Raw genomic sequence first — 56618 nt, forward strand, 5'->3', positions numbered from 1 at the left:
GGGAGCTCGTGCTCGGCGACGGCGCCCACGCGGTCCCAGACGACGGTGGTGTCGGTGACCTCGATCCCGATCGTGGCCGGGCAGATGACGCGGGTGGGCTCGGTGACGCGGGACCGCACCAGCCGAGCGATCTCGCCCGTCAGGTCGGGCACGACGACGACGTCCGGTCGGTGCGCGACCAGGTTGAGCTTGTCGGCGACGTACGCGTCGTACCCGCCGTGCCACGGGAGGTGCTCGGGGAAGAGCGAGGTGACCACCGCGAGCCGGGGCGAGGCGCTGAGGTCGGCCGCCTGGTAACTCGACACCTCGGCGACCGCGACGGCCGAGCCCGACCGGTCGCCCGCGCTGACCGGCGTGCCGCCGTTGCCGACCAGCACCGCGGAGGTGCCGACCCCGTTGAGCAGGTGGTGGATCAGCGCGGAGGTGGTGCTCTTGCCCTTGGTGCCGGTGACGGCGATGACCCGGTCGGCGTTGGCGTTGAGCCACAGGTCGGTCAGCGAGGTGACCGACACCCCGAGCTCCGCGAGCCGGCCGAACACCGGGTCGGTGTGCGGCACGCCGGGTGACTTCACCACGACCTGGGCCTGGGTCAGCCGGGTCACCGCGTCCTCGCCGGCGACAGCGACACCGACGAGGTCCGCGGGGACCTCGGAGGTCCCCGTGACGGCGATCGTGGCGTCCACGCCGCGCTCGGCCAGCTCGGTCAGCGCTGCTCGACCCTCGCGCCCTGCCCCCCAGATGACGACCCGCCTGCCGGCGAGGTCCTCAAACCGCACGTGCGATGTCTTCCAGCAGGGGCGGCAGGTGGTGGGCACCCTCCCCGAAGGCGAAGACCGCCTCCCGCTCCGTCGCCGAGGCGGACACCCCGACCAGCTCGGGCCGGTGCACGAAGGGGTGGTCCTTCCAGTCCGGGTGCTCGCGCAGCAGCGACAGCGCCACCCGGCACTCGTCCGGCTCGCCGACGCACTCGAAGGGCTTCAGCAGGCCGTCGAGACCCAGCAGCTCCCGGAAGCCCTCGAGCTGGCTCTCGTCGGCGAACATGTCGCGGCCACCGAAGATCGCCAGCAGCTGCTCCTGGGACAGGAACGGCGCGAGGCACAGGAAGACGAACCGGCACTTCGGGCAGTCGGCGCACCACGACGTACGGTCCGTCTCCTGCAGCTTGAACGCGCGGTTGCAGCTGGTGAAGACCGGGTGGTAGTCGACGTGCTCCGCGAAGCGGCGCGCGATCCGGAGCTCGGTCAGGGGCCGGAGCAGGGAGAGGTACGCCGGCGCACCGGGCGGCAGGCAGCCGCGCAGCAGCGACTCGAACTCCAGGCTCTTGGACCACTGGTGGTTGACGACCCGGCCGTGCCACTCGACGTTGCCGTACGACGAGCTCGCCTCGTTGCTGAAGACCACGGTGTCGAAGCCGAGCGCCGCCGCCGTGAGGACCGCGAGCAGCGAGTTGACCGCCGTGACCGGCACATGCCCGTTGGGCGCGCCCTCGGCGTTGAGCTGGAAGAGCGTCGGGTCGAGCCGGCGCTGCACGGTCTCGAGCGCGATCCCGGCCACCTCCGCGGTGCGGATGATCGGCGCGTAGCTGTTGACCGCGAAGAGCCCGATCTCGAGCCCGGCCGACCGGAGGGCCTCGATCGAGACGATGGAGTCCTTGCCGCCGCCGACGGCCACCAGGAAGCGGCTCGAGGCCTGCTCCGGCGCGGGCACGGGCGCCGGGTCCGCCAGCGAGGGCGCCACCACCGGGGTGTCGAAGACCTCCGGCAGGTCGTTGACGTAGGCGAACTCGCCCATCCCGTGGCGCAGCAGGCCGACGAGGAAGTCCCGCTCGCGCTCGGTCAGGCCGCCCGGCACCGCGATCGAGGTGGGGGCGAAGGCCTTGAAGTAGCTCAGCGACGCGGCGAGCGACAGCAGCCGGAGCAGCGGGACCTGCACCGCGTCCGGGACCCCGTCGAGCGTGCCGGGCAGCTCGATCGTCTCCGTGAACTCGTGGACCGTCACGTCACCCGCCCTCGCGGCGTACCCGAGACGGATGCTGCGGCCCTCCACGACGGGTGCCTCGCACACGAGGTCGGTGACCCTCGACCGCTCCTCCGCGCGCACACCAGACATGTCCCCCAGCGTACCGAGCCGCCGTCGGGAGGACGCTTGCGAGCGGCCCGCCCGGGGTAACGTGCGACACGTTCGCCGAGCCCAGGAGCGGCCATGCCACCTTCCAGCCACACCCGGCTCCTCGTGGACGGCCGGGCCGCTGCGCCGCTCGAGATGGCCACGACCCACCGCGCGCGCAGTCGCGGGCTGCTGGGCAGGGACGGCATCGACGGCGCCCTGCTGCTGCCCGGCGCCCGGCAGGTCCACACGTTCCGGATGCGGTTCGCGATCGACGTGGCGCACGTCGCCCGCGACGGCACGGTGCTGGCGGTGACCACCATGCCGCCCGGACGCCTCGGGGCCTGGCGCCCGCGCAGCCGCGCGGTGATCGAGGCCACGGCCGGCGCCTTCGTCACCTGGGGGTTAGCACCGGGCGCCCGGGTGGAATGGTCCGACTAGATCCTTGGCCGAACTCAACTCTCGGGAGTTGGTATGTCGTTGCTGCGCACTGTCCGCCGGAGTCCGCGGGTGCTCGTCGCCGCGTTGGTCGGGACGGCGGCCGTGCTGCTGCCCCTCGGCGCGGGCCACGCCGCCCCGAGCTCCGCGGCCGACCCGGGTGACCCCGGCCGGTTGATGCTGGTGCTGGACTCCTCCGGATCGATGGCCGAGCCCGCCGCCGGCGGCGGCACCAAGATCCAGGCCGCCAAGACCGCCCTGCACCACGTCGTCGACGGCCTGCCCGCCGACGCCGAGGTCGGGATGCGGGTCTACGGCGCCAAGGTGTTCTCGCGGTCCGACACCGGAGCGTGCACCGACTCCCAGCGGGTGGTCGACATCGGCAGCGACAACCGGGCGGATCTCCAGAGCGCGATCGACGCCTACAAGCCGTACGGCGAGACGCCGATCGGGTACGCCCTCCAGCAGGCCGACGCGGACCTCGGCGGCACGGGTCCCCGCTCGATCGTGCTGGTGTCCGACGGCGTGCCGACCTGCCCGCCGGACCCCTGCAAGGTGGCTCGCGAGATCAGCCGGGGCGGGGTCGACGTACGGATCGACGTCGTCGGCCTCGACGTCAACAGCCGGGCCGCCTCGGCGCTGCGCTGCATCGCCGACAAGGGCCACGGCACCTACTACGACGTCGACGACTCCAAGGAGCTCAGCGACGCGCTCGAGACGCTGGCCACGCGCGCGGTTCGTCCGTACGAGCCGACCGGCGCGCCGGTCACCGGCACCGCCGACCCCACCACCGCGCCCACCCTGGCACCCGGGTCGTACGTCGACGAGATCGGTGGCATCGAGACCACCACCGGCACCTTGCACTACGCGGTCGAGCGCAGTGTCCCGGGATCCTCGATCACGGTCGCCGCCACGATCCTGACCCCCTACTACGTCGACCGCAGCCAGCCTGCTGACAAGTGGGACCGGATCGACCTGCAGCTCAGCACCGCCGACGGGCAGTCCTGCGGCACCGACGCCCCGGCCAGCGTGCGCAGCATGGATGCCACGGTGCTGACCGCGACCGTCGACGCCGACGACTGCCCCGACGCCGACCAGCTGATCGCCCGCGTGACCCGCACCGACGGCGCCGACTTCCCGACACCGCTCGAGCTCGTCGTCGCCGAGGAGCCGCCCGTGCTCGACGCGGCCACACTGCCCGAGGGCGTCTCGGGTTCGATCGCCTGGCAGGCTCCCCCGAAGGGACCGTCCGCCGGGACCGTCACCGGCGGCCGCTCGTTCGCCGAGGCGACGCCGATCTCCCCCGGTGCCTATCGCGGCACCATCGTGCCCGGGGAGGTGCAGTCCTTCGACGTGCAGGTCGGGTGGGGCCAGCAGCTGGCCGCGACGATGACCATCCCCGACCCCAGCGGCCGTCTCGCCGGGGAGCTGTCCCAGCACGGATCGCCGTTCGGAATGGGCATCTACAACCCCGCCCGCGCCGACGCCGTCGCGGTGGCAGACGGTTCGCCCCCGCACTCGTCCACGATCTACCCGACCGACGGCGGGCAGGTCGGCGCGGCCACCGCTCCCGTCACCTACCGCAACCGTGAGCTCGTCGGCGACCCGCTGCGGGCTGCGGCGACGGCCGGCGAGTACACCATCGTCGTGTCCCTGGCCGACAGCCGCGCGCGGACGTCGTACGAAGTGCCGTTCGTGCTCCGCGTCGGCGTCACCGGCAGCGTCGTGCCCGCGCCGCAGTACGACCTCGCCACCGAGGAGCCGACCGAGACCCCGTCCACGGCCTCCGCGTCACCGACCGACGAGTCGCCGGCGGCAGCAGAGGACGAGCCGACCGCTGCGGCGAAGAAGGACGACGGGAACGGCCCGGTGGTCCTGCTGGCCGGCGGCGGCGCGCTGCTGCTGGTCGTGCTGGCGGTGGGGGCGTTGCTGATCAGCCGCCGGAGCCGCCGAGGCGCCTGACCCTCACATCCCGGTACGCCGCTTGCGGATGAGCCGGGCCGCGAGCACCCCCAGCGCCCCGAGCAGCACCACCAGCGCCGGGATCGTCCAGTCGATGCTGCCGCCTTCGCTGTCCTTCCCGGCATCGACGTCCGTCGGGGGGAGCGCCGGCGTGACGAACTCGTCGCCACTGCCGGACGGGGACGGCGAGGCCGTGTCACTCGGGTCGATGGTCGGGCTCTCGGTCGCCTGGTCGCCCCCCTGCTCGTCGGAGGGCTCGGACCGCGCGTCCGGGTCCAGGGTGACGCTGATCCGGATCGGGAAGTCCGTGTGCGGGAAGTAGTCCGCGCAGTCCTCGATCGCGGTCCGCGCGAGCGACACCGAGAAGCTCCACATCCCGGGGTAGTCGATCCCGACGCCGGTGTCGGCGAGCACGTCAGTCGTCTCCGCTCCGATCGCGGCGATCCCGGACCCGTCGAAGATCCCGATCCCGCCGTAGGGCTGGTAGCTGCCGCCCTCGCCGTACGGGTTGTAGAGGCGCAGCTCCCAGGTCGCGCAGTCGCGACCGTAGTAGCGGACACGGAGGTTCTCAGGCCCCTTCACCGAGGCAAGGACCTGGGGCAGGTCGCCCGGCTGCGCCCGGAAGCGGTACCACTTGGTGGCGCCGGGACGGAGGGTGTCGCGGTAGGCGCCGACCCCGACCCTGCGGGCGGCGTCCGCGCGAGGACCGCCGGTGATCGGCTTCCCGCCACCCAGTCGCGCGATGGTGTCGTCCGCGATCCGACGCAGCGCCGCGGCCAGGGCCTGGGTGTTGTCGGCGGAGTAGTAGGTGCCGTGGGTCGCCCGGGCGATGCACCGCAGCGCGTTGACGGCCGCCGGCTGTCCGCCCAGCGCGAGACCGACGGTCTCCACCTGGATCGCGGCGTCCTGGCGCTCGATCTGCTCCGCGGCCTTGCACGGGGCCGGGCCGGGCGGGGCGCAGGTGTCCTCACCGTCGCTGATCAGCACCACCACGCGTCGCCCGTCCCCGGCAGCGAAGTCGTCCACGCTCTCCAGGAGGGACCGGCCGATCGGGGTGTCGCCCCGAGGGGTCAGGCCCGAGAGCGCCTCCACCACCTGGTCGGCGGACCCCGGGCGAGGCGGCACGGCCAGCTGGGTGTCGGCGCACGCGGTCGCGGTGTCGGTGCCGCCGTACTCGGCGCCGTACAGCCGCAGCCCGAGCGCGACCTCGGCCGGCAGCGACCTGCTGACCTGGGTGATCGCCGACTTGGCGCCCTGCAGCAGGGTGCTGGCGCCACCGGGGGCTACCCGGCCCATCGACCCGGACACGTCGAGCACGAAGAGCACCTGCAGGTCGTCCTCCTGACCGGCCGCACCCGCGGCGGGCGCGGGCACCGGTCCTGGAACGACGGCTGCGGCTGCGGCCACGGCGACGGCGAGACCCGCGACGGCGCGCCGCAAGCGGAGCCGGACGGAGGACATGCCCCTCACCGCCCGCGGCTGCCCCAGGCCCGTTGCGCCGTCGGAGGTGGGACCGCGGTCGGCCGCTCCCACAGCCGGTCCGGGTCGGCCCGCCACCACATGGTGCCGAGACCGGCGGCGGTACCGATGACGAGGGCGCCCTCGAGGCTGAAGGTCAGCACGCGATCGACCATACCGACGAGATGGACTCCCCAAACCAGCCCGGCGGCGATCACCACCAGACCGAGCGCGGCTAGTCCGGTCCGGCGCCGCGCCGCCTGAGGGTCGGTGAAGCCCGAGGTGGACAGCGTCGTGAGGACCGACGCCGCGAACGCCCCTGCGGCGACCAGGCACTGGGCGCCGATCCACACCGCCTGACCGCGGTGGTCGCCGTTGCTCAGCTCGATCCGAGCCGGGATGCCGAACGCGACGAACATCAGGTGGGTCAGCGCGGCACCGACTGCCCACAGCACCAGCGCCACCGCCACCAGCCTGGCCAGCAGGACCGGCACCGAGTCCGACCTGCGCGATCGGTTGCGTGGGCCTGGCACGTCAGTCCTCGACGTTCACGGTCAGGCTGTCGAGGATCTTGTCCACGCCGGACTCGTCGAAGTCGTCGGCGGGCGCCTCGAACCGGACGGCGGACAGCACGTCGCCGGGCATGTCGAGGAAGACCTGCACGGACTGCACCTGCACCGGCTCGCCCTGGTAGCTCCCGGAGTGCAGGTAGCGGACCTGGTAGGCGTTGTCGACGCCCTCGACGTCGATGTCGCCCTCGTCCAGGACCTCGAACCCGGGATGGACGCCCTCCACCGTCTTCAGCGCGCTCGGGGCCGCGTCGTAGCCGGTGCTGGTCTCCCCGGGGACGCCCATGCTCATGCTGACGAACGCGGGGAACGCGGTGGCGCCGTCGGCCGGCGCCTGCACCGCCCACTCGTAGGTGCGGCCCTGCGGGTCCAGCTGCTCGTCCGCGGACGGCGTCCAGTCGCTCGGGACCCGCACCGACACGCCGTGGCCGACGGCGACCTGGCGATCCGTCCCGTCGACTCCGATGCTGAACGGGGTCGACAGCCCGCTGGCCTTGCCGGTGGACTCGTCACCGTCACCGCAGCCGGCGAGACCCATGACCACCACCGTCGTCGCCGCGAGCGCGATCAGCCGCCTCATCGGTCGCATACCGTGTTCTCCTGCCAGGTGCCCTTGTCCGGGTCGTAGTAGTAGGACCCGAGCAGGTTGCTGTTGACCGCCACATGGTGGACCTCGCCTCCGATGTTGATCGCGAGGAAGGAGATCTTGCCACCGTACTTGTCCTCTTCCTTGGCCACGTTGTAGTGGTCGAGCGTGATCTGGGAGTGGTTGTCCAGCTGGTCCTCCAGCACCGCCACCTGGTCCGGGGACAGGCCCTGGCCGTTGGTGACGAAGTTCTGGAGACCCTCGCTGAGGGCCCGGAGCGCCGAGGTGTCGACGCTGCCGTCGTCGCGGCGGAAGTCGGTGGAGAAGTTCACCTGGAACTGCGTCCCTCCCTTGGCGCCGTCGATGAAGGCCGGCAGGTCCAGGGACTTGACCGTGGTCTTGCCGTTGATCGGCAGGTCCTTGACCAGGTCGGTGTTGGCACCGATGTCGACGTCGCCGGTGACCGTCCCGACCACGCTGCCGGCGACCTTGACCAGCTGACCGGTGGAGTCGAAGGTGAGGTCGGCGGTGGTCACCAGTGAGGCGTCGCCCGCGGCCTGCAGCGCCAGCACCTGCTCGGGCAACGGGATCCCCAGGTCGCCCGCGGCCTTGGCGGTGAGGGCGACCTTGACCTTGGTGTCACCGTTCTTGAACTGCTCCGCGCCCAGCGTGACGGCACCGGACCCGTTGGCGTCCAGCGGCCCGAGCTCGCCGGAGGCCTTCACCTGGCCGCTGAGGTCGAAGTACGTCGACTCGGGCGTGGGCGCACCTTCGGGCAGGCCGCCGAACTCGCCGAGGTTGTCGCCGTACTTGTCGATGAAGGCCTGGGCCTGTTCGAGCGTGTCGAACTTCAGCGAGTGGCCCCACGCCGCGTCGCCGCCGACGTTGATCTTGACGCCCGCACCGGCGCCCTTGGTGGTGGCGCCGGTGTTGACCTCGGCGCTGCCGCCGCCCTTGAGCGTGTAGTTGGCGCCGAGCTTGCCCTTGGTGCGGACCTCGTAGCCCTCGGTGATCGTGCCGTCCGGGTTGCGGGTGAGGACCCGGCGCAGCTCGTACCCGCCGTCGGCCTGGACGGTCGCGAGCACGGTGACGCTGCCGCCGTAGGTGTGGTCGTCGCGGCTGGTGACGCACTTGGTCGGGATGTACTTCGGCTGCGCAGCGGGGGACCCGCAGCCGCCACCACCGCCGACCAGCGACGCCAGCTGGCAGAAGGCACGGTCGACGACGCCTCCCGACCCAGCCAGCACCGGGGCGGCGAGCCCGAGCAGCACCCCGATGATCGCCACGACCACGACCGAGATGCCGATGTACTCGGCGGAGGTCGCGCCGGCCTGGTCGCGGCGGCGCGACGGCGGTGGCGGCAGGAGCTTCATGGGTGGTCAGCCCGGTCCGTCGCGCATAGCGGCGAGAGCGACCCGGCAGAGCTCGCGGACCTCGTCACGGACGGGATCGACCAGGGTCAGCAGGGCGAGGATGATCGCGCAGAGCACCACGAAGCCACCGATGAACTCCACGGTGCCCTGACCGGACTCGCTCCGGTCGTCGGCCCGCGGTGTCGGTACGGCGTTGTCGTCGGTCATCGGGACCTCCTGGTGACGGTTCAGTCGACGAAGGTGCGTTCGGTCTTGTAGCCGGCCGCGATCTCCGCTGCGCTGGGGCATTCCTCGTAGAGCGGGTTCGGGGTGGCCGGCGTCGGCGGCGTGCAGACGACGGCGGCCCGCACCGGGCCGGCGCAGCTGCCGTCGCGCAGCACGAGTCCGACGCTGGCGCCGGCGTTGCACAGGCCGCCGGTCGCCTTCAGCCGCGCTCGCGACGTGGAGCGCGCCTCGTCGGAATCGTTGGGCAGGTCGTCACGCTGCTCGACCGTCACCTCGACGGTCCAGGTGACCGGTGACAGGTCGGGGATCCAGCGGTAGCCGCCCGGCAGCACCCGGGCGCCGTTCGCTCGCGCGAACTCCTCGGCGAGCGGGTACCCCGACGCCGGCTGGTAGACGTTGAGCGCGGTCAGCGTGCCTCCGATGGCCGGGGTCATCGCCGTCGACTCGAGGGCACGGAGTGCCTCGATGTGCCACTGCTTGGCCGCGGCCAGGGCCGCTGCGTCCGCAGCGGTGTCGGACCGGGCCGACTGCTCCTCACCACGGGCGAGCGAGAAGAGGCCGAGGGCGATCGCGAACCCAGCGAGCGTCACGGTCAGGAGGCCGGGTAGGGCCTGCCCGTCCTCGTCACGCTCCCTGCGCATCGCTTCGTCCTCGACCAGATCCCGCGGATCGTCACTCGATCTTTCCCTGGAGGGACTTGAACACCTGGTCGATGGTGGTCTTGGCACCGTCGGCGACGTTGGTCTTGATGGCGAGGATGGTGCCGATGATCGCGACGATCACGACCATGATGCCGATGTACTCGGCGGTGGTCTGGCCGCGCTCGTCGCGACGGGCGGCTGCGGCCGTGAGGAAGGCGGTGATCTGAGCGGCGAGGTACTGGGACATGAGCCTGGGTCCTTTGCTGGTCGGTCGGCGCCCGAGACGCGCGCCGTGTTGTCGTGACCGACGCTAGGAGCCGGCGCGGGCCCGGTGACAGGGCCCCAGGACCCGACCCGGCCCGATCCCGAGGTGGGCGATTGGGCCTCGTTCTGGGCCCGAGGGCCTATAGCCCGTTCGGGCTATCGTCTGGTAGCCCGCCTGATCCAGGGGGTGAGGGCGATCAGGTGGCGAGGCGGCTGGGCGTGCGAGCGGGCGTGTGCTCGGACGCCTCCTCGGCCGTCCCGAGGAGGACGGCCAGCGCCTCGGCGCGGCTGGTCACGCCGAGCTTCGCGAAGACGCTGTTGATGTGGTTCTTGACCGTCTTCGGCTCGATGAACAGGTTGCGGGCGATGTCGCGGTTGGAGAGTCCGGTCACGAGCTCCCGACAGACCTCGAGCTCGCGGCGGCTGAGCCGGTGCTCCCGACTGAGCTCGCTCCACCGTTGCTCGGGATCTGCGGACCCCAGGTCCTTCGGCGTCGCCGACAACGGCACGGGTTCCTCGCCACGCAGACCACCGGCCAGGACGGCGGCGGCGGCGGGGCTGAGCCGCATCCGTCCCTCGGCCGCATCGGTCACCGCGCGCACCAGCTCGTCCGCGTCGAACGACCCGTGGAGCAGGTAGCTGGTCGCCCCGGCAGCCAGCGCTCGGGAGATGACGTCGGGTTCGTCGGAGTGGGTCAGCATCACGATCCGGGTGAGCGGCTCCAGGTCGCCGATCACGCTCAGCCCGTCCGTGCCGGGCATCCGGACGTCGAGCAACGTGACGTCCGGCCGCTTCTCGACGGCGAGCGCGAGGGCCTCCCGCCCGTCGGCGGCCTCGCCGCACAGCTCCACCCCGGGCGCGTTGTCGAGGAGCGCGACCAGACCCATCCGCACGATCGGGTTGTCGTCGGCGATGAGGACCCGCACCGGCGTCATCACGGCCCCTCTCCCAGCGGGATGCGGATCCGCACCGTCGTGCCCTGGCCCGGGGCCGTGTCGACCACGAACGAGCCCCCGGTCCGCACCGCCCGCTCGTCCATCCCGACCAGGCCGAAGTGGCCCCTGCTGGCGGCTTCGCGGCGTCGGCCGGGTGCGATACCGGGCCCGTCGTCCGCGACGACCACCTCGAGCCAGCCGTCAGCGACCTCGGCGCCCACGGTCACCGTGGTGCCGTACGGCGTGTGCCGCGCGACGTTCTCCAGCGCCTCGTTGACCACGGCGCCCAGCTCGTACTGGGCTGCTGGGTCGGTGCGTCCGAGGTCGGGGGCGATCCGGTCCACCACCGTCCGGTCGTAGACCGTCTCCCACCGTTGCAGGGTGGCCCGCAGCATGTCGGCGAGGGAGCTCGTGCCGTCCGCGCGTCGCATGGCCACCAGCAGCTCCCGGGACTCCCGGTTGGCGCGGCGCGCGGCGTCGGCGATCTGGCCCACCCGTTGCTCGGCGACGTCGGGGGCGCTGCGGACGACCGGAGCGGCCGCTTCGGCGAGCAACGCGATGCCGTGCACGGACTTGGTCACCGAGTCGTGCAGCTCCCGGGCCAGCCGGGCCCGCTCCTCGGCGATCGCGGCGCCCTCCCGCTGCTCGTGGAGCGCCTCCTCGAGGCGGGCGGCGGCGATCACGGCGTGCTGGAACGCGGCACCGGCGAAGACCATCGCGACCAGCAGCACCGGCATCACCACCAGGAGCAGGAACTCGGTGGCCGACGTGAGCCGATCCGGGAGGTTCGCGCTCGCCGCGATGAGCCAGCTCAGGAGGTAGCCGAGGCTGAAGATCCAGGCGCCGCGGTAGCCCAGGCACAACCCGGTGAAGAGTCCACCCGACACCAGCAGGAACGCGACCGGGCTGAACAGACCCGTGCCGACCAGCAGCCCGGTGACCACGGTCAGGTCCAGCAGGTGCACTGCCGGGTGGGTGACCTGCACCTCGGCGAACCGCTCCCACCGCAGCAGCAGGAGGAGGACCCCCAGCATCCATCCGATCAGCACGACCAGCACTGCCGCGGGCTGGTCGGCGATCCAGGACCAGACGACCGCCAAGAGCCCGCCGACGAGCCGTACGTCGAGCAGCACCCGGACCAGGCTGGAGCTGGCGCGGCTCTGCGTCCAGTCGTCCGCCGCGTAGGGGCGGCGGAAGCGTTGCGGGATCGCGAGGTCGACCATGGTCAGCCCTTCAGGGTCGAGATCGCGATGGCCCCGATCATCATGGCGGCGATCGCCGGCATGATCACCAGCGTCAGCGCCAGGCTGATCTTGGGGTTGGCCTGGGCGGCCGCCTTGCGTGCCTTCTGACCCGCCGCCCGCCGCAGCTCGGTGGCGTACGTCGTGAGGAACTGACCGACCGGGGCACCGAGCTCCTCCGCCTGCAGGTAGGCGGTCACGAACTCGATCATGGCGGGCGAGGCCGACCGCTCGCGGAGCTGGGCGAACGCCTCCCGGCGCGGGGTCCCGAGCTCGATCTGACGCAGTGCGATCAGCATCTCCTCGCCGACCGCCCCACCGACCATGACCGCCACCCGGGCGAGCGCCGTACGGAAGCCGAGGCCGGCGCTGATCGTGACCGCGAGCACGTCGAGGAAGTCGGGCAGCTCCTTGTCGATCAGCGCCCCCCGGCGCCGTCCGTTGAGCCACAGGGTCAGGCGCGGGAAGTACCACCCCAGGATCGGCAGCGGCAGTCCGAAGACGATGCCGTTGACCAGACCGAGGATGGCGACGATGCCGCCGAGGAAGGCCCAGGTCGCCTGCCGGGCGATCACGTCGTCGTAGCTGACCTTCTCCGCCTGCCCGGCCCGGTAGAGGGCCCGTTGGACGGAGCGACGCGATCGGGACGAGGCGCCGCGGACCGCGCGGCCCCCGATGGCGCGGTCCAGGAACCTCAGCAGCATCCCGACCAGGCTGGTGCGCTCGCGACGGTCGTCGACCGTCTCGGCCATCAGGTCCCCGGCGACCCCGGGGTCGCCGGCCAGTCGCCAGCCGCGCACCGCTATCAGCAGCAGGCTGGTGAAGATCAGCGCGAACAGCAGGCTCATCCGCGGCCACCTCGCGTCGTCATACGTCCACCGTCCCGAACCGCTTGACCAGCAGCAGGCCGAGCCCGAAGACCCCGCCGCACACGGCGAACAGCACGATCCCGATCGGGTCCTCCAGCACCGTGCGCAGCCCGCCCTCGGCGAACATGTTGACCAGCAGCAGCATGAACGCGCCGAGGCCGGCGACCGCGGCCACGGTCGCCTTCGTGCCGGCGAGCAGGGTGTTGACCTCGCGCCGTACCTCGCGCCGGGTCTCCAGCGCGTCGGTGATCCCCCGCAGGGCGGTCACCACCCGGCCGCCTGCCCGGACCTGGATCGCGAGCACGTTGACCAGCACCTGCACCTCGCGCGACGGCATCCGGTCCGCGAGCCTGCCGAGCACCTCGTCCAGGTCGGCGCCGACGACGAGCTCCCGGTTGACCTGCTCCAGCTCGGACCGCACCGGCTCGACCGACTCCTGGGCGGCCACGCCGAGCGCCGCCCGCAGCGCGAGCCCGGCCTGGGTCGCGTTGGCCAGGAGCCGGGCCAGCTCGGGCAGCTGGTCGACGAACTTCTGGCGCCGCTTCTCGATCCGGTAGCGCAGGAACGCGCGGAGTCCCATCACCACGCCGATCACGCCGATCACGGCGAGGACCGGGCCGCCGAGGCTGTCGGCGATCAGCCAGACCAGGACCATCACGACCATCGCGGCCAGCACCACCGTCCCCACCGTCCAGCTCACGTCGGCGCGGTCGAGGGTGCGCCGGAGTCGGCGGCCCGCCGACGTGCGCAGCACCTGCCGTTCGGTCCACGAGGACAACCGCCCCCACCCGCTCGTCTGCTCGTCCAGGTCGCTGGCGTAGATCACCCGCCGCCGGTCGCTCTCGGCGGCGAACATGGAGACTCCGAGCACGAAGGTCGCAGCCGTCCCCAGGCACAGCAGCACGATGGCGGTGATGGTCATGTCGACGTCCCCAGCACTCGGGGGTCGTACGCCGGCGGGACGGCTGCGCCGGCGGACCGGCAGCGCAGCAGCAGCTCGTCGGTGAGGGGTTGCCGGATCACCCGACCGGTGACGGCGCTGTGGCCGTCCCAGTCGTCGGCCTCGAACCGCATCATCGAGTGCCGCTGGTAGTCCTCGCGGTGCTGCGACGTGAGCGCGGCGATCTCCACGATCCGGCGCCGTCCGTCCGGGAGCCGGGTGAGCTGCACGATCACGTCGATCGCGGTGTTGACCTGGTCGCGCAGGGTGGCGTGCGGGAGCTCGATCTCCCCCATCGTGCACAGGGTCTCCATCCGCAGCAGGGCGTCCAGGACGCCGTTGGCGTGGATGGTCGCCAGCGAACCCTCGTGACCGGTGTTCATCGCCTGGAGCATGTCGAGCGCCTCGCCGCCACGCGTCTCACCGACGATGATCCGGTCCGGCCGCATCCGCAGCGAGTTGCGGACCAGGTCGCGGATGGTCACCTGCCCTTCGCCCTCGACGTTGGCCGGGCGGGCCTCGAGCCGGATGACGTGCAGCTGCTGCAGCGCCAGCTCGGCAGCGTCCTCGATCGTCACGATCCGCTCCCGCTCCGGGATGAACGAGGACAGCGCGTTGAGCATGGTCGTCTTGCCCGATCCGGTGCCGCCGGAGATCAGGATGTTCGTCCGGGCGAGGACCAGGGCGCCGAGCAGGTCGGCCGTCTCCTGGTCGAACGTGTCGAGCCCGATCAGCTGCTCGATCGAGTAGGGCGTGGGGAAGCGACGGATCGTGATCGTCGGGCCGTCCACGGCCAGCGGCGGCACGATGACGTTGACCCGCTCACCGGTCGACAGTCGCGCGTCGACCATGGGGCTCGACTCGTCCACGCGGCGGTTGACGCTGGCCACGATCCGGTCGATCGCCTGGTAGACCTGCGCCTCGGAGCTGAAGCGGATCGGCAGCAGATGGAGCCGACCGGCCCTCTCGACGAAGATGTTCTCGGCTCCGTTGACCATGATCTCGGTGACCGTGTCGTCCTCGAGCAGCGGCTCGAGGATGCCGAGACCCAGCGCCTCGTCGACCGTACGGCGCACCAGCCGACTGCGTTCGCGGTTGGACAGCAGCGGCCCCTCGCGCGTGAGCAGGGCGCCCACCACCCGCTCGAGGCGGGCCCGCTTCGCCTCGTCGGTCAGGGCAGAGAGCTCACTGAGGTTGACCTCGGCCAGCAGCAGCCGCCGCAGGTGGGCGGCCATGTCGTCGTCGATGGCGCGGCTGAGGCCGACACCGCTGTCGATGTCGTGGTGGCCCGCCCTCACGCGGTCGCGCAGTGACATGTGGCTCCTCGTCCGTTGGTGGGTCAGAAGCCGCCGGTGCCGGGGTCCTGCGGCATGATCGCGCTGCGCTCGATGGTCAGGTCGAGACCGGGCACCCCGATCCCGAGGAACGGCACCGTCGCCTCCGCCGTGGCAGAGACCGAGCCGGCCGCGCCCGACGTACCTGGCTCCCTGGCACTGGCGTCGTGGGCCCGGACGTCGACCCGGAACCGCGGGTTGGCCTGCGAGCGACCGTGGTTCTCGGCCGCCGAGGCGGGCGTGCCCTTGCTCATCTCGCGGGTGGCGAGGCGGGCCGCGGACTCCGCCTCGACTCCCGCCTGGGCGAGCAGGTAGAGCTGGAACATCGCGCCGACGACGATGACGATGATCGGGATCATGCCGAGCGTCTCGATCGCGGTGATGGACCCGCGTTCGTCTCGCTGTGCCCGTCTGCGCTTCATGTCCACTCCCTGCTCCTAGTCCGTGTAGCTGCCGCTCTGCTTGATCGACAGGTCACCGAGCGGCACGATCTGCGGCACGTGCACCTCGGCGGTGAAGGTGCCGTCGCCGTGGTCCCTCACCTGGACGTCGAGGAAGCCCGGGACCCGCGACTCTGCGGCCTCCTGAGCACGCACCTGTCGGGGGATGAGCCCGTCGCGGCTCCCGATGATCGCGGCCGCGTCGGCGGCGCGACGGCTCGACACCGTGGCGATGGCGTACAACGCCACCTGCAGGAGCAGGAGGAAGAGAGCCGCCGACACGACGATCCCGAAGATCATCTCGACCGTGGTCTGGCCGGCGTCGCCCCGCTTGCGTCGCTTGCGTCCGCGCCGCGACTTCATCTCCGCGATCGCCTGGTCCGCCTCGGTCCTCAGGACCGGCTCGTCCGATCCCCGCGGACGCAGCCGCGTGCCGAGCTGGAGCTCGCGGCCGAGCGCGATGATCGCCCGGCGGAACGGCGAGTCGCCCAGGTCGAGCGCCGACGCCCCGTTGGCGACCTCCTCCAGGTGCTTCCAGTCCTCGGGCACCGCGACCTTGAACGCCTCCGTGCCGGTGATCCGACGACCCAGGTCCGGCTGGACCTCGGACCGGGGGCTCGCCCGGTTGAACAGCACCTTCACGTCGCCGGCCTTGGCGACCTCCAGCCGCGACATCATGCCGAGCGTCTCCCTCGCCCCGCGCAGGGCCGGTACGTCGGGGGTGGCCACCAGGATCAGGTCGTCGGCGAAGTCCATCGCCACCGCCCCGGGCTCGGTGAGCACGCTGCCGGCGTCGACGATGACCACGTCGAACTGGTCCCGGATCGCGCCCAGGATGTAGCGGGTCGCGTCGCCAGTGACCTCGTCGGCCCGCTCGGGCTCGTGGGGTGCGAGCAGCATCTTCAGCCCGGAGTAGTGGCCGAACAGCGCCTCGTCGACGTGTCGGCCGGTGACGTTCTCGGCGACCGGCACGAGGTCGAGGATCGTCCGGCGGCCGTGGAAGTCGAGGAGGTGCCGCAATCCCCGTTGCTGCAGGTCGAGGTCGACCAGGCACACCCGCCGGCCGTTGCCGCCGCGCACCGCGGTCAGCGCCAGGTGCAGGGCGATCGTCGACGTGCCGACCCCGCCCTTGGCGCCGGTGACGACGATGACCCGGCCGGCGGCGTCGGCCCCGCTGCTGGCGAAGGCCATGCTGCGCACCCGGCGCTGCCAGTCGGCGATCTGCGCCAACCGTCCATGGAGGTCCTCCACCGACGGGTTGGTGGGGAGCAGGCCGCGGGCGCCGGCCTCCATCGCGGCCGAGAAGAACTCGACGGACGGGTGGTCGGCGAGGATGACGACGCCCAGGTCCGGGCGGACCTTGGTGAGCTCACGGGTCATGGACAGCACGACCTGCTCGCCGAAGTCCACGTCGACCAGCAGGAGGTCGAGCTCCTGATCGGCGTCGTCGACGACGAGCGCGACGTCGCTGCGCGCCTCGACCGCGCCGAGGATCGTGAGCTCGCCGATCTCGCCGAGGGTGACGACCACCCGGTTGCGCCGTTCCTCGTTCTCGCCGGCGACCAGCACACGTCCGTTCATTTCTCGTCTCCCGGGATCTGGAAGGTCTCCTCGTAGGAGCGCTTGTCAGGCGCGACCAGCGAGTCGTCGGTCGGCGTGCGCAGGGCGAGGCGCACCTCGAGCGCGAACGACTCCGCGAACGTCAGCGCCTTGATCTCGTCGGTGTTGGCGACGAACGTCACCGGCACCGCCTGCGTGGGCTCGACGACCCCGGCCGAGGTCTGCCGGGTGCGTTCGGTCTCGAGACCGACGTCGAGCACTCGCATCCCCTGCGCGACCACCTTGGCCCGCGGGCCGACCGTGGTGGTCTCGCCGTCGAAGGTCGCCCACACGTCGACCTGGGCACCGGGGGTGAGCTTGCCGGCGACGCCCGACTCCGCATCGACGAGGATCGTCACCGCCCGGGTGCCGGGCTCGACCTCGGGCGCGGCGACGACCGTGCTGGACTGCAGCAGGGTGCCGCTCGGGATGTCCGCGGCGGCGACCGTCCCCACCAGGTCGTCGAGCGAGCGCACGGCGGTGTCCGGCAGCCATCGCGCCGGCACCTCGATCTCCTTGACGGAATCGAGCGGGATCGCTTGGTACTGGGGCACATCGGTCGTGAGCTCCCACGCCTGGACCTTGTCGCCGACCTCGGACTCGATGTTGTTGACGTAGCTCAACACCGCGAAGAACACAGCGATTGCGCCGACGACCGCAACCACGATCATCATGACGCCGCGGCGCTGACGGGGATTCATACGAAGGCCTCCTGGGCGGAGCAGAAGCGACAGTGGGAGGTCACGGGCTCGCCGCACTCCGGGCACCGACGCCAGGGTCCGGTCCCGATTCGAGAGGCCAGCACGCGCAGGTCGCTGGTCAGCACGCACCGCTCGTAGTAGTTGCGGGTGCCCCACCAGCCGCTGGTGACCGGGGCGGGACCCTCGACGTCGATGGTCGGGAGCTGACCGTTCGAGACCGGCTGTCCGCGACTCGCCAACCTCCCCGCCAGGGCGGGGTTGCCGGCGCGGACGACGACGGCGTCCGGTCCGATCAACGCGTCGGCGTGGTGCCCGGACCGGGGCACTCCCACCTCGATCCGTTCCGTGAACCGGATCCGCACCACCGCGCCGGGGATCATCGACACCAGGTGATGCCGCAGGCCGATCTCGGGCAGGTCCAGCCCGGAGACCCGGCGGCTGACCGCCTCGATCCGGGAGTGGCCGAGGATCAGCGGCAGCCCGCTGAGCACGGCTCCGGGTGCGACGCCGAGCTCGGCGAGACCGGCCAGCACGGTGGCGGTGCTCGCCAGACCGGTCAGCGGGCGGCGGACGCCGACCGGGAGCACCCGGAAGTCGCCGTACACGCTGCGCAGGAGCCGCAGGCGGTGCTCGCTGACACGGGTGCCGTCATGCACCAGCAGGCGCGGCACGTCTGACTCCTCGGAGAGCAGGTGGTCGAGCGCAGCGTCGAGGAACCCGGGTTCACTGGGGTGCGGCAGCTCCACGACCGCGCCGTACGGCAACGACGGCACGGCAGCCGCAGGGAACCCGCAGGCGATCACCCGAAACACGACACCGGCTCCCTTCATGAGTCCCGAGAACACATGACGCAAGAAAGCATGAGATGAGGAGGATCCGACCCCGAGAGGGCCGTCGAACACTCAGGACCCTGCCCCCGGTGGAAATCGCACAAACCCGACCACTAGTCAAACATCGGGAAACACGGGCGCGTCGAGCCGACGACGTGCCCGGCCGGCTCAGTAGTACCAGGGGTAAGGCGACCAGTCGGGCTCGCGCTTCTCGAGGAACTGGTCGCGCCCCTCCTGCGCCTCGTCGGTCATGTACGCAAGCCGGGTGGCCTCGCCGGCGAAGAGCTGCTGGCCGACCAGGCCGTCGTCGAGGAGGTTGAAGGAGTACTTCAGCATCCGCTGGGCGGTCGGGGACTTGCCGTTGATCTTGCGACCCCAGTCGAGGGCGACCTTCTCGAGCTCGGCGTGCGGCACGGCCCGGTTGACGGTGCCCATCCGGACGCCGTCCTCGGCGGAGTACTCGTCGCCGAGGAAGAAGATCTCGCGGGCGTACTTCTGGCCGACCTGGCGGGCGAGGTAGGCCGAGCCGAAGCCGCCGTCGAAGGAGCCGACGTCGGCGTCGGTCTGCTTGAAGCGCGCCTCCTCGGCGCTGGCGATCGTCAGGTCGCAGACGACGTGCAGGCTGTGGCCGCCGCCGGCGGTCCAGCCGGGCACGACGGCGATGACGACCTTGGGCATGAACCGGATCAGCCGCTGCACCTCGAGGATGTGCAGCCGCGCCAGCTTGGCCTTGTCCACAGTCTCCTCGGTCTCGCCGTCGGCGTACTGGTAGCCGGCACGGCCGCGGATGCGCTGGTCGCCCCCGGTGCAGAACGCCCACTTGCCGTTCTTCTCGCTCGGCCCGTTGCCGGTGATCAGCACGCAGCCGACGTCGCTCGACCGGCGCGCGTGCTCGAGGACCCGGAGGAGCTCGTCGACGGTGTGCGGCCGGAAGGCGTTGAGGATGTCGGGCCGGTCGAACGCCACTCGGACCGTGCCGTGGGCCTTCGCCCGGTGGTAGGTCAGGTCGGTCAAGTCCTCGAAGCCGGGCACGTCGTCCCAGTCGTCGGCGTCGAAGATCTCGGACACTCCCTCGATGGCGCTCATGACCCGCACGCTATCGCCGCCCTGGAATACCGGAGCCACAGGTGGTCTTCTGGTGACATGGCACTTGAAGGTGAGTACGAGCCCAGCCCGGCCCAGTGGGTCCGGGACCAGGTCGCGCAGTACGAGGCGTCCGGCGGCAAGGAGGCCAACGTCCTCCAGGGCAAGCCGGAGTGGCCGATCGTGGTCATCACCTCGAAGGGCGCCAAGTCCGGCAAGCTCCGCAAGAACCCGGTGATGCGGGTGGAGAAGGACGGCGTGTACGCCGCGGTCGCGTCCAAGGGCGGTACGCCCGAGCACCCGACCTGGTACTACAACTTCGTCGAGCACCCCGAGGTCGAGCTGCAGGACGGCCCCGAGCCGCACCTCTACCGCGCCCGGATCGCCGAGGGTGCCGAGCGGGCCGAGTGGTGGGAGCGGGCGGTGGCGCAGTACTCGCCGTACGCCGAGTACCAGGAGAAGACCGACCGCGAGATCCCGGTGTTCCTGCTCGAACGCGTCTGATCGGCCCCACAATGCCGGTGTGACCACCGACACTCCCCCTGCTGGGCCGGCGCTGCGTCGCTCGGCGCTGGCCGAGCCGACCGAGAACCCGCCCGGCCGCTGGGTCGCGTTCCTGACGCTGGCGAGCATCGGGCTCTGGGCCGGCTTCTTCGGGCCCATCTCCGTGCTGCTCGCCCAGCAGGCGGAGGCGATCGACGCCGACAGCAAGAAGCAGATCCTCTCGCTGGTGCTCGGCCTGGGCGCGGCGACGTCGGTCGTCTGCAACCCGGTCTTCGGCGCGTTCTCGGACCGGACGCGGCTCCGCGCAGGGCGCCGGCTGCCCTGGATCATCGCCGGCGCGCTCGGGGGTGCGCTGTCGCTGGTGGTGCTGTCGGCGGCCGACAACGTCGTCGTCATGGCGCTCGGTTGGTGCGGCGTGCAGGCCTCGCTGAACGCGATGCTCGCCGCGGTGACCGCGACCGTCCCGGACCAGGTGCCGGTCGGCAACCGCGGCAAGGTCGGTGGCATCCTCGCGATCGCCCAGACCGTCGGCGTCGTCGGCGGCACCGGGATCGCGTCGGCGACCGGCAGCATCGCGGCCGGCTACCTGGTGACCGCGGGCTTCCTGCTCGTGCTGACCATCCCCTACTGCCTGGACTCCCGCGACATCCCGCTGACGGCGGAGGAGCAGCCGGCGCCCTTCGACTGGGGCGCGTTCCTGCGCTCCTTCTGGGTCTCACCGCGCGCCCACCCCGACTTCGCGTGGGCCTGGCTGACCCGCTTCCTGGTCAACCTCGGCAACGCCCTCGGCCTCCTCTACCTCCTCTACTACATGCAGGACGTCATCGGCTTCGACAAGGACGAGGCGGCCGACCGGGTGCTGATCCTGACGGCGACGTACGCCGCGGTGCTGATGGCGACCGCCGTGACCTTCGGCATCTGGAGCGACCGGAGCGGCAAGCGGAAGGTGTTCGTCATCTGGTCCGGCGTCGTCGGCGGCTGCGCCTCGCTGCTGCTGGCGATCGGGCAGACCTGGCCGACCGCGGTGGTCGCGGCGGTGCTCATGGGCTTCGGCTACGGCATCTACACGTCCGTCGACTTCGCGCTGATCACCCAGGTGCTCCCCGGAGCCGACGACCGCGGCAAGGACCTCGGCGTCATCAACATCGCCAACGCGCTGCCGCAGGTCTTCGCGCCCGGAGTCGCGGCGGTGATCCTGATCGTCGTCGAGGGGCTCGGCGGTGTCACCGAGACCAACGGGGACGGCTTCTCGGTGGGCTACTGCGTGCTCTACGGCAGCGCGTTCGCCGCCGCGATCCTGGGCTCGGTCTTCGTCACCCGCATCAGGTCGGTGCCGTAACCCACCGTTGACCTCCGGCTGCTACGTTGCGGCCACATCCCAGCGCTGAAAGGTGTTCGACGCATGCCCACGACGCCGGCCGGTTGGCACCCGGACCCCTGGTTCCCGGGGCAGCTGCGCTATTGGGACGGCAGCACCTGGACGGGGCGCACCGCACCGATCCGGGCCCACGTCCCGGGTCGCTGGCCATGGAACCGCGCCCCGCGGCCCGCGAAGTTCAAGCCCTCGGCAGCGTTGGTCGACGCGACCTACGCGATGCTGCGTGCCGACCGGTCGATCATCGTCCTGCTCTTCGTGGGATCGGTGCTCGCGACTGCCGTCGGCGCCGCCATCGCCGTCCCCGGCGTCGTCTGGGGTCACGTCGACTCGAGCTCCTCGTACGGCGGCGGCGTCGTCGGCGTGCTGGTGACCGCGGCAGCGGTGGGCGCCATGACGTTCGTCCTGCAGCTCGTCACCGGCGCGGTCGTCGCAGCCGCCGTGCTGCGGGCCGAAGGTGAGACGCCGACCGCGCGACGCGCCCTCGCGGTGGCGTGGACCCGGCGCCGCCAGATCCTCGCGTGGGCCGCCGTGTCCACGGTGGTCGGGCTCGTGATCGGTCTGCTCCAGCGCCTTGGCATCGGCGGAGTGCTCGCCGCGCTGACGGCCAACCTCGGCTGGGCGGTCGCCACCGTCTTCGCGATGCCTGTCATCATCGTCGAGGGCACCATGCCCGTGGCCACGGTGCGCCGGTCCGCGAGGATCCTGAAGGACAACTTCGGCGCCACCGTGTTCGGCAACCTCCGGCTCGCGCTCCCGTGGATGGTCGCGACGTACCTGTCGGGTTCGTTGGCCATCGCGGGCGTCGTGGCCTGGGTGACCGGTGCGACGGTGCTCGGTCTGACCGCGGTCGTCGTCGGCATCATCGGGATCATCTTCTGCACGGTCGTCTCGTCGGCGCTGAGCACCTACCTGCAGACCTACCTCTATCGGTACGCCGCGGGCCTGTCCGTGCCCGGGATCGACCCGCACCTGCTCCCGCCCCCGGCGAGCTGATGCGTCAGTGCGCGTGCGCCTTGGCGGCGCGCGCGATCGACATCGCGAGCCCGACCAGGTGGCCGAGCCGCGCGATCTCGGAGTCGAGGAACTCCGGACCCCCGCGGCGACCGATGACGACGATCTCCGTCTTGTTGAGGCGCGCGGCGCAGGCGATGGTGTTCTCGTCGTCGCTGTCGATCGGCTCAGCCCGCTCGATCTGCGTCCAGGTCAGGGCGGACGGCGCCGCCTCGGTCGTGTAGACGATCCCGTCGATCTTGCTGACCCGGGCGGCCCAGTCGGCGCGGAAGGTCACCGGCAGCAGGTCGATCAGCCGATCCAGCGCGCCTTCGGGGTTGGCCGTCAGCTCCTCGACGGCCTCGAGGTCGAGGAAGAGGTTGCCGCCGGCGTTGTAGCGGCTGATCCAGACGACGCTGACGCCGTCCAGGCCGTTGACCTTCGACACGACGGAGTCGGGCATGGTGCCTGGCGCGATCTCGAGGAGCACGTCGTCGACGGCCGTCCCGTCGCGCTTCTCGACGATCTCGATGGCCTCGATGTCGCCGCCGACCTCACCGATGGCCGCCGCGAGCCGTCCCAGGGATCCAGGGACGTCGGGCAGCTCCACGCGCAGCAGGAAGGGCATCGCACTCTCCAATCTGACCTCGACCCTAGCCCGACCAGATTGCGGCGCGATTTCGCGGACGGCTGGCGGGACAGCTGCCACCGGACTGACCTCTTCGGGCCAGTGACCGGCTCGGGGCGGGCGGCTTGGGTGAAGAGGTCATCAGAACCCTCGGAAGGAACCACATGCGCCGCACCGTCCTCTGGGCCACTCTCCTGGCCCTCGTCGTCGTCGCGACCGGCACCACGTCGTACGCCGCGTCGAAGTACGTCATCACCTCGTCCAAGCAGGTCAAGAACGGGTCGCTGTCGGCGGCCGACCTGTCCAAGGCCTCGCGCAAGCAGCTGACCGGGGCCAAGGGACCGCAGGGCGAGCCGGGGCCGATCGGGCCCAGCCACGCCTACAGCGACACGATGGAGGCCAGCGTCTCCCTGCCCGGCAGCACCGGGCAGACCCTGATGACCGTGAACGTGCCGGCGGGCGACTACGTCGTCATGGCGCGGATCCAGGGCGAGACCGGCAGCGACCCGAACCCCGGTAACAACTACCGCTTCGACTGCTCGCTGAGCGGACCGAACGTCACCTTCGACGACCCCGTGTACCGCGTCGGTGTGGAGCCGAACGTCGAGCGCTACCTGACGTTCCAGGGAGCGGGCACCGTCAACGAGGCCGGCACCATCGCCCTCAACTGCTACGCCGGCAACGGGCACGACCTGACCGTGGCCGGTGGTCAGCTGCAGGCGATCCGGGTCGGCGGGCTCGACTAGCGCGTCTCGGCCAGGCGTAGCCTCAGCCCCGTCGCGCGGACCGCTCGCCGCCCGATCGCCGCGCGTACGTCGTCCTCGGACCCGACCACCACGAGCCGCTCGCGAGCGCGGGTCAGGGCCGTGTAGAAGAGCTCGCGGGTCAGCAGCCGCGAGTCCGGGGGCGGCAGCACGACCACGACCCGTTCGGCCTGGCTGCCCTGGCTCTTGTGGATCGTCATCGCGTGCATGGTCTCGAGCTGACCCAGGCGACCGGTGGCGAGGTCGTGCCGGCGGGTGCTGCCGGCGATCGCCGCTCGCAGGCCGTGCTCGCCGCGGCGCACGACGACGCCGGTGTCGCCGTTGTAGATCCCGAGGCCGTAGTCGTTGGCGGTGACGAGGAGCGGCCGGCCGGGGTACCACGACGTCCAGATCGGCTCGCCGGTCTCCTCGCCGAGCCAGCGCTCGACCTGCCGGTTCCAGTGCTGGACGCCGTGCGGGCCCTCGCGGTGCGCGCAGAGGAGGCGCTGGCGGTCGAGCGCTGCGAGCGCGCCGTCGACGTCGCCGGCCTCGGCCGCACGGACCATCTCGAGCGCAGGCCCGAGCAGCAGCTCGCGCATCCGGGGCACCGGGTCGGGCTCCGCCACGAACTCGACGTGCTCGTCACCGGCCCGCAGGAGCTCGAGCGCCCGGTCGGCGTCGCCGGTGCGCACCGCCTCGGCGAGCGCGCGGATCGCCGCGCCGAACCGGTGCGAGGTGCGCAGCGCGGCCACCCGTACGTCGCTCCGCGCGCCCAGGCCCTCGACCAGGTCGGACAGCACCGCGCCGGCCTCCACCGAGGCCAGCTGGTCGGGGTCGCCCACCAGGAGCAGACGGGTGTCGGGGCGCACCGCCTCGAGCAGCCGGGCCATCATCGTCAGCGACACCATCGACGTCTCGTCGACCACGACGACGTCGTGTGGGAGCCGGTTGTCGCGGTGGTGCCGGAAGCGGGCGGAGGTGTCGGGTCGCGAGCCGAGCAGCCGGTGCAGCGTGACGGCCCGCAGCCCGGTGAGCCGGGCCCGGTCGGACTCCGGGAGCCGGGCGACCTCCTCCTCGACCGCCTGCTGGAGCCGGGCCGCCGCCTTGCCGGTCGGGGCAGCGAGCGCGATCCGCAGGGCCGGACGTCCGGGCGCCTCGGCCTGCTCGACCAGCAGCGCGAGGAGCGCCGCGACCGTGGTGGTCTTGCCGGTGCCCGGCCCGCCGGTGAGCACGGTCGTGCCCTGCGACAGCGCGATCCGGGCGGCGGCGCGCTGCTCGTCGTACCCCTCGCTCGGGAAGACCCGGTCGAGCCCGGCCTCGAGGGCGGTGGTGCCCGCGGGTGTGGCTGCCGCCGGCGCGGGTCGGGCGAGGAGGTCGGCGCAGACCTGCTCCTCCTCGCGCCAGTAGCGATCGAGGTAGAGCAGCCGGTCGTCCAGCACGCGCAGCACCGTCGCGCCGCCGTCGGTCACCTGGGTCAGCGCGGTCGCGGCCAGCGCGGACCGCCACTCCTCGATGCTCGGCCACGGCAGGTCGGGGAGGAGCGACTCGTCGGCGACGGTCGTCAGGTCGACGCAGACCGAACCACCCCGGACGGCGCGGACGGCGAGCGCGACAGCGAGCTCGACCAGGGGGGCGTGCTCGTCGGCCAGGGCGCAGACGCGCTGGGCGACGTGGATGTCGGCCGAGTCGATGACCTCCGCGTCGTTGAAGACGCGCAGCAGCCCGCCGGCCGTCGGCACCAGGTGGTGGTCGTGCGGGTCCTCGATCTCCGTCGTGCTCATCGCGTCCTCCCGTCGAGCAGGTCGGACAGCGCGACGACGAGCGCGGCCGGCGGCGTCCAGCTGAAGACGCCCGCCGGGTGCCCGTCGACCAGCGGGGTCCCGGGACCGCACATGCCCCGCACGTAGAGGTAGAGCACGCCGCCGAGATGGGTCGCCGGGTCGTAGCCGGGCTGGCGCCAGCGCAGGTAGCGGTGCACGACGACGACGTACAGCAGCGCCTGCAGGGGGTAGTCGGAGTGCAGCATCGCCTCGGTGACCCGGTCGCGGGTGTAGTCGGCCGCGGTCAGCGGCTGGTCGGGGTCACCGAGACGGTTGGTCTTGTAGTCGACGACGAGGTAGCGCGGGCCGGCCTCGCCCGGCACCCGGAGCACGACGTCGATCGAGCCCGACAGGTAGCCGCGCAGCGACTGCTCCGCGAGCCCGTGGCCGGAGAGGCGGTCGGCGTACGGCAGCAGGGCATCGCCGGCCACGAGGTGGCGGCGCAGCAGGACGCCGACATCGGCGAGGGTGACCTCGGAGGTCGTCGCCACCAGGTCCCCACCCGCCAGCGGGATCTCGAAGTCGAGCTCGCAGAGCCGGTCGGTCCGGGCGATCTCGCCGAGCGTCAGGCCGGGCGCGAGCGGGCCGAGCGGGGTGTGGTGCAGCGGCACCAGCGCGGCGGCGAGGTCCTCGACGCCGGCGTCGACCGGCCACCAGGTGAGCTGCTCGCGCACCTGCGTGGTCAGCTCGGCGAGCAGGTCGGGCGCCATCGGGTCCGCGGTCTCGAGCACGCCGTGCACCAGCGACCCGAAGGTCGCGCCGGCCGGCAGGTCGGCCATCGGGGACGGTACGTCGGCGCCGACCGCCTCGGGCTCGAAGACGAGCGCAGCGTCGTCGACCTCGTCGTCGAGGGAGCCGACCTCGGGCTCGGTGGCGACGCCGCGGCTCTCCTCGGCGTCGCGGATCAGGCCGGAGTAGGACGTCCGCCGCCATGCCACGTCGATGCCGCGGTCGAAGCGGCGTACGCCGAGATCGGCCGGCGCCTGCTCGGTCACGACCGGGTCAGGCGTACGGCGTACGGACTCCTCGATGCTCGGGCCGCCCTGGGCCTCCCACGCGCGGAACTGGGCGAGCACGGCGGCGTCCGCGACCTTGGGCTCGCAGCTGTCGGGGACGACGGACTCGCCCTGCCGACGGCCGCGCAGCAGCCGGGACAGGCCGCCGTTGGGCTCGTCCCACGACGGCGCCCACCACGCCACGACCTGGGACTGGGCGCGGGTGAGGGCGACGTAGGTCAACCGGATGTTGTCGCCGGCCATCTCCTGGCGCCCGCGTGCCTCGACCTCCCGAAACCCGCGCTGGCTCTTGCCGCCGATGTCGAGGCAGCGCTCCTCGCCGCGGTGGTAGAGCACGACCTCCCGCGAGGGGATGTGCCGGTTGAAGGCGAAGGGCAGGTAGACGAGCGGGTACTGCAACCCCTTGCTCACCCAGACGGTCATGATCTGGACGGCCGCGGCGTCGCTGTCGAGGCGCCGGTTGCGCTCGGCGGCGCCGGCCGCCCGCTGGCTGCGCAGCCACTCGAGCAGCGCGGGCAGCCCGAAGTGCTCGCGGTGCGCGGTCTCGTGGAGCACCTGCCCGACGTGGGCGAGGTCGGTCATGTGCCGCTCGCCGCCACGCCAGGCGAGCACCCGGCCGGCCATCCCGCCGACCATGGCAGCCTCGTAGACCGCGGCGATGCCGCGCTCGCGCGCGTGGTCGGCCCAGCGGCGCAGGGTGTCGGCGACGTCGTCGGTGAGCCGGTCGCCGCCCGCGGCCAGGCTGGCGGCGCTCTCGCCGAAGAACATCGTGGTCGCCGCGGCCCGGACCAGCCCGCTGCGGTGCGGCTGCTCGAACGCCTCCAGCAGGCACAGCCAGTCGGCCGCCGCCTGGGAGGCGAAGACGTCGGTGTCACCGGTGTAGACGGCGGGCACGCCGATCGCCGCGAGCGCGTCCCGACACACCCGGGCGTCCTTGTGGGCCTCGACGATGACCGCGATGTCACCGGCCGCGAGCGGTCGCCCGTCGTACGTCGCCCCTGAGGCGAGCAGCTGCTGGACGTCGGCCGCGAGATCGGCCGCGATGTGGTCGCGCACCTCGTCCATCGGGACGGTGCGGGTGCCCGTGACCCCGAACTTCTCCCGGGTCACCACGCGCAGCCGGAAGGGGTCGTTGTGGGGAGCGCCCGAGAGGCGGTGGCCCTGGAGATGGGCGTCGACGTCGCGTACGACGATCTCGGGGTGACCGAGCGCGGCCCCGCCGAGGACGGTCGCCAGGCGGCTCACGAGCGGCCGGTCGCTGCGGTAGTTGGTGCCGAGCGTCCACCGGTGGTCGGCGGCCGTCGCGGCCTTCAGGTAGGTCACGATGTCGCCGCCCCGGAAGGCGTAGATCGCCTGCTTGGGATCGCCGATGAGGACGACGGTGGAGTGCCCGGCGAAGGCCCGCTCGATGACCTCCCACTGCACTGGGTCGGTGTCCTGGAACTCGTCGACCATCACGATCCGCCAGCGCCCGCGCATCCGGGCCCGGGCCGGTGCGTCCTCGTCCTCGAGCGCGATCGCGAGCCGGCTGAGGAGGTCGTCGTACCCCAGGATGCCGAGGCGGCGCTTGCGGCGCTCGAGCTCGAGGAGCACGTCGCGGGCGAAGGCGCGCCGGATGCCCTCGACCGACTCGGCCGGCGGGTCCTCGGGGGTCAGCGTGGTGCGCGGGTTGCCGACGACGTCGCGCGCGAGCCCGAGCGCCTGAGCGCGGGTGAGCTCGGGCTGGTCGCGCTGCTGGCCGAAGCGCTGGAGGTAGAGGTCGTCGACGATCTCGGCCACCACGTCGTCGAGGCTCTCCACCAGGGTCACGCCCGCGTCGGTGTCGCCCGCGACGCCGAGCGAGCGGAGCACGAGCTGGCAGAACTGGTGGGTGGTCGCGATCGTGGCGGCGTCGAAGCCGGCGAGGGCGTCGCGCAGCCGGTCGCGGCGGGCGGTCAGCTCGGCGGGGGTGCCCGTCACGAGGTGGGCGAGGAGCTGGTTGTCTCCGGCCAACGTCGGGTCGTCGAGCGCGTCGGCGGCCTGCACCAGCTGGCCGCGCACCCGCTCGCGCAGCTCCTGGCTGGCCGCGCGACCGAAGGTGATGAGCAGCATCTCGTCGAGCCGTGCCTCGCCCTCGGCGACGTAGCGCGTCACCAGTCCGGCGAGGGTGAACGTCTTGCCGGTGCCGGCGCTCGCCTCGAGCACGGTGGTCGTGGGTCCGGAGGGCAGGTCGCCCAGCAGGTCGAAGGAGTCCATCAGGAGAACGCCCTCTCCGAGCGGAGCAGCGGCAGCCACAGGCGTGCGGCGTAGGCCCCGAGCCGGGTGTCCTCGCCGGGCATCTCCTCGCCCGGACCGGGCGGGCGGAGCAGGTCGGTCAGCGGCGCGTGAGCGCCCCACACCCGGACCTGGGCCGGGTCGGCGTCCTCGGCCGGGTACATCCCGCTCTTCCAGCGCCGGCCGGCCTGCTCACGGGGGTCGTCGCCGTGGAGGCGGGCGCTCGCCCAGGCGAACGACGTCTTGAGCGGCAGCGGCAGCGGCTCGCGCCGGCCGGCGTCGTACAACCGGACCAGGTCGGTCAGCAGGCTCAGCGGCTCCTCGATCGCGGGGCCGAGCAACCGCTGGGCGGGGCGCGACCCGCGCGGCGCCCGGCCGATGGTCAGGGCCGTCCAGTTGTGGTCGGGATCGTGGGCGGCCAGCGCCAGCAGCCGCACCCACGACTCGACCAGCTGCTTGGCGTCGAGCCGCGAGTAGCCGACCGCGACGAGGCGGTCGGCGTAGACCGGTCCGACGGTGCCGGTGATCCGGCGGCCGTCGGCGAGGCGGACGTCGACGTCGTACGCCGCGGGCGCGACCTGCCGGTGGGTGAGCGCGGCGAGCGCGAGCTGCATGGCGGCGTCGCGGATCTCGCCGGCCTTGCGCCAGCCGAGCTGGCCCGGCGGCAGTGCACCGCGGCGCCACTCGGCACCGAGGGCCTGGTCGGGGTGGATCCCGCGCAGCATGTCGGCGAGCATCCGGTCGCCCACGCCCCAGGTCTCGAGGGCGTCGATCTCGACGGGCATCGCGTCGGCGACGCCGTCGACGTCCCAGGGCAGGGTGAGGTCGAGCGCGCGGAAGAAGCCCTTGACCGGGTCCTTGAAGAAGCCGACCAGGTCGGCGAGCGCGATGTCCTCCAGCGGTGCGGGCGCGAGCGGCGCCGCCAGGAAGCCGGGCGCGGCCGGCCGGGCACCGGTGGCGGTGCGTGCGGCGAGGAGGAGCGCGGGGTCGAAGGTGAACGGCGTCGGCACCCCCAGGCTGCCGGGCGTGACGTTGCGCGGGTCGAACGGCTGGAGCGGGTGCTCCACGACGAGCCGGTCGCGCACCCGCTCGGGCGTGGTGCGGTCGAGGGCGTCGAGGAGCTCGCCGAGAGGTACGGCGGGGGGCCGCTTCTGGCCGCTGTGCTCGTTGGCACCGGTGTAGGTGACCACCAGCGTCTCGGTCGCCGCACCGACCGCGTCGAGCAGCAGCTGACGGTCCTCGGAGCGCACGTCGCGCTCCCCGGTGTGCGGGGTGCGGGCGAGGACGTCGTCGCCGTCGACCAGCCCGAGCCGCGGGAAGATCCCGTCGTCGAGGCCGAGCAGGCAGACCACCCGGTGCGGCACCGACCGCATCGGGACGAGGGTCGCGACCGTCAGGCCGCCGGTGCGGAAGTTGGCCCGCGTGGGCCGGCCGGCGAGGTGGGCTCCGAGCAGCGCGCGGACGTCGCTGAGCCGCATCGGGAGGTCGTCGCGACCGGCGGCGTCGGCGCGCACCTGGGCGAGCTCGCGCTGGACCTGACCGGTCTGCCACTGGTCGTTGCGGTCGACCTTGGTCAGCGCCGCCACCCCGTCCGCCAGGGCGCTCAGCCAGTCACCGAGCGGCCGGGTCCCGGTCAGCCCGTCGGTGGCGACCGACAGCCGGTCGACGAACTCCGCGAACCGTCCCGCGAGCTCGACCCGGTTGCTGCCGACGTCGTCGAGCGGCAGCGTCGTGCCCAGCCAGCCCTGCGAGTCGTCGGAGAGCGCGACCCCGACGAGCACCCGGTCGACGCCGAACTGCCAGGTGTTCTGGATGAAGTCGACGCCGTACGGCGCCCGGTGCTCCTTGTCGAGGCCCCAGCGGATGCCCGACTCCCGCACCCACGCGGTGACGGCGTCCAGGTCGTCGTCGGTGAAGGCGAAGCGGCGGCGTACGGGCGCAGCCTGGGCCAGGTCCAGCACGTGGCTGGCGGTCGTGCGTCCGCCGGCGATGTCGAGCAGCTGGGCGGCGACGCCGAGCAGGGGGTTGGTCTGGGTGAGCGCACGGTCGGCGAGCCGGACCCGCAGCCGATGGGCGGGGTGGCCACCCTCCACCAGGTCGCCGAGCCCGAACCCGGCCGTGATCAGCGGGGCGTAGGTCTCGATGTCGGGACACATCACGAGGATGTCGCGCGGCTCGAGCGTCGGGTCGTCGTCGAGGAGCCCGAGCAGCACCTCGCGGAGCACGTCGACCTGGCGCGCGGCACCGTGGCAGCTGTGCACCTGCACCGACCGGTCGGCCGGGTCGAGACTGCGTCCGGCGGGACGTACGGCGTTGGCGCGCAGGTCGCTCTGGAGCCAGCCGAGCATCGTGGCCGGTGCCACCGGGTCGCCGTGGTGGGTGTCGGTCGCGTCGACCGCAGCCAGGCTGCGCTCGAGCTCGCGGACGTCGCGGCCGAGGGTGGCGAGCAGCGGGTGCCCGACCTGGCGGTGGCCGAGGTCGTCGGCGCGCGGCACCGGACCGCGCTCGTCGTCCAGCGCCCGCCAGAGGTCGTCACTCGGGTGGGGGAGCCAGAGATGGAGGTCGTGGTGGGTCGAGAGGGCCCTCAGCAGGGCGATCTCGGTGCTCGGCATCCGGGTGTGGCCGAAGAGGGACAGCCGGGTGGGCAGGTCGCTCGGCCCGGCCTCGAGCCGGGCGACCGTCTCGGCGTGACGCACGTGCGGTGGCGGCTGGCCGACGGCTCGGACGAGCTCGCGCCACAGGGGCGGCTGCCAGTGCAGGTCGGCGTCCAGCGCACCGCCCGCCCCGTCGGTCACCCGACCGTCGAGCCAGTCGACCAGCAGCTGGGGCCGCTGCCCGGCGTACGACGAGAAGAGGCCGGCGAGCCGGCGAGCGACGGAGTAGCGCCGGCCGCGCCGGAACTCCGCCTCGTCACCGACGTCGAGGTGGCCGAGGTGCAGCGCGAGCGTGTGCGCCCAGGGTTGGTCGAGGCTGGCGTCGAGCACCTCGAGCAGCGGCCACGCGAGCGCGTCGGCCGCCCACGGGTCGTCGTACGTCGTCCCCATCAGCTCAGCGATCAGCGAGCGCGGCGAGCGGAACTCGACCCCCGCGCACACGCCGTCCTGCGTCTCGCCGCGCCCGAGGACGTGGGAGAGCCGCTGGCTGAGCCAGCGCTCGACACCCTTGGCCGGCACCAGCACGAGCTCGGTCGCGAACGGGTCGTCGAGGGGCGCGGCCAGCAGCTCGCCGAGGGCGTCGGCGAGCTGGTCGGTCCGCGGTGCGCGGTGGAGGTGGAGCGCCACGGCCGCACCCTACGGGTTGGTGCCGACAGGCGGCGTCAGGGCGACAGCTCGTCCAGCAGCCGGTAGACGGGATCTTCGCGGTCCCGGCTGCCGCGCGGGCCTGCCGCCTCCGCGTCCCGGCGCAGGCCGGCGTCCGAACGGGTCCACTCCCGGACGGCGAACCGCTCCGCGACCACCCAGCGGCCGTCCTCGCGGACCAGGCGGTCGACGTACCGGAAGCCGGTCGTGAAGTTGAGGGCCGGCTCGTCCGCCGGGCTCCCCCAGTGGACGGCTGTCCCGTAGGTCTCCGCGACGGCCCGGTCGCCGTCGACCTCGGCGAGGTGGTTGCCGACGATGTGCATCGTGCCGCCGAGCATGGGCAGCACCCTGCGCAGCCACGCGACGTACTCGTCCGCCGTGCCGTCGAAGCCGGTGTGGTGGTCGATCCCGTCGCGCGCGTAGACGGCGCGGATGTCGTCGTACTGCAACCGGTCGACGGCGCGGCAGTAGGCGAGCACCAGCCGGTGGATCTCGTCGCGGTCGTCGTCCACGTGGCCTCCTCAGGCGTCGGGCCCCATCGTGCCGGGTCGCGGTGGTTGGGGCGATCACCTGCGGCGTACGGCGCGCGTCCCTACGCTGCTGAGGCATGAAGCGCCTCCTGGTCCCCGTCGCCGGCCTCGTCCTGATCGGCTCCGGCTTCGGCGCCGGCATCGCCGTCTCCTCCGCGTCCGCCGACGACCCCGCGCCCGTCACCGTGACCCGCCAGTCGCTCGCCGAGGTGGCCGCCCCTCCCGGCGCCCCGAAGCGCACACTCGGGCTGAGCAAGGTCACCGTCATGCCCGGCTCGCAGCTCGCCTCCCACCACCACCCCGGCGCACAGCTCGGCTACATCGCCGAGGGGGCGTTGACCTACACCGTGGAGAGCGGCTCCGCCGTCGTGATGAGCGGCCCCGGCGACGACGCGAAGGTCGTGAAGAGGCTGAAGGCCGGCATGACCTACCGGGTCAAGGCCGGCCAGTGGCTGCGGGAGGAGCAGGGCGAGGTCCACCACGCCCGCAACGCCGGCACGGTCCCGATCCTCATCTACCTGGCCACGCTCTTCAAGACGGGGAAGCCGGCGGCGATCCCGGACTGAGATTTGTCGTCGAGTGACGCGGATTCGCCCTTTTCGGGTCGGTTTGGGGGCGGTTTCACGTCACTCGACGGATCAGGTTGCGGAAGGATGGAGCCGTGACCGCACCCGAGTCCCAGCCCGTCACCACGCCCCTGACCCGGGCCGCCGTCTTCCTCGTGCTGACGATCGACGCCGGTGGCGAGGCCGCCGTGCGCGACGTGCTGGCGGACGCGCCGGGCATGGCGCGCGCGATCGGCTTCCGCAACGTCGAGGCCGGCCTGTCCTGCGTGGTCGGGATCGGCAGCGACGCCTGGGACCGCGTGTACGGCGGCGCGCGGCCGGCCGGGCTGCACCCGTTCGCCGAGATCCGCGGTGAGCGGCACACGGCGCCGGCGACCCCCGGCGACCTCTTCTTCCACCTCAAGGCGGAGCAGCTCGACCTCTGCTTCGAGCTGGCCGCCCGGCTGACCCATCGGCTGCACGGGGCTGCCACGGTCGTCGACGAGGTGCACGGCTTCCGCTACTTCGACCGCCGCGACCTGCTCGGCTTCGTGGACGGCACCGAGAACCCGGTGGGGCCGGCCGTCGACGCCGCCCTGATCGTCGGCGACGACGACCCGGACTTCGCCGGCGGCAGCTACGTCGTCATCCAGAAGTACCTCCACGACCTCGCCGCCTGGAACGCGATGTCCGTCGAGCACCAGGAGGCCGCGGTCGGCCGCGAGAAGCTCTCCGACATCGAGCTGCCCGACGACCAGAAGGCGCCAGGTGCGCACACCGCGCTGACCAGCATCGAGGACGAGGACGGCACCGAACTGCAGATCCTCCGCGACAACATGCCGTTCGGCAGCGTCGCCGGCGCCGGTGAGTACGGCACCTACTTCATCGGCTACACCCGCGACCCGGCCGTGATCGAGCGGATGCTGCGCAACATGTTCGTCGGCGACCCGGTCGGGACGACGGACCGGCTGCTCGAGGTCTCCACGGCCGTCACCGGCTCGCTCTTCTTCGTGCCCACCGTCGACCGGCTCGAGGGCGGCTGACCGCTCACCGGTCCCGGGTCAGGGGAGCAACAGAGGGGTCCACGCCGAGTCGGTGCCTCCGTCGCACGAGAGCGCGCGGGCGGACGTCAGGGCACATGACTTCGTGCCTCCTGGTACGTCGAGCAGCTCGAGACGTACGGCGTCGCTGGGAGCCCGGCCGTCCCGCCAGGTGGCCACCGCGACACCGACCCAGCCGGTACGCCGTCCCTCGGCCCCCAGCGCGGCCATGCCGACCCAGCCGCTGTGCAGGTCGACCACGCCCGTGATGCCGGCCACCGGGACCGGGGTGCTGGAGCTGCTGGTGAAGGTGCTGGGGAGGACCTGCGCGGCTCCGACGTAGCCCCAGCACATCACCGTGCCACCCGACCTACGGGCACAGGTGTGCATCCCGCCGGCGGCGACCTCGACGACGTCGGTGAGACCGGCGACCGGCCGGGGGGTGGTCGACGACACGAGGGTGCCGTCGCCCAGCTGCCCGTCCGGGTTCTGACCCCAGCAGGAGACCGTGCCCGACCTCATCACCGCGCAGGTGTGCGCGTCGGGACCCGTGCTCGGAGCCGAGACGGACACCTGCACGGCGTCGCTGATCCCGCTCACCTGGACCGGGGTGGTCGACGACGCGGTCGAGCCCTGGCCCAGCTGTCCGGCGCCGCCGCGCCCCCAGCAGTCGATCCTGCCGCCTCTGAGCACCGCGCAGACGTGACGGCCGCCGACGTCGACCGAGACCGCGTCGCTGATCCCGGCCACCGTCACCGGCGTGGGAGAGCTGGTCGTCCCTCCGTTGCCGAGCTGACCCCAGGCGCCGTCGCCCCAGCAGACGACGGTGCCGCCGCGGCGTACGGCGCAGCTGGAGCCCGCGCCCGCGGAGACGGCGACGGCGTCGGTCAACCCCTGCACCCGCACCGGATCCTGCGACGTCGTGCTCGCGCCGTCCCCGAGCTGTCCATGGGTCCCGTCACCCCAGCACCAAACGGCACCACCCGCTCGCACCGCACAGAAGTGCGCGACACCGGCCGAGAAGTCGACGATGTCGGTCGCCGGTTGCCGGCCCAGGGACCCCCATGGGCCCCAGGTGTGGCTCCAGAAGATGAGGTCGCCGGACTCGAACCCCGCGCCGAGGGCCTTCAACCGGAACTTGCCACCGAGCGCGACGGCGGGCGTGACCTCCCAGCCGGTGTCGCCGCCGGGGTCGACGTCGGCCAGCGCCTTGGCGTCGAGCGCGGCCTGGGCGAACACGAGCGGCCCGTCGACGCCGACCAGGTTGAACGACAGCTCGGCGCGCAGCTTCAGCCCGCCCGTCAGCGCTCCGTTGAAGGTGTGCTCGGGCGTCAGCTCCGCGGGGTCGCCGCCGAACTCGGGGCGAGAGAACCCACCCTCCGGGGTCCACGCCACCTGAGCCCACGTGTTGAAGGACTGGTGCACCCCGACCGATGCGGTGGCGGCGAACCCGATGGAAGCGGTGGCGGTGGTGTCGAGCCGCGGCAGCACCGTCAGCGCGAAGGGTCCGGCGGGCACGACGAACGGCGGGAAGTGCACGGTGCCGAGGTGCGAAGAGGCCTCGCACTGCCCCTTGCCGGTCAGCGAGGCGTGCAGGTCCGCTTCCTCGGTGATCTCGCCGCGCAGCGTCGCCTTCTTCAGCGCGAACAGCCCCCACTCGGCCTTCAGCGTCACCTTCGGCCGCACGTCCAGCTTGGCGCTGAGCTCGGCCGTGACGTTGCCGTCGCAGCCGAGGGTGACGCCCTTCTTCGTTGCCTGGACGGAGGCGGCCCCGGTGGCGCGCGCCCTGATCTCCTTGCTGAGGATCGGTGGCAGGTAGCCGTCGTCGGTCGTCGCGTCCGCTCCGTCGAGCACCAGCTCCTGGAGCCCGTCGTCGATCGACCCGTCGCGGATCAGGTCCGCGAACGTGACGGACCCGTCGACGTGGAGCCGGATGCTGCGCACCACGGTCCGGTAGTCGACGCCCCACAGCTGGCAGTCGACCTGGGTGATCGTGCCGAGAGCGCCGCGGTAGAGCTCGGCGATGGCGTCCGACGGCGGGAGCGCGATCCGGTCCCCGACCTGGGGGCAGGTGCGCGGGAGCCACCACGTGTCGGGCGTGTCGATGAGCCGCCCGACCGTGGTCGACCGAACGCGGTCCAGACGATGCCGGGCGGCGACGCCGGGCACCGGGAACGTCAGGTCGAACAGGCCGTCCTCGACGCGGTCCGCCGCGTAGGTGATCTGCTCGGGAGGGGCGACGGCGTTCGGGGCCTGGCGGAAGGAGTAGTCGACCTGGAGGACGACCGACTGCCCCCGCTGCAGATCGACCGACTGGTCGGGCACGGTCGCACTCCAGTCGCCTCCGTCGTCGGCGATGCCGTCGGCCACGATCCGCCACGTGCCGGGACGAGCGGGACGGTACGTCGTGGTCTGGGAGATCAGCTCCTCGCCGAGCGGACCCGACACCGCGACCGCGGGCGTGGCACCCGCCGGCACGTTGACGACCTCGACGCGCACCTCGGCCGCCCCGGCGACGTCGACCTCGACGGTCCCGGACAGCGCCTGCAGGTAGCGCCCCCGCCCGGGGACCACGGCCCGGTAGCGCCAGCTCCCCGCCAGGGGCTCATGACCGAGAGCGAACGAGCCGTCGGCGGCCACCTTCGCCGTACCGGCGGCGAGCCACCTCGCATCGGGGTTCTGGTACTCCAGTCGCACCGAAGCACCGGAGCGCTTCGGCGAGGTCCTGCCCGCGAAGGCCACCCGCTCTCCCACGCTGATCTCGACCGGCCCGGCGGCGGCCAGCGTCACCTTCGGCTCGACCATCGACTGATAGGTGAACCGAGCCTTCCGGCTCACCTTGCTCGTCAGTCGCCCGGTCCGGACCCGGACCGCCACCATGCCCGCCTTGCCGGCCGGCGCGATCGCGACCACCCGTCTCTTCGAGACGTAGGTCGTCCTGACCTGGTGCTTGCCGAACAGCACGACGGACCGTCGGGTGAACCCGTGACCCTTGACGGTCACGCGGGTGCCCCCGACGGCGGCGCCCAGACGGGGGGAGACGCTCGTGACCGACGGCGTCACCGCCTTCTGCGGCTTCGCCGCAGACACCTCGGGCGAGACCCACGGCAGACCTAGCGCGCAGGACAGCGCCAGCAGCGTCACCAGTCGTCGCATCGAACCCCCCAGCACCGGCCGACGGCCGTCGTCTGCGGGCAGACTAGCCACGCATCAGGGGTTCTCGCGCCGTTTCGCCGGCGCCGCTCACTCCGCCTGCGCGACCATCCCGGCGAGGTAGGTGGCGAAGCCGCCGGGCACCCGGCCCATGGTCCGCCCCGAGGTGCGCACCGAGGTCGCGGTCGTCCACCGGCACCCGGCATCGCGCATGGCCGCGACCAGCAGGACGTCCTCGTGCAGCCGAACCGGCCGCAGCCCGCCGGAGCGCGCGTACGCCGCCAGCGTGAAGGCCAGGTTGGCCCCGTGCACGTGCGCCTCGGGCCGGCGGTGCCGGTCGCGCCACCGGTCCAGCACGCCCGACGGCAGGTCGGCGGGGTCGGGGTCCACGGCGCCGACCACCAGGTCGAAGCCCGCGGACGCCAGGGCCCACAGGTCGACCAGCCATCGCTCCGGGACGACGCAGTCCGCGTCGGTGCTGACGACGAGCACCCGCTCGGGAGGATGGCCCTCCGCCTGCGCGGCGACCCGCTCGACACCGGTGGCCCGGGCGACGCCCACGCTGGTGGCGTCGACGGCCACGGTGTCGACGCCGTACGTCGCCGCGACGGCCGCGGTGCCGTCGGTGCACCCGTCGAGGACCACCGTGGTGCGCACGACGACGCCCGGCAGGTCGGTCACGAGGGCGGTCGCTGCCGTGGCGACCGAGGCCAGGCAGGCGCCCAGCAGCTCCTCCTCGTCGTGGGCGGGCACGACGACGTGCACGACGTCGACGATCATGCCGTCGGCTCCGGGAGGACGTCGCCGCCACCGAGCAGAACGATGTCGACGTCCCGGTCGCGGTAGGCCGCCTGCTCGGTCCACGGGCCGGCTCCGAACGCCCGCCGCACCGAGGTCGCGTCCGGCACCCAGCCGTCGATCCGGTGCCGCCAGTGGCACAGCAGCACCACGCCGGCCGGGGCCAACGAGCCGCGGATCCGCTCCACCAGGCCGCGGAGCCCGCTCGGGCTCAGGAAGTAGGCCATCTCGGAGACCACGACGAGGTCGAGCTGACCGTCCGGCCAGTCGTGCGGCACCTCCAGGGACTCGACCCGGACGTGCGGACGGTCGGCGAGCCGCGAGCGCGCGGCGTCGACGGCGGTGGGGCTGCTGTCCACGGCGATCAGCTCGTCGCACCGGTCCGCGAGGCGCTCGGCCAGCGCACCGGTCGAGCAGCCGACCTCGAGGCCGCGGGCGAAGGTCCGGCGCGGCAGCATCGCCAGCGTGAGCTCGCGCTTGCGGCGCTCGTACCAGCGCTCGTCCACGCCCCACGGGTCCGGCTGCGCGCGGTGCAGGTCGTCGAGCGCGGTGTCCCGGCGCTGGTCGACGACGTAGACCTCGACCGACCCGTGGAAGTGGGCGAGGAAGCCGGGGTGCAGCAGCACCTCGTCACCCGGCTGCTCCGACAGCGGGAGCACCTGGGACGCGTGGGCGGCGATCGCCTGCTGCTTGCGCGACCGGGCCGCCACGGACAGGTCCAGCCGGCGCATCTCGCCCCACGGTGCGTCAGCGGGCGTGCCCCAGTGCCACCACCAGACGGGGTACTCGACCAGCGCGGCGTCGGTACGCCGGGCCGCGGTGGCCGCCGCCCGACCGGCCGCCTCGTGGTCGGGGTGACCGTCGTGCCGCCAGGGCGCGGCGACCAGGGTCCCCGCCCCGTCGCCGATCAGGTCGACGAGCCGGGCGGCGACGTCGGACTCGGCACCGGCCACCGACCCGTCCCCGAGCGCCATCCGGGTGAGCGCGGCGTGCGGGGCGACGGCGCGCAGGGCGTCCTTGGCCTCGTCGAGCCGTCGTTGTCCGAGGGCCTCGCGCGAGTGGGTGGGCGACGCGGGATGGCTGAGCTCGCCGGCCGTGAGCAGCACGAGGTCGATCTCGAGAGCGCGCTCGTGGGCGGTGGCCAGCAGGCCGCCGGCGCCCAGTGACTCGTCGTCCGGGTGCGCGGCGACGACCACCAGCCGGCGTACGCCGTCCAGCACCATCGGCTGCCGGTCCGTCCACCGCGGGTCCGACGACCAGACCTCCGCGGGGGTGCCGGTGCCGTCGTGGGTGAAGGCGGGGCGGGTCACCATGGCGAGGTCTCCTGGACGAGGCGGCCGAGAGCGGCGGTGTCGCGCTCAGCGTGGTGCTGGCGGAGGTAGACGCGCAGGTCGGCGACCCGCGCGGCGTGCTCCTCCTCGGACGTCAGCGGCGCCGGACCGAGGGCGTGGTCGGCGGCGACCAGCACGGTCTCGGCGGAGTCGGCGACGACCTGGCGGACCCGCAGCGCGGTGAGGGCACCCGCGTCCCCACCGATCGTCCCGGCGTCCACGGCCTCGGCCGCGGCGAGCAGCACGGCCGCCGCGGCGGTGAGCGCCGCGTCGACCCGCCCGAGGTGCAGCTGCCCGACCTGGTCGAGGTCGCGCTCGGCTGCCTGCCGCCAGAGGCGTCGGGCGAGCCCGATGCTCGCGCCGTACCAGACGGCCGCGACGCCGATCCCGCCCCAGGCGAAGCCGTCGCGCCGGAGGTACCAGCCCGGCTCGCCGACCGGGGACGCCGCCACCGCGGTGAAGTCCACCGCCGTGCTGCGGACCCGGCTCAGCCCGCGCGAGACCCACGGCGCGTCGACGGGCGTCACGCCCGGCTGCCGCAGGTCGACCTCGAACAGCTGGCGCCGCTCGTCGTCGACCCAGGCGGTCACCAGCGCGTGGGTGAGGTCCGCGGCCAGCGAGCACCAGGGCTTGCGACCGGTCAGCGTGTGCTCGGCGTCCGCGGTCAGCCTCGCGCCCGGCGCCTCGGCGGCCCAGACCCCCCAGGTCCCGTCGCGTGGTTCGGCGAGGATGGCCAGCGCGTCGAGGTGCGGCTCCACCGCGCGGGCGACCGTCAGGTCGACGGCACCCAGCGTCGCGAGGGCCTCCCAGAGGTGCGTGGTCCGGCCGTGCCCCGGAGCCGGGAGCCGCTGTCCCCACCGCTGCGCGAGCTCGAGCGCACGCCGTACGTCGCCGCGGGCTGCGTCCGCCTCCACCGCCAGCGTGGTCAGCTCGTCGTCGGGGAGGTGGCCCGGCCGCAGCGTCGCGGCCGACGGCAGCGGCGGAGTCATGGGGATGCGGTACCCAGATCCGCGGCGGCTAGCCGCCGCGGATCATGACGTCCTGAGCGCAGTGTCCCGGGCCCCTAGGCAGTCCTCGATCGGCCGGCGACACAAGCAGCGGCCAGGAACACGATGGCGATGGCCTAGGTGTACCCGGCCATCAGGTTGGTTGCACCTGGTCGCTGGTGCCCGGCACCTCGCGGACCCGGTACCCGACGCCGAACACCTGGATCCGGCCGTTGCCGGAGAGGAGGCCCCACAGCCCGCGCGGGAGAAGCAGCACGACGGCGATGGCGACCACGCCGAGCAGCACCAGGTACCACGAGCCGTAGTCCGCAAGCTCCTGCTCGAGGACGAAGAAGACCACCGCTCCGATGATCGGCCCCTCGATGCTGCCCAGGCCTCCGATGACGACGATGAAGATCATGAACGCGGAGTAGTTGACCGAGTAGATCGAGTCAGGTGAGACGCGCAACGAGTTGAGGGCGATCAACGCCCCGGCCATGCCGGCTCCCGCCGACGCGGCGACGTACACGATCCGGCGGCTGCGGTTCACCCGCACGCCGAGGCTCGACGCGGCGGTCGCGTTGTCGCGGATCGCCGTCAGGCCGAGCCCCAGTCGGCTGCGCATCACCAGGTAGGTCCCGAGGACGACGAGCACCATGAGTACGAGGGCTGTCCAGTAGACCTGGGCCACCCGGTCCACGCGGTCGACGCCGCTGAAGGCCGTCAGCGAGAGCCCCGACCCGCCCCCGAGTGCGTCGATCTGGGTCGTCGCGAGCTTGAAGACCTCCGCGACGACCCAGGTCCCGATCGCGAAGTAGCCGCCTGCGAGACGGAAGAGGAGGAACGACGTGGGAAGCGCCAGCAGCGCGCACACGACGCCCGCGAGCGGGACAGAGACGAGGAGGGGGATCCCGACGGTGTCCGCGAGGTAGATGACGCCGTACCCGCCCGCACCGATGAAAGCCTGCTGCCCGATCGAGATCATGCCGCCGTACCCGGCCATCAGGTTCCAGGTCACCGCGAGGATCACGAGGACGAAGAGCCCGACCAGGTTCGACAGCGTGCCGAGGTCGACGTGGTAGGGCACCCAACCGGCCAGCACCAGGACCGCGACGGCGACGAAGGCACCACCGACGTACGAGCTCGTGCTGCCTCGGCGCACCCGGATCGTCGGCACCTCGCGGAGAGTGCTGGCGCTGGGACTGGTCGTCATGCGATCGCCACCTTCGGCATCAGGCCGCTGGGGCGGAGGAGCAGGACGGCGAGGAACACCAGGTGGCCGGCGAGGATCCCGTACGCCGGATCCACCTGCGCGCCGATCGTCTGGGCGACGCCGAGCACCAGGCCGCCCACGAGCGTGCCCCACAGTGATCCGAGGCCGCCGATGATGACCGCTTCGAAGGCGAAGATCAGGACCATGTCGCCGTACGTCGGGGAGAACTGCGTGCTCATCCCGAGGAAGACGCCGGCCAGGGCCACCGTCGCGATGGCGATCGCCGTGGCGAGCGCGTAGACGTGCCGGTTGTCGATCCCCATCAGCGTGGCTGCGTCCGGGTCGTCGCTGGTGGCGCGCATGGCGCGTCCCGTCCTGGTCCGCGCCAGGAAGACCTGAACCGCACCGATGACCGCGACCCCGACGGCGAACGTCAGCACGGAGAACGTCCCGACCGCCAGCCCACCCCCGAGCGCGACGCTGTCGGTGCCCAGCGAGCCGATCTGGATGCTGCGGGAGTTGGCGCTGAACTGCTCCTGCAGGAGGTTCGCGGCAATGACCGCGACGCCGAAGGAGACCATCAACGGACTGAGCTCGCCATGGGCGAGCGCGAAGTTGAACAGGCCTCGCTGGAGCACGTATCCGACCAGGGCGAACACCGGGATCACGACGACCAGAGCCGCGAACGGCGGGATGTCGACCTGCTGGAGGACCCAGTACGCCGCGTATGCGGCCGCCACGGCGAGCACGCCGTGCGCGAGGTTGACGATGCGCATGACTCCGAAGATCAGGGAGAGCCCGCAGGCGAGCAGCGCGTACTGCCCGCCGAGCAGGATTCCCTGGATCACCGCGTTGACCCACTCCATCAGGTGTTCCTCACAGTCCGAAGTAGGCGTCGGCGACCTGCTGGCGACTGATGTCCGCCACCGGTCCTTCGAGGACGGTGCGTCCTTCGAGCAGGCACTGGACCCGGTCCGCCACCGCCAGCGCATGGCCGAGGTCCTGCTCGACCAGGAGCACCGTCGTGCCACGACCGGTGATCTGCGGCAGGGCCTGGTAGATCTCGCCGACGACGACCGGCGCCAGGCCCAGGGACACCTCGTCCAGCATCAGCAGGCGCGGGTTGGACATCAGGGCACGACCGATGGCGGCGGCCTGCTGCTCGCCGCCGGAGAGGTGGCCACCCATCCGAGCGCGGCGGTCCGAGACCAACGGGAACAGGTCGTAGACCGACTGCAGGTTCCACGGTCCGGGCCGCTGTCCGTAGCTGCCGACGAGGAGGTTCTCCTCGACCGTCAGTGACGGGAAGATGCGTCGACCCTCCGGGGTCAGCGCCACGCCCTGGGTGACGCGGCGGTGTGCGGAGACCCCGTCGATCCGCTCGCCGGCGAACCGGATCTCGCCGGACGTCGGCCGGACCAGGCCCGCGATGGTCTTGAGCAAGGTCGACTTGCCCGCACCGTTGGCGCCGATCACCGCCAGCGTCTCGCCCTCGTCGAGAGAGACCGAGAGCCCGTACAACGCCTGGAAGTCGCCGTAGTGGGCGTCGACAGCGTCGACCTCGAGGAGCCCGGTCACGGGACCACCTCCGCGGGCGAGCCGAGGTAGACCTCGAACACGCGCGGATCAGCCATCACGTCGGCGGGATCGCCGATCGCGACGACCTCGCCTGCGGCGATGCACATCAGCTCGTCGACCACCGCCATCAGCGCGTGCACGATGTGCTCGATCCACACCACGGCCAGCCCGTCGTCGCGGAGCCCCGCGATGACGTCGACCAGAGCGGGCAGCTCCCGCTCAGTCAGGCCACCGGCGATCTCGTCGAGCAGGATCAGCCGCGGCGAGGTCGCCAGCGCCCGGGCAAGCTCGAGCCGCTTGCGGTCGAGCAGGCGTAGCGATCCGGCCCGGGTCCCGGCGAGGTGCGCCAGGCCTGTCCTCACGAGGGCGTCGTAGGCCTGCTCGTGGGCGGCGCTCCCACGAGCACCACCCGCGAACCTGGCTCCGACCAACACGTTCTCGAAGACGGTCATGCCGCCGAACGGTCGCGGGATCTGGTAGCTGCGCCCGATCCCGATCTCGCTTCGCCGAGCGGCACCCACCCTGGTGACGTCCGCGCCGTCGAACGCGATGGTGCCCGAGTCGCTCGGCAGCGTGCCGTTGATCAGGTTGAGCAGGGTCGACTTGCCGGCTCCGTTGGGCCCGACGATCCCCAGGGCGCGTCCCGCCGGCACTTCGAAGGTCACGTCCGACGCTGTCACCACCCTGCCGAACCGTTTGCTCAGTCCGGAGACGCTCAAGAGAGCCGGCGTCGTCATCAGTTCAGGGTCTCCACCGAGCCACCCAGCGGGACGTCGGACGCCAGCGTGTTGGACACGACGACGAGGTCGAACGGGTGGTCCTGGTTGACCAGGCGCCACTGACCACCCGTGAGCGGCGTCTTGGCGACGTACGGCGGCAGGCCCTCGGCGCCCCACTCGACAGGACCGACGACCGTGTCGACCTTCAGGCTGCCGAGCGCCGCGGTGATGTCGTCGGCGTCCGTCGAGCCCGCCTTCTCGACCGCCGCCGCAGCGACCTCGAACAGCGCGTGGGAGAAGCCGAGCGGCTGGGTCCACTGCCGGTCCGTCGACTTCTCGTACGCGTCCGCGAGCTGCTGGGAGGAGTCCCCGGTCAGCGAGCTCTTGAACGGCGACGTCGGGTGCCACCACACCTCGGTGCCGAGGTTGTTCGCGGTGTCGCCGATGCCTTCGACCACCGAGGGGAACAGCAACGCCTTGCCGATCGTGGCGATCTTCGGCCGGTAGCCCTGCTGGATCGCCTGCTTCCAGAACGTCGTGAAGTCCGGCGGGATCGGGACGCCCATCAGGATGTCGTCGCCCTTCATCTTGGCGATCTGCGCCGAGAAGTCCTTGGTGCCGTTGGGGTACAGGCCGGGATTGTCGATCGTGACGCCGGAGTCCTTGACGAGCGTCGGGAAGTTCGCGCTCCAGGCCTCGCCGTCAGGGTCGTTCGGGAAGAGGCCCGCCGCCTTCTTGTTGGTCTCGACCTGGCTCCACATGTCGCTGTAGACGGCAGCCACGTCCTCGAGGCCCCAGAAGAAGTGGTACGTGTACTTCAGGTCGGCGGGCGTGTCCCCGCCCTCGCGGAAGGCGACGGTCTGCCAGGGGGCGACGGTGGTGATGCACGGCACGGAGTTGGCCTCGCACTGCTCGGAGACCGGGTTGACGATGTCGGGCGTGGACGAGGCGAGGATCAGGTCGGCGTCGTCGCTGTTGATGAGGTCAGAGGCCACCTCACCGGCGCGGGTCGAGTCCGACTGCGCGTCCTTCAGGATGATCTTGACCTCGACGTCCTTGCCGTCGACGGTCAACGGGTTGTCGGCGAAGTAGGCCTTCATCTGGTCGACGACGAACGAGTCGGCCTCGCCGAAGGGCGCCAGAGGGCCGGTCTGGGGTGACACGTAGCCGATCGTGAGGGTGGAGGTGTCGCCTTCGCTCGAGCCGCCGACGTCGCCGCCGCACGCCGAGGTGGCCAGCACCAGGGCGGCCACGGAGGTCAATCCAAGGTAGGACTTCTTCATGTTGTGCTCCTGTGGGTGATGAGTCGGGTCAGCGGGCGAGGACGCCGCGCAGGGCCTGGACGAGCGCGGCGGCCGGATCCTCGGCTGCGCTGTGCGAACGCCAGCCGACGTGGGCGTCAGGACGGACCAGCACGCAGCCGTCCTCGGCCACCTCGCGGAGCCGGGCCCAGTCGTCGTAGAGATCGGCGTAGTCGGCCTTGGGGCCGATCACGTAGGCACGAACATCGATCCCGAGCTCGACGGCCGCCTTGTGGGCGGCCTCGACCCAGGGGTGACCCGTCACCCCGGTGAGCAGCGTGAAGCCGCCCTTGCCGGCAAGGTCGTGGGTGCTGACCTGTCGGCCCTTGTCCCCGAGCCAGCAGTGCGGCAACCGGGCGCCGGGCCAGGTGGTCGCGTGGTAGTACAGCTCGGGGTCGCGCGTGTACGCCGGCTCCGGGGTCCCGTCCTTCACCACGGCTGCGGAGTCGTAGCGCTGTCCGAGCTCGACGCCGAGGGCGTTGAACTCGTAGTCCTTCAGCTCGAGTGCCTCGCGCAGAGCGGCGCGCTTGACGACGCCCTCCGGGGAGTCGTCGGCCAGGCCGTCGATCCCGGCCTGCATCTGCTCGACGTTCTGCGAGGTGTCCTCGAGGCCGAGCGCCTCGAGGATCGCGCCGAACTCCTCGATGCTCTTGTTGGCCCTGAGCACGATCTGCTTGCCGACCGGCGCTCGTTCGTCGTCGAAGGTGTCGAGCAGGGCTTCCCCTGCGAGCTCTTTGAGGACGTAGGCGAGCTTCCAGGCGAGGTTGTAGGAGTCCTGGATGGAGGTGTTGGACCCGAGCCCGTTCGACGGTGGGTGCCGGTGCACGGCGTCGCCGACGCCGAAGACCCGGCCCTCGCGATAGCGCTCGGCATACATCTTGTTGTTGCCCCACAGCGACAGGGACCTGATGGTGACCGGAACGGAGCTGTCGCCGATCAGGTTGTGCACGATCTGGATGGCCATCTCGTCGTCGAGGTCCGGTGGCGGCTGGTTGATGTCGTAGCCCCAGGTGATCAGCCACTCGTCCCACGGGCGGACCATCCGGATCAGGCCGAGGCCGATGCCGCCGATCGTCGCTCCGGGCTGCAGGACCCAGTAGAGGACGCTCGGGCGGTGCCCGACGAACTCGGTCAGGTCCGCGTGGAAGACGATGTTCATGCTGCCCGCGACGTCCATCTGGCCGGCCATCGGCAGACCCAGGTCGCTCACGACCTTGCTCCGCCCGCCGTCGGCGGCGATCACGTACCGGGCGCGGATGCGGAACTCGTGACCCGACAGCCGGTCGAGGACGGTGACGGTGACGCCGTCGTCGTCCTGCTCCAGGCTGACGTACTCGGTGTCGAAGCGGATCCGGCTGCCCCGGGAGGCCGCGTGCCCGATCAGGATCGGCTCGAACAGGGTCTGCGGCAGGTCGCAGTTCATCGACGGGCTGGCCATCCGGTAGTCAGCCTCGCGCACCGGGTGCGTTCCCCACGTGCGGATGCGACCGATCTCGTCGCCGGCAAGGCTGCTGCAGAAGACCGTGTCGCCCATCATCTCGTGAGGCGTCGCCTCGTCGATGATGTCCTGCTCGATCCCCATGTCGCGCATGATCTCGACGGTGCGCTGGTTGGTGATGTGCGCGCGAGGGGTGTTGGCGGTCCAGCGGTACTTGGTGATCACCAGGTGGTCGACGCCGTACGTCGCGAGGAACAGCGCCGCGGAGGCGCCGGCCGGACCGCTCCCGATGATGAGGACGTCGGTGTGCAGGTCCTCCTCGCGCTCGCCGTCGATGCCGGAGAGCGATCCCGGGTGACGGGGGCTGGTCTCGTGCTCGAGTGCCGGGTCGGTCATGCCTGCTCCTCGTTCTGGCCCTCGGTGCTGAGGACGACGTCGAACTCGGCGCGGGTCCAGGAGCCCTGGATCTCGCGCCCGGTCGGGTTGGGGGTGCCCGCGGGCTGCTCCACGAAGTCGACGACGAGGGACTCCTTGACACCGAAGACGGCGTCGCTGTCCTGGTAGGCGTCTCCGCGCACGAAGATGTGGGTCACCAGCCGGTGGTGGTCGTCGGCAGTGACCATGAAGTGCAGGTGGGCCGCCCGCATGGGTCCGCGGCCGGCCGCCGTGAGGAGGTCTCCGACCGGGCCGTCGTGCGGGATCGGGTACGGCGTCGGGGTGACGCCCCAGAACCCGTAGCGTCCGAGCTCGTCGGTGAAGAGGTGACCGCGGCCCTGCGTGCGGTCGTCGGGGTGCTGGACGTCGTACATGCCGTCGTCGTCGGCTTCCCACACGTCGAGTCGCGCGTCCGCGAGCGGTGTTCCGTCGGTCGAGGTCACCGTGCCGGAGACCCAGCAGGGCTGGCCGGTCGCACCCTGGGCGATGTCGCCACCGATCTCGATGCGCGGCGACCCGTCGACGAAGAAGGGCCCGAAGACCGTCGCCTCCGTGGCCAGCGGGTCGGGCGGCTGGTTGACCGCGATGGTCAGCATCGAGATGCCCAGCACGTCGGACAGCAGGATGAACTCCTGCCGCCTGTCGTCCGTGATGTCACCGGCGCGCTTGAGGAAGTCGATGCCGTCCTCCCATTCGCGCTCCGTGAGTCGCACCTCGCGCACGAAATCGTGAGCGTGGCGCACCAGGCTCTCCATCAGTTCGCGGAACCGGGGTGTGGTCGCACCGGCGAAGCTGGCGAGCACCTGGTCGGTCACGTACTCCTCGCGCGCGGCCTGCTCGGTCTCCTCGGAGACGTTCACGACGGGTTCCTCTCATCGTCAGCGGCCCGCAGCGGGGCCGCTCCTGACCAGGCGCGTCGCAGCAGCCTGTGGATGCTCTCCGCCGTCACCGCCCGGGGGTTGTCGGCGGGTGCGGCGTCGACGACCAACCCGGTCGCCTCCTCCAGCTGGTCCTCGCGCAGTCCCAGGTCGCGCAGCGCCCGGGGCGCGGCCAGGTCGTCGTAGAGGTCGATCAGCCCCGCCACGGACTCGGCCGCGCCGAGCGCCTCTGCCACGCGGTCTGCGGCTCGGGGAGCGTCGTCGGCGTTGTAGGCCAGCACGTGCGGCAGGACCACGGCGTGGGTGTCGGCGTGCGGCAGGTCGTAAGCGCCGCCGAGGACGTGGCAGATCTTGTGGTGCAGCCCCGACCCCGCTCCAGCGAAGGTCGACGCGGACAGGTAGGCCCCGTACAGGCACCCGGCCCTGGCATCGAGGTCGCCTGCATCGGCGACGATCCCGCGCAACGCCGGCGCCAGGGCGCGGATCCCCTCGGTGGCCATCGCGCTCAGCAGCGGGTTCGCTCGGGGCGCCCACAGGGAGTCGACGCAGTGTGCCATCGCGTTCAGGCCGCTGGCGACGGCGAGCGCTGTGGGCAGGGAGACCGACAGCTCCGGGTCGTACACGATCACGCGCGGCAGCACGACCGGATCCGTCCCGGTGGTCTTGCGGCGCGCCTCGGTCATCCCCCACACCGGCGTCGCCTCGGATCCGGCGTACGTCGTGGGCACGGCCAGGATCGGCAGCCCGGTGGTCAGCGCGACCGCCTTCGCGGTTCCCGTCGTCGAACCGCCCCCGATGCAGACCAGCAGGTCCGCCTCGATCTCCTGGGCGAGCGCGCGGGCCGCCTCCGCGACCTCGGCCGGGACGTGCGGACGCACATCGTGGAAGCGACCGCTCACCGGAAGGGCGCCGGCGAGCCGGTCGGCCAGCTCGGCCTCAGCGTGCGTGGCGATCAGCAGCACCCGCCGCGCGCCGAGGCGGTCGGCCTCCGTCACCAGGGAGGTCATCGCCGTCCCGGCGCCGAACACGACGCGCTGGGCGAACGTCTGGTGCTCGAAGCTCCCGATGCCCACAACTTCTCCCTCTCAGTGACGGCCCTCACACGCCGGCCGGACGCACCCACTATGTGATCGCCACCACGCATACGTCTAATCTCTATCTCTATGCCTACCGATAGGTTTTACGTATGGATCTGCGTCAGCTGCGCTACTTCGCCACCGTCGTCCACGAGGGATCGGTGTCCCGCGCAGCCACCCTGCTGAACATGACCCAACCGCCGCTCAGCGCCGCGATCGCCCAGCTGGAGCGCGAGCTCGGGGTCCGGCTCCTGGAACGGCACTCACGCGGGGTGGACGCGACCGTCGCCGGGGAGTTCCTCGCGCGTGAGGCGAGCCGGGTGCTCGCTCAGGTCGACGAGCTGACGACCGAGGTGCGCGGCATCGGGAGCGGACGCCTGGGACGGTTGACGATCGCGACCACGTCGCCCGTGGCCTGGGAGATCCTTCCCAACCTGTTGACGGCGTTCGACAAGCGGTCGCCGTCCGTGGAGTCGGAGATCGTCGAGTCCGACGACGCGGACGTGATCGACCGCGTGCGCGACCACCGGGCCGAGGTCGGCCTCGTCTACTGCACGCGTACGCAGCACCTCGACCGGCTGCGCGGTCGCGAGCTGGAGGTCGCGCTGATCCACCGGGAGCCCGTGGTCATCGTGATGGCAGCAGACTCTCCGCTCGCGGGGCTCGCCACCGTCAACCTGACCGACCTCGGTGACGAACGATGGGTGGTGCCGACCACCGACGGCGGCTTCCCCGGCCTCTCCGCCCACACGCGGGCGTCCTGGGAGCAGGTCGGCATCCACCCCGACATCAGGCGCACCGTCAGCAGCCTCAACACGCTCGTCCGGCTGGTCGCCGCCGGCATGGGCGTCGCCATGGTGCCCGCATCGGTGCGCGCGATCGCCGGTCTGGACCTCAGGGTGGCGCGCCTGGCGACCCCGTTGACCCCGATCGAGGCCGCAGTGGTCTGGCGTCGCAACGAGCGACCGTCGCCGGTCCTGTCGAGGTTCTTGCGGGCAGCGCTGGCCTCCGACGAGCCCGACAACCTCGGACCGTCGGTCGCCCGCCACCACACCGACGTCGACTGACCCTCGCCCGTCAGGGCGGCGGCCTCACCCCCGCGTCAGCGGCACGTCGAGGCGGTCGGCGAGCTCGTCGTACGACGTCCCGAACGTCTCGACCACGACCACGTCCGGACCGCCGACCTCGAAGACCGCGAGGTCGGTGTAGACCCGGGAGACGCAGCCGAGGCCGGTGAGCGGGTAGGTGCACTCGGGCACCAGCTTGGGGGTGCCGTCCTTGGCGAAGAGGGTCATCATCACGAAGACGCTCTTGGCGCCGATCGCGAGGTCCATGGCGCCGCCGACGGCGGGGATCGCGTCGGGGGCGCCGGTGTGCCAGTTGGCGATGTCGCCGCCGGCGCTGACCTGGAAGGCACCGAGGACACAGACGTCGAGGTGGCTGCCGCGCATCATCGCGAACGAGTCGGCCGAGTGGAAGTACGCCGCACCCGGTGGCTCGGTGACGGGGATCTTGCCGGCGTTGAGGAGGTCGCCGTCGACCTCGTCCCCGACGGCGGCCCGGCCCATGTTGAGCATGCCGTTCTCGGTGTGGAGGACGACGCCGGAGTCGGCGTCGAGGTGGTCAGCGACCAGGGTGGGCTGGCCGATCCCCAGGTTGACGTAGGCGCCGTACGGGATGTCCTGGGCGACCCGGGCCGCCATCTCGTCCTTGCGCAATGCCTGGCCGAGACTCATACCTGCACCACCCTGTCCACGTAGATGGACGGCGTCACGACCGCCTCCGGGTCGAGCTCGCCGGTCGCCACGACCGACGAGACCTGCACGATCGTGGTCCTCGCCGCGGTCGCCATCACCGGCCCGAAGTTGCGGGCGGTCTTGCGGTAGACGAGGTTGCCCATCCGGTCCGCGACGTGCGCGCCGACCAGGGCGACGTCGCCGCGGATCGGGTACTCCAGCACGTAGGTGCGCCCGTCGATCTCGCGCGTCTCCTTGCCCTCGGCCAGGGGGGTGCCGACCCCCGTCGGGCAGAAGAAGGCCCCGATCCCGGCACCCGCGGCGCGCATCCGCTCGGCGAGGTTGCCCTGCGGCACCACCTCGAGCTCGATCTCGCCGGCGCGGTAGAGGCCGTCGAACACGTAGGAGTCGGACTGCCGCGGGAAGGAGCAGATGACCTTGCGGACCCGGCCTTTCGCCAGCAGCGCGGCCAGCCCGGTGTCGCCGTTGCCGGCGTTGTTGGACACGATCGTCAGGTCGCTGGCGCCCTGCTCGATGAGCGCGTCGATCAGCTGCACCGGCATGCCGGCCATCCCGAACCCGCCGACCAGCACCGTCGAGCCGTCCGCGATCCCGTCGACCGCCTCGGCGGCGGTGTCGCAGAAGGTCGCGCTCATGACACGTTCTCCAGCACCACGGCCAGCGCCTGGCCGACGCCGATGCAGATCGCGGCCACGCCGTACCGTCCGCCGGTCTCCTGCAGCCGAGCGGCGAGGGTGCCGATGATCCGGCCGCCGGAGGCACCGAGGGGGTGGCCGATCGCGATCGCACCGCCCTTGGCGTTGACGATCTCCGGGTCGACCTTCCACGCATCGACGCACGCGATCGACTGCACGGCGAAGGCCTCGTTGAGCTCGATGGCGCTGACGTCGGCCCAGGTGATGCCTGCCCGGGCCAGCGCCCGCTCGGCCGCCTCGACCGGCGCGTAGCCGAACATCGGCGGCTCCACCGCCGAGACCCCACGTCCCGCGATCCGGGCGATCGGGGCGCGGCCGATGACGTCGGCGGCCGCCTCCGACCCGAGCAGCACGGCGGACGCCCCGTCGTTGAGCGGCGACGCGTTGCCGGCCGTGATGGTCCCGTCCTTGCGGAACGACGGCTTCAGACCGGCGAGCTTGTCGGCGGTCGAGCCGGGGCGGATGCTCTCGTCGCGCGCCAGGTCGACACCGGGCACGGAGACCACCAGCGCGTCGTAGAAGCCCGCGGACCAGGCCGCGTCGGCCAGCTCGTGCGAGCGCGCCGCGAACTCGTCCTGGCGCTCCCGCGAGATCGAGAACTTCTCGCCCAGCAGCTCGTTGGCCTCGCCCAGCGAGACCGTCCACTCCGCCGGCATCCGGTCGTTGACCAGCCGCCAGCCCAGCGTCGTGGAGACCGCGGTGACGTTGCCGGCCGGGAAGGCCCGCGACGGCTTGGGCAGCACCCACGGCGCCCGGGTCATCGACTCCACCCCGCCGGTCAGCACCACCTCGGCGTCGCCGGACTCGATGGTGCGCGAGCCGATGATCGCGGCGTCCAGCGACGAGCCGCACAGCCGGTTGACCGTCGTGGCCGGGACCGACACCGGCAGCCCCGCCAGCAGGACGCCCATCCGGCCCACGTTGCGGTTGTCCTCGCCGGCCTGGTTGGCGCAGCCCCACACGACGTCGCCGATCGCAGCGGGGTCAAGGCCCGGCGCCTGGGCGAGCGCACCGGTGATCGCGGTCGCGGCCAGGTCGTCGGGGCGCACCTCGGCCAGCGCGCCGCCGAAGCGGCCGAAGGGCGTGCGGACGGCGGCGTACAAGTAGGCGGAGCTCATGCCGTCGAGCGTAGGCCGAGGAGCGCGATCAACTCCAATACCTAATCTCCCTGGATTGATAATCTGGATGCATGGAGCTGCGACACCTGCGGTCGTTCACGATGCTGGCCGACGAGCGACACTTCGGCCGAGCGGCGACGCGACTGCACATCGCGCAGCCCGCCCTGTCGCAGCAGATCAAGCAGCTGGAGCGCGAGCTCGGGATCCCGCTCTTCACCCGGTCGACCCGGCGGGTGGAGCTGACCGAGGCGGGCATCCGCTTCGCCGATCACGCGCGCACGGTCCTGGGTGACGTCGCCCGGGCCGAGTCCGACATGGAGCTGCTGGTGTCCGGCCGCGCAGGACGGGTGTCCGTGGGCTTCGTCGGCACGGCGACGTACGACGTGCTGCCGCGGGTCGCGCGCGAGGTGGCCCGCGAGCTCCCTGACGTCGAGCTCGGCCTGCGCGGGGAGCTGCTCTCCCCGGCGCTGGTCACCGGCGTCGGGGACCACACCTTCGATCTGGCGCTGTTGCGCCCAGGTCCCCTCAACCACGCGGACCTGACACTGCGCCGACTGCGCACCGAGCCCCTCGTCGCCGTGCTCCCCGTGCACCATCCACTGGCGGGGGCACGACGGATCCGCCTGTCCCAGCTCGCCGATGAGCGGTTCGTGATGCACCCCTCCAGCGATCGCTCCTCGATGCACGAGGAGGTGCTCCGCGCCTGCGCGGCCGCGGGCTTCGAGCCGTCGATGATCACTGAGGTCGGCGAGACCGCCACCCTGGTCGTCTTCGTCGCAGCCGGGCTGGGGGTCGCACTCGTCCCCGCACCCGTGCGCAGCCTCGGCCTCGACGGAGTCGCCTACGTGGCCCTCGTCGACCCGCCGACCGTCGACCTGGCGCTGGCCACGCGCACCGACGACGACTCGCCCGCGGTCCGGCGCGTGGCCGACATCGTGGCGAGGTGCGCGTCGGCCTGAGGCGATGTGCGGATATCCCTGACGAGCGCCGGCGAACCGTGCAACGATCCGGCGTCCAACATCGGGGTTGGCCGACCGGGTCCCCTCTCCGATGGTCCGCCGTGCCTAGGAAACCGTCGACGATGACCTCCACCACCGTCCGCCTGCTCGCCCTCGCCCTGCTCCTGCCGATCCTCGGGCTCGTCGCCAGCCCGGCCCGGGCCGCGGCCCCGAGCGACTACGTCACCATGGTCGGCGACCAGGACGACTACGTCTCCGGTGGCGCGACCCACCTCTACCGCGGGGCCGCGGCCGGCATCACGCTCTCCGGCTCGGCGGAGAACGGCATCACGGTCGACGCAGGCGACGGCGCCAGCTCCTCGTTCACGTTCATGTTCAGCGCGGCCCCCGGAGAGTCCCTCGCTGCGGGCGACTACGTGGACGACCAGGGCGGCGCGGACGACGGCGCCTCGATCATGATCTTCGGCGAGGGCCGTGGCTGCGCGGCGACCGGCCGTTTCACCATCCTCGACGTGGACCCGGACGCGACGCGGCTGTGGCTGCTCTACGAGCAGCACTGCGACGGCGCCGACGCGGCATCGTTCGGCGAGATCCGCATCAACGAGCCGGCGATCGACGCCGAGCTGCTGACGGCCCCGACGCGCGTGATCTGGCCGGAGCGCTACCCCCGGCAGGCCGGCAGGAAGGTCCCGGTCAGGTTGGTCAACACGGGCACCGGCCCGATCACGGTCTCCTCCGCGTCGGTCACCGACGGCGCTGCCGACTTCACGGTCGTCGCCAACGGCTGCAGGACGATCGCCGCAGGCGCCAGCTGTGCCGTCACCCTGGGCTTCACCCCCACCAGTGCCGGACCGAAGCACGGCACCCTCACGATCGTCGACTCCACCACCGCGGGTGCGCACACCGTCGCGTTGGGCGGGTCGGGCACGTCTGGCTACACGACCTGGCGGATGCGCAGCCAAGCGGCGGACTACATCGGCGGCGGTGCCGACTACTCCTACACTCCCCTGAACTCCACGATCAGGGCCTCCGGCACCCCGACGGGGGTGCACGTCGCCAGCGACAGCTGGACCGCCGACTTCGAGCCCGGCTCGGGCGACGAGCTGCGGCCGGGCACCACGTTCACGGGCGCCACCCGCTACCCGTTCAACGAGTCCGGTCCTGGGCTCGACATCTCCGGACAGGGGCGCGGCTGCAACAGCCTGACCGGCACGTTCACCGTCCACGAGGCGACGTACGACGACAAGGACCGGCTGCGGAAGCTGTCGGTGTCGTTCACGCAGCACTGCGACGGCGGTCGGCCCGCGCTCTTCGGGTCCATCACCTGGCGGGCTGACCAGCCCGGCGCGCCGCTGCCGCCCCGGGTCGGCGTGACCACCGACCGCGCCACCTACCGCTACGGGCAGAAGGCGGTGGTGACGGTGAAGGCCTCCGACGCCGACGTGGTGTCCGTCTACGCGACGCAGCCCGGGCACCCACGGCGGCTGGTCCGCACCGGCCCCGTGGACAGCGCGGGCCGCCTCACCGTGCGGGTCCCGATGTCCCGCACCACCACGTTCACCGCGACCGCCGACGGCGGTGACCTGGCCGATGCCTCGGCGTCGAAGCGGGTCCGCGTAGCGGCGCGGGTGAGCGCGAGCGCCGTACGAGCCCTGCGTCGGTCCGGCAAGAGCTCGATCTACTCGGTGACCAGGTCCGCGTGGCTCAAGGCGAAGGTCGCCCCGGCGCATGCGGGCGACTGCGTGTACTTCCGTGCGGAGTTCAAGGTCCGTGGCCGGTGGGGCTACCCGGCGAAGACGAAGTGCGTGCGGCTCGGTCGCGCGAGCAGCGCGATGGTCTACCTACCCGGTGACCGGGCCTATCTCGGCATCCCGATCAGGATGCGCGCGGAGTGGCGCGGTGACGCCGAGAACGCCGCGGCCCCCAGCGGATGGAGCTACGTGCAGTTCGTCGCTCAGCGCTAGTCGAGGTCCCTAGAGGAGCCCCTCCTCCACCAGCACCCCGGACGCGATCCGGAACGCGGTGTTGGCGTCGGGGACCCCGCAGTAGATGGCGGACTGCAGGATCACCTCCTTGATCTCGTCCACGGTCAGGCCGTTGCGGAGCGCGGCCCGCACGTGCATCGCCAGCTCCTCGTGGTGGCCGCGGGCGATCAGGGCGGTGAGGGTGATCATCGAGCGCGACCGGCGGTCGAGGCCGGGTCGGGTCCAGACCTCGCCCCAGGCGTACGCCGTGATCAGCTCCTGGAAGTCCCGGGTGAAGTCGGTGGTGCCGGCGACCGCCCGGTCGACGTGCGCGTCGCCGAGGACCTCGCGTCGCACGGTCATCCCCGCGGACTCCTCGGCCCGCGGCATCTCCCCCAGGAAGTGCTCGCGCAGCAGCCGGGCCACGACCTCCGGCGCCTCGGCCGGGGCGAGGTGCGCGACGCCCTCGAGCTCGACGTACCGTCCGTCCGGCACGCCCTCGGCGATCTCGCGCAGCTTGTCCGGCGGCGTGGCGACGTCGACGCTGCCGGCGACCGCGAGGACGGGGACCCGGACGCGACCGAGCTGGTCGCGGACGTCGTACGCCGCGAGCGCGCCGCAGACCTGGACGTAGCCCTCGTCGACCGCGTCGGACAGGGCGTGCAGGAGGGCGGAGGCCCGCTCGGGCTCGCGCTCGACGAACCCGGGCCCGAACCACCGCTCCGCCGAGCTGCTCACCATCACGGGCGTGCCCGACAGCGCGACCTGGCTCATCCGGCCGGTCCACATCTCCTCGGACCCGATCTGCGCGCCGGTGCACAGCAGCGCGGCGGCGACGACCCGGTCGGGGGCTTCGAGCAGCAGCTGCAGCCCGACCGC

The 56618-nt window shown here is 72.2% G+C and carries 51 protein-coding genes (2 of these 51 running past the window's edge); 11 read left to right on the plus strand and 40 right to left on the minus strand.

What is annotated here, in order from left to right; genetic code table 11:
• Positions 1-776 carry the 5' portion of a UDP-N-acetylmuramoyl-L-alanine--D-glutamate ligase gene (gene murD, locus ABEA34_RS10500; protein ID WP_345521203.1) on the minus strand. The gene continues 550 nt to the left of window position 1, outside the view, so the window shows 776 of its 1326 coding nt (coding positions 1-776); it begins with the start codon at positions 774-776; its stop codon lies beyond the left edge, outside the window.
• Complete coding sequence (locus tag ABEA34_RS10505) at positions 766-2109, minus strand: MurL-like N-terminal domain-containing (protein ID WP_345521204.1); 1344 nt, start codon at positions 2107-2109, stop codon at positions 766-768. The genes murD and ABEA34_RS10505 overlap by 11 nt, the downstream gene beginning before the upstream one ends.
• A gap of 93 nt (positions 2110-2202) precedes the next feature.
• Between ABEA34_RS10505 and ABEA34_RS10510 the strand changes: the two genes are divergently transcribed.
• Complete coding sequence (locus ABEA34_RS10510) at positions 2203-2547, plus strand: DUF192 domain-containing protein (protein ID WP_345521205.1); 345 nt, start codon at positions 2203-2205, stop codon at positions 2545-2547.
• A 33-nt stretch (positions 2548-2580) separates the two neighbouring features.
• Complete coding sequence (locus ABEA34_RS10515) at positions 2581-4506, plus strand: vWA domain-containing protein (RefSeq protein ID WP_345521206.1); 1926 nt, start codon at positions 2581-2583, stop codon at positions 4504-4506.
• A gap of 3 nt (positions 4507-4509) precedes the next feature.
• Here ABEA34_RS10515 and ABEA34_RS10520 read toward each other — a convergent pair whose 3' ends face one another.
• From ABEA34_RS10520 to ABEA34_RS10600, 17 genes are all read right to left on the minus strand, one after another.
• On the minus strand, positions 4510-5967 hold the full coding sequence (locus ABEA34_RS10520) for a vWA domain-containing protein (RefSeq protein WP_345521207.1): 1458 nt from the start codon (positions 5965-5967) through the stop codon (positions 4510-4512).
• Between the two features lie 5 nt (positions 5968-5972).
• Positions 5973-6458, minus strand: a complete 486-nt coding sequence (locus ABEA34_RS10525; protein WP_345521208.1) for a hypothetical protein — start codon at positions 6456-6458, stop codon at positions 5973-5975.
• Between the two features lie 40 nt (positions 6459-6498).
• Complete coding sequence (locus ABEA34_RS10530) at positions 6499-7122, minus strand: hypothetical protein (RefSeq protein WP_345521209.1); 624 nt, start codon at positions 7120-7122, stop codon at positions 6499-6501.
• Complete coding sequence (locus ABEA34_RS10535) at positions 7110-8492, minus strand: hypothetical protein (RefSeq protein ID WP_345521210.1); 1383 nt, start codon at positions 8490-8492, stop codon at positions 7110-7112. Before ABEA34_RS10535 ends, ABEA34_RS10530 begins: the two co-directional genes overlap by 13 nt.
• 6 nt (positions 8493-8498) lie before the next feature.
• Positions 8499-8699, minus strand: coding sequence for a hypothetical protein (locus ABEA34_RS10540; RefSeq protein ID WP_345521211.1), 201 nt, complete (start codon positions 8697-8699; stop codon positions 8499-8501).
• Between the two features lie 20 nt (positions 8700-8719).
• Positions 8720-9358, minus strand: coding sequence for a hypothetical protein (locus tag ABEA34_RS10545; protein ID WP_345521212.1), 639 nt, complete (start codon positions 9356-9358; stop codon positions 8720-8722).
• A 31-nt stretch (positions 9359-9389) separates the two neighbouring features.
• Complete coding sequence (locus ABEA34_RS10550; RefSeq protein ID WP_345521213.1) at positions 9390-9605, minus strand: hypothetical protein; 216 nt, start codon at positions 9603-9605, stop codon at positions 9390-9392.
• Positions 9606-9819: 214 nt separating this feature from the next.
• Positions 9820-10557 (minus strand): response regulator, encoded by a 738-nt coding sequence (locus ABEA34_RS10555; protein ID WP_345521214.1) that lies wholly within the window; start codon positions 10555-10557, stop codon positions 9820-9822.
• Entirely contained in the window at positions 10557-11780 is a 1224-nt protein-coding gene (locus ABEA34_RS10560; RefSeq protein ID WP_345521215.1) for a sensor histidine kinase, read from the minus strand. The genes ABEA34_RS10555 and ABEA34_RS10560 overlap by 1 nt, the downstream gene beginning before the upstream one ends.
• A gap of 2 nt (positions 11781-11782) precedes the next feature.
• The gene (locus ABEA34_RS10565) at positions 11783-12646 is read right to left on the minus strand and encodes a type II secretion system F family protein (RefSeq protein WP_345521216.1); all 864 of its coding nucleotides are present in this window, start codon (positions 12644-12646) and stop codon (positions 11783-11785) included.
• Between the two features lie 19 nt (positions 12647-12665).
• Positions 12666-13589, minus strand: a complete 924-nt coding sequence (locus ABEA34_RS10570) for a type II secretion system F family protein (RefSeq protein ID WP_345521217.1) — start codon at positions 13587-13589, stop codon at positions 12666-12668.
• Positions 13586-14923: a TadA family conjugal transfer-associated ATPase gene (locus ABEA34_RS10575; RefSeq protein ID WP_345521218.1), complete on the minus strand. Its 1338-nt coding sequence runs from the start codon at positions 14921-14923 to the stop codon at positions 13586-13588. The genes ABEA34_RS10570 and ABEA34_RS10575 overlap by 4 nt, the downstream gene beginning before the upstream one ends.
• A gap of 23 nt (positions 14924-14946) precedes the next feature.
• Positions 14947-15363: a TadE/TadG family type IV pilus assembly protein gene (locus ABEA34_RS10580; protein WP_345521219.1), complete on the minus strand. Its 417-nt coding sequence runs from the start codon at positions 15361-15363 to the stop codon at positions 14947-14949.
• A gap of 15 nt (positions 15364-15378) precedes the next feature.
• Complete coding sequence (locus tag ABEA34_RS10585; RefSeq protein WP_345521220.1) at positions 15379-16962, minus strand: CpaE/TadZ family protein; 1584 nt, start codon at positions 16960-16962, stop codon at positions 15379-15381.
• On the minus strand, positions 16959-17681 hold the full coding sequence (gene cpaB / locus ABEA34_RS10590; protein WP_345521221.1) for a Flp pilus assembly protein CpaB: 723 nt from the start codon (positions 17679-17681) through the stop codon (positions 16959-16961). The genes ABEA34_RS10585 and cpaB overlap by 4 nt, the downstream gene beginning before the upstream one ends.
• Positions 17678-18493: a hypothetical protein gene (locus ABEA34_RS10595; RefSeq protein ID WP_345521222.1), complete on the minus strand. Its 816-nt coding sequence runs from the start codon at positions 18491-18493 to the stop codon at positions 17678-17680. Before ABEA34_RS10595 ends, cpaB begins: the two co-directional genes overlap by 4 nt.
• Positions 18494-18679: 186 nt before the next feature.
• Positions 18680-19597 (minus strand): 1,4-dihydroxy-2-naphthoyl-CoA synthase, encoded by a 918-nt coding sequence (locus tag ABEA34_RS10600; RefSeq protein WP_345521223.1) that lies wholly within the window; start codon positions 19595-19597, stop codon positions 18680-18682.
• 57 nt (positions 19598-19654) lie between these two features.
• Here ABEA34_RS10600 and ABEA34_RS10605 point away from each other — a divergent pair, with 57 nt between their 5' ends.
• The 3 genes from ABEA34_RS10605 to ABEA34_RS10615 all read left to right on the plus strand — a co-directional run bounded on the left by ABEA34_RS10605 (position 19655) and on the right by ABEA34_RS10615 (position 22469).
• Positions 19655-20098, plus strand: a complete 444-nt coding sequence (locus tag ABEA34_RS10605) for a nitroreductase family deazaflavin-dependent oxidoreductase (protein ID WP_345521224.1) — start codon at positions 19655-19657, stop codon at positions 20096-20098.
• Positions 20099-20117: 19 nt separating this feature from the next.
• Positions 20118-21437 carry an MFS transporter gene (locus ABEA34_RS10610; RefSeq protein WP_345521225.1) on the plus strand — a complete coding sequence of 440 codons (1320 nt, stop codon included), beginning with the start codon at positions 20118-20120 and terminating at the stop codon, positions 21435-21437.
• Between the two features lie 63 nt (positions 21438-21500).
• On the plus strand, positions 21501-22469 hold the full coding sequence (locus tag ABEA34_RS10615) for a DUF6159 family protein (RefSeq protein ID WP_345521226.1): 969 nt from the start codon (positions 21501-21503) through the stop codon (positions 22467-22469).
• 4 nt (positions 22470-22473) lie between these two features.
• On the opposite strand, the gene ABEA34_RS10620 is transcribed toward ABEA34_RS10615, so the two are convergent.
• The gene (locus tag ABEA34_RS10620) at positions 22474-23094 is read right to left on the minus strand and encodes an ACT domain-containing protein (protein WP_345521227.1); all 621 of its coding nucleotides are present in this window, start codon (positions 23092-23094) and stop codon (positions 22474-22476) included.
• A 164-nt stretch (positions 23095-23258) separates the two neighbouring features.
• On the opposite strand from ABEA34_RS10620, the gene ABEA34_RS10625 reads away from it, so the two are divergent.
• Complete coding sequence (locus tag ABEA34_RS10625; RefSeq protein WP_345521228.1) at positions 23259-23840, plus strand: hypothetical protein; 582 nt, start codon at positions 23259-23261, stop codon at positions 23838-23840.
• On the opposite strand, the gene recD is transcribed toward ABEA34_RS10625, so the two are convergent.
• The 4 genes from recD to ABEA34_RS10645 are packed head-to-tail and all read right to left on the minus strand — an operon-like array spanning position 23837 to position 32737.
• Positions 23837-25618 carry an exodeoxyribonuclease V subunit alpha gene (recD, locus tag ABEA34_RS10630; RefSeq protein WP_345521229.1) on the minus strand — a complete coding sequence of 594 codons (1782 nt, stop codon included), beginning with the start codon at positions 25616-25618 and terminating at the stop codon, positions 23837-23839. The two genes, ABEA34_RS10625 and recD, sit on opposite strands and share 4 nt — an antisense overlap.
• Positions 25615-28908 (minus strand): exodeoxyribonuclease V subunit beta, encoded by a 3294-nt coding sequence (gene recB / locus ABEA34_RS10635; RefSeq protein ID WP_345521230.1) that lies wholly within the window; start codon positions 28906-28908, stop codon positions 25615-25617. The genes recD and recB overlap by 4 nt, the downstream gene beginning before the upstream one ends.
• Positions 28908-32207 carry an exodeoxyribonuclease V subunit gamma gene (gene recC, locus ABEA34_RS10640; protein WP_345521231.1) on the minus strand — a complete coding sequence of 1100 codons (3300 nt, stop codon included), beginning with the start codon at positions 32205-32207 and terminating at the stop codon, positions 28908-28910. The genes recB and recC overlap by 1 nt, the downstream gene beginning before the upstream one ends.
• Positions 32208-32242: 35 nt before the next feature.
• Positions 32243-32737 (minus strand): nuclear transport factor 2 family protein, encoded by a 495-nt coding sequence (locus ABEA34_RS10645; protein WP_345521232.1) that lies wholly within the window; start codon positions 32735-32737, stop codon positions 32243-32245.
• Positions 32738-32832: 95 nt separating this feature from the next.
• Between ABEA34_RS10645 and ABEA34_RS10650 the strand changes: the two genes are divergently transcribed.
• Together ABEA34_RS10650 and ABEA34_RS10655 are read left to right on the plus strand one after the other, a co-directional pair.
• Positions 32833-33321, plus strand: a complete 489-nt coding sequence (locus ABEA34_RS10650; RefSeq protein ID WP_345521233.1) for a cupin domain-containing protein — start codon at positions 32833-32835, stop codon at positions 33319-33321.
• A 95-nt stretch (positions 33322-33416) separates the two neighbouring features.
• Complete coding sequence (locus ABEA34_RS10655) at positions 33417-34343, plus strand: Dyp-type peroxidase (RefSeq protein WP_345521234.1); 927 nt, start codon at positions 33417-33419, stop codon at positions 34341-34343.
• Between the two features lie 18 nt (positions 34344-34361).
• On the opposite strand, the gene ABEA34_RS10660 is transcribed toward ABEA34_RS10655, so the two are convergent.
• The 12 genes from ABEA34_RS10660 to ABEA34_RS10715 all read right to left on the minus strand — a co-directional run bounded on the left by ABEA34_RS10660 (position 34362) and on the right by ABEA34_RS10715 (position 49243).
• The gene (locus tag ABEA34_RS10660) at positions 34362-37496 is read right to left on the minus strand and encodes an IPT/TIG domain-containing protein (protein WP_345521235.1); all 3135 of its coding nucleotides are present in this window, start codon (positions 37494-37496) and stop codon (positions 34362-34364) included.
• Positions 37497-37583: 87 nt separating this feature from the next.
• Complete coding sequence (locus ABEA34_RS10665) at positions 37584-38273, minus strand: glycosyltransferase family 2 protein (RefSeq protein WP_345521236.1); 690 nt, start codon at positions 38271-38273, stop codon at positions 37584-37586.
• Entirely contained in the window at positions 38270-39604 is a 1335-nt protein-coding gene (locus ABEA34_RS10670; RefSeq protein WP_345521237.1) for a bifunctional PIG-L family deacetylase/class I SAM-dependent methyltransferase, read from the minus strand. Before ABEA34_RS10670 ends, ABEA34_RS10665 begins: the two co-directional genes overlap by 4 nt.
• Entirely contained in the window at positions 39598-40611 is a 1014-nt protein-coding gene (locus ABEA34_RS10675) for an acyl-CoA dehydrogenase (RefSeq protein WP_345521238.1), read from the minus strand. Before ABEA34_RS10675 ends, ABEA34_RS10670 begins: the two co-directional genes overlap by 7 nt.
• A gap of 151 nt (positions 40612-40762) precedes the next feature.
• Positions 40763-41821, minus strand: a complete 1059-nt coding sequence (locus ABEA34_RS10680) for a branched-chain amino acid ABC transporter permease (protein WP_345521239.1) — start codon at positions 41819-41821, stop codon at positions 40763-40765.
• A complete protein-coding gene (locus tag ABEA34_RS10685) occupies positions 41818-42687 on the minus strand; it encodes a branched-chain amino acid ABC transporter permease (RefSeq protein ID WP_345521240.1) in 870 nt (289 codons plus the stop codon). The genes ABEA34_RS10680 and ABEA34_RS10685 overlap by 4 nt, the downstream gene beginning before the upstream one ends.
• Positions 42688-42697: 10 nt before the next feature.
• Positions 42698-43399: an ABC transporter ATP-binding protein gene (locus tag ABEA34_RS10690; protein WP_345521241.1), complete on the minus strand. Its 702-nt coding sequence runs from the start codon at positions 43397-43399 to the stop codon at positions 42698-42700.
• Entirely contained in the window at positions 43396-44064 is a 669-nt protein-coding gene (locus tag ABEA34_RS10695; protein ID WP_345521242.1) for an ABC transporter ATP-binding protein, read from the minus strand. Before ABEA34_RS10695 ends, ABEA34_RS10690 begins: the two co-directional genes overlap by 4 nt.
• 71 nt (positions 44065-44135) lie before the next feature.
• Positions 44136-45401, minus strand: coding sequence for an ABC transporter substrate-binding protein (locus tag ABEA34_RS10700; protein WP_345521243.1), 1266 nt, complete (start codon positions 45399-45401; stop codon positions 44136-44138).
• A 28-nt stretch (positions 45402-45429) separates the two neighbouring features.
• The gene (locus ABEA34_RS10705; protein ID WP_345521244.1) at positions 45430-47253 is read right to left on the minus strand and encodes an FAD-dependent oxidoreductase; all 1824 of its coding nucleotides are present in this window, start codon (positions 47251-47253) and stop codon (positions 45430-45432) included.
• A complete protein-coding gene (locus tag ABEA34_RS10710) occupies positions 47250-48152 on the minus strand; it encodes a dioxygenase family protein (RefSeq protein WP_345521245.1) in 903 nt (300 codons plus the stop codon). Before ABEA34_RS10710 ends, ABEA34_RS10705 begins: the two co-directional genes overlap by 4 nt.
• On the minus strand, positions 48149-49243 hold the full coding sequence (locus tag ABEA34_RS10715; protein WP_345521246.1) for a maleylacetate reductase: 1095 nt from the start codon (positions 49241-49243) through the stop codon (positions 48149-48151). The genes ABEA34_RS10710 and ABEA34_RS10715 overlap by 4 nt, the downstream gene beginning before the upstream one ends.
• 113 nt (positions 49244-49356) lie before the next feature.
• Between ABEA34_RS10715 and ABEA34_RS10720 the strand changes: the two genes are divergently transcribed.
• Complete coding sequence (locus tag ABEA34_RS10720; protein ID WP_345521247.1) at positions 49357-50313, plus strand: LysR family transcriptional regulator; 957 nt, start codon at positions 49357-49359, stop codon at positions 50311-50313.
• A 24-nt stretch (positions 50314-50337) separates the two neighbouring features.
• Here the strand turns inward: ABEA34_RS10720 and ABEA34_RS10725 are convergent, their stop codons facing one another.
• Genes ABEA34_RS10725 through ABEA34_RS10735 form a run of 3 tightly spaced genes read right to left on the minus strand, consistent with a single transcriptional unit; the run spans position 50338 to position 52816 of the window.
• Positions 50338-50982 carry a 3-oxoacid CoA-transferase subunit B gene (locus tag ABEA34_RS10725; RefSeq protein ID WP_345521248.1) on the minus strand — a complete coding sequence of 215 codons (645 nt, stop codon included), beginning with the start codon at positions 50980-50982 and terminating at the stop codon, positions 50338-50340.
• Positions 50979-51638, minus strand: a complete 660-nt coding sequence (locus tag ABEA34_RS10730; protein ID WP_345521249.1) for a 3-oxoacid CoA-transferase subunit A — start codon at positions 51636-51638, stop codon at positions 50979-50981. The genes ABEA34_RS10725 and ABEA34_RS10730 overlap by 4 nt, the downstream gene beginning before the upstream one ends.
• Positions 51635-52816, minus strand: coding sequence for a thiolase family protein (locus ABEA34_RS10735; RefSeq protein ID WP_345521250.1), 1182 nt, complete (start codon positions 52814-52816; stop codon positions 51635-51637). The genes ABEA34_RS10730 and ABEA34_RS10735 overlap by 4 nt, the downstream gene beginning before the upstream one ends.
• A 71-nt stretch (positions 52817-52887) precedes the next feature.
• On the opposite strand from ABEA34_RS10735, the gene ABEA34_RS10740 reads away from it, so the two are divergent.
• On the plus strand, positions 52888-53775 hold the full coding sequence (locus ABEA34_RS10740; protein WP_345521251.1) for a LysR family transcriptional regulator: 888 nt from the start codon (positions 52888-52890) through the stop codon (positions 53773-53775).
• A gap of 122 nt (positions 53776-53897) precedes the next feature.
• Entirely contained in the window at positions 53898-55739 is a 1842-nt protein-coding gene (locus ABEA34_RS10745; protein ID WP_345521252.1) for a hypothetical protein, read from the plus strand.
• A 9-nt stretch (positions 55740-55748) separates the two neighbouring features.
• Here ABEA34_RS10745 and pcaDC read toward each other — a convergent pair whose 3' ends face one another.
• Positions 55749-56618 carry the 3' portion of a bifunctional 3-oxoadipate enol-lactonase/4-carboxymuconolactone decarboxylase PcaDC gene (gene pcaDC / locus ABEA34_RS10750; protein ID WP_345521253.1) on the minus strand. 312 nt of this gene lie beyond the right edge of the window, so 870 of the gene's 1182 nt are visible here — the last part of the coding sequence; the start codon falls outside the window, past its right edge; its stop codon occupies positions 55749-55751.

This window comes from Nocardioides conyzicola, assembly GCF_039543825.1.
Lineage (GTDB): Bacteria > Actinomycetota > Actinomycetes > Propionibacteriales > Nocardioidaceae > Nocardioides > Nocardioides conyzicola.

Coding starts and splice junctions, on each gene's coding strand:
- ABEA34_RS10505 (WP_345521204.1), bottom strand. CDS start 2,109: ATGTCTGGTGTGCGCGCGGAGGAGCGGTCGAGGGTCACCGACCTCGTG.
- ABEA34_RS10510 (WP_345521205.1), top strand. CDS start 2,203: ATGCCACCTTCCAGCCACACCCGGCTCCTCGTGGACGGCCGGGCCGCT.
- ABEA34_RS10515 (WP_345521206.1), top strand. CDS start 2,581: ATGTCGTTGCTGCGCACTGTCCGCCGGAGTCCGCGGGTGCTCGTCGCC.
- ABEA34_RS10520 (WP_345521207.1), bottom strand. CDS start 5,967: ATGTCCTCCGTCCGGCTCCGCTTGCGGCGCGCCGTCGCGGGTCTCGCC.
- ABEA34_RS10530 (WP_345521209.1), bottom strand. CDS start 7,122: ATGCGACCGATGAGGCGGCTGATCGCGCTCGCGGCGACGACGGTGGTG.
- ABEA34_RS10535 (WP_345521210.1), bottom strand. CDS start 8,492: ATGAAGCTCCTGCCGCCACCGCCGTCGCGCCGCCGCGACCAGGCCGGC.
- ABEA34_RS10540 (WP_345521211.1), bottom strand. CDS start 8,699: ATGACCGACGACAACGCCGTACCGACACCGCGGGCCGACGACCGGAGC.
- ABEA34_RS10545 (WP_345521212.1), bottom strand. CDS start 9,358: ATGCGCAGGGAGCGTGACGAGGACGGGCAGGCCCTACCCGGCCTCCTG.
- ABEA34_RS10550 (WP_345521213.1), bottom strand. CDS start 9,605: ATGTCCCAGTACCTCGCCGCTCAGATCACCGCCTTCCTCACGGCCGCA.
- ABEA34_RS10555 (WP_345521214.1), bottom strand. CDS start 10,557: ATGACGCCGGTGCGGGTCCTCATCGCCGACGACAACCCGATCGTGCGG.
- ABEA34_RS10560 (WP_345521215.1), bottom strand. CDS start 11,780: ATGGTCGACCTCGCGATCCCGCAACGCTTCCGCCGCCCCTACGCGGCG.
- ABEA34_RS10565 (WP_345521216.1), bottom strand. CDS start 12,646: ATGAGCCTGCTGTTCGCGCTGATCTTCACCAGCCTGCTGCTGATAGCG.
- ABEA34_RS10570 (WP_345521217.1), bottom strand. CDS start 13,589: ATGACCATCACCGCCATCGTGCTGCTGTGCCTGGGGACGGCTGCGACC.
- ABEA34_RS10575 (WP_345521218.1), bottom strand. CDS start 14,923: ATGTCACTGCGCGACCGCGTGAGGGCGGGCCACCACGACATCGACAGC.
- ABEA34_RS10580 (WP_345521219.1), bottom strand. CDS start 15,363: ATGAAGCGCAGACGGGCACAGCGAGACGAACGCGGGTCCATCACCGCG.
- ABEA34_RS10585 (WP_345521220.1), bottom strand. CDS start 16,962: ATGAACGGACGTGTGCTGGTCGCCGGCGAGAACGAGGAACGGCGCAAC.
- cpaB (WP_345521221.1), bottom strand. CDS start 17,681: ATGAATCCCCGTCAGCGCCGCGGCGTCATGATGATCGTGGTTGCGGTC.
- ABEA34_RS10600 (WP_345521223.1), bottom strand. CDS start 19,597: ATGAGCGCCATCGAGGGAGTGTCCGAGATCTTCGACGCCGACGACTGG.
- ABEA34_RS10605 (WP_345521224.1), top strand. CDS start 19,655: ATGGCACTTGAAGGTGAGTACGAGCCCAGCCCGGCCCAGTGGGTCCGG.
- ABEA34_RS10615 (WP_345521226.1), top strand. CDS start 21,501: ATGCCCACGACGCCGGCCGGTTGGCACCCGGACCCCTGGTTCCCGGGG.
- ABEA34_RS10620 (WP_345521227.1), bottom strand. CDS start 23,094: ATGCCCTTCCTGCTGCGCGTGGAGCTGCCCGACGTCCCTGGATCCCTG.
- ABEA34_RS10625 (WP_345521228.1), top strand. CDS start 23,259: ATGCGCCGCACCGTCCTCTGGGCCACTCTCCTGGCCCTCGTCGTCGTC.
- recD (WP_345521229.1), bottom strand. CDS start 25,618: ATGAGCACGACGGAGATCGAGGACCCGCACGACCACCACCTGGTGCCG.
- recB (WP_345521230.1), bottom strand. CDS start 28,908: ATGGACTCCTTCGACCTGCTGGGCGACCTGCCCTCCGGACCCACGACC.
- ABEA34_RS10650 (WP_345521233.1), top strand. CDS start 32,833: ATGAAGCGCCTCCTGGTCCCCGTCGCCGGCCTCGTCCTGATCGGCTCC.
- ABEA34_RS10660 (WP_345521235.1), bottom strand. CDS start 37,496: ATGCGACGACTGGTGACGCTGCTGGCGCTGTCCTGCGCGCTAGGTCTG.
- ABEA34_RS10665 (WP_345521236.1), bottom strand. CDS start 38,273: ATGATCGTCGACGTCGTGCACGTCGTCGTGCCCGCCCACGACGAGGAG.
- ABEA34_RS10670 (WP_345521237.1), bottom strand. CDS start 39,604: ATGGTGACCCGCCCCGCCTTCACCCACGACGGCACCGGCACCCCCGCG.
- ABEA34_RS10675 (WP_345521238.1), bottom strand. CDS start 40,611: ATGACTCCGCCGCTGCCGTCGGCCGCGACGCTGCGGCCGGGCCACCTC.
- ABEA34_RS10680 (WP_345521239.1), bottom strand. CDS start 41,821: ATGACGACCAGTCCCAGCGCCAGCACTCTCCGCGAGGTGCCGACGATC.
- ABEA34_RS10685 (WP_345521240.1), bottom strand. CDS start 42,687: ATGGAGTGGGTCAACGCGGTGATCCAGGGAATCCTGCTCGGCGGGCAG.
- ABEA34_RS10700 (WP_345521243.1), bottom strand. CDS start 45,401: ATGAAGAAGTCCTACCTTGGATTGACCTCCGTGGCCGCCCTGGTGCTG.
- ABEA34_RS10705 (WP_345521244.1), bottom strand. CDS start 47,253: ATGACCGACCCGGCACTCGAGCACGAGACCAGCCCCCGTCACCCGGGA.
- ABEA34_RS10720 (WP_345521247.1), top strand. CDS start 49,357: ATGGATCTGCGTCAGCTGCGCTACTTCGCCACCGTCGTCCACGAGGGA.
- ABEA34_RS10725 (WP_345521248.1), bottom strand. CDS start 50,982: ATGAGTCTCGGCCAGGCATTGCGCAAGGACGAGATGGCGGCCCGGGTC.
- ABEA34_RS10730 (WP_345521249.1), bottom strand. CDS start 51,638: ATGAGCGCGACCTTCTGCGACACCGCCGCCGAGGCGGTCGACGGGATC.
- ABEA34_RS10735 (WP_345521250.1), bottom strand. CDS start 52,816: ATGAGCTCCGCCTACTTGTACGCCGCCGTCCGCACGCCCTTCGGCCGC.
- ABEA34_RS10740 (WP_345521251.1), top strand. CDS start 52,888: ATGGAGCTGCGACACCTGCGGTCGTTCACGATGCTGGCCGACGAGCGA.
- ABEA34_RS10745 (WP_345521252.1), top strand. CDS start 53,898: ATGACCTCCACCACCGTCCGCCTGCTCGCCCTCGCCCTGCTCCTGCCG.